This window comes from Pseudomonas sp. Marseille-Q0931, from assembly GCF_940789645.1.
GTDB lineage: Bacteria > Pseudomonadota > Gammaproteobacteria > Pseudomonadales > Pseudomonadaceae > Aquipseudomonas.
The window spans coordinates 229156-271241 of record NZ_CALNWT010000007.1 but is presented as its reverse complement, the minus strand read 5'-3'; the positions used below and the strand labels follow the sequence as shown (position 1 = coordinate 271241).

General features: G+C 60.5%; 35 protein-coding genes (1 of these 35 running past the window's edge). 9 read left to right on the top strand and 26 right to left on the bottom strand.

The annotated features are described in order from the left end of the window. Nucleotides 1–640: 640 nt before the first annotated feature. Entirely contained in the window at nucleotides 641–1864 is a 1224-nt protein-coding gene (locus tag P3C50_RS13760; RefSeq protein WP_275546429.1) for a CaiB/BaiF CoA transferase family protein, read from the bottom strand. Between the two features lie 56 nt (nucleotides 1865–1920). After that, nucleotides 1921–3099 carry an acyl-CoA dehydrogenase gene (locus tag P3C50_RS13755; protein WP_275546428.1) on the bottom strand — a complete coding sequence of 393 codons (1179 nt, stop codon included), beginning with the start codon at nucleotides 3097–3099 and terminating at the stop codon, nucleotides 1921–1923. A 178-nt stretch (nucleotides 3100–3277) separates the two neighbouring features. On the opposite strand from P3C50_RS13755, the gene P3C50_RS13750 reads away from it, so the two are divergent. The 5 genes from P3C50_RS13750 (at nucleotide 3278) to P3C50_RS13730 (ending at nucleotide 8121) form a co-directional block, all read left to right on the top strand. Continuing rightward, the gene (locus tag P3C50_RS13750; protein WP_275546427.1) at nucleotides 3278–4174 is read left to right on the top strand and encodes a LysR family transcriptional regulator; all 897 of its coding nucleotides are present in this window, start codon (nucleotides 3278–3280) and stop codon (nucleotides 4172–4174) included. Nucleotides 4175–4646: 472 nt separating this feature from the next. After that, nucleotides 4647–5768 carry a Re/Si-specific NAD(P)(+) transhydrogenase subunit alpha gene (locus P3C50_RS13745; RefSeq protein ID WP_275546426.1) on the top strand — a complete coding sequence of 374 codons (1122 nt, stop codon included), beginning with the start codon at nucleotides 4647–4649 and terminating at the stop codon, nucleotides 5766–5768. 11 nt (nucleotides 5769–5779) lie between these two features. Next, the gene (locus tag P3C50_RS13740) at nucleotides 5780–6109 is read left to right on the top strand and encodes an NAD(P) transhydrogenase subunit alpha (RefSeq protein WP_275546425.1); all 330 of its coding nucleotides are present in this window, start codon (nucleotides 5780–5782) and stop codon (nucleotides 6107–6109) included. Continuing rightward, a complete protein-coding gene (locus P3C50_RS13735) occupies nucleotides 6110–7546 on the top strand; it encodes an NAD(P)(+) transhydrogenase (Re/Si-specific) subunit beta (RefSeq protein WP_275546424.1) in 1437 nt (478 codons plus the stop codon). It begins immediately after the preceding gene. A 359-nt stretch (nucleotides 7547–7905) separates the two neighbouring features. After that, nucleotides 7906–8121, top strand: a complete 216-nt coding sequence (locus P3C50_RS13730; protein ID WP_275546423.1) for a DUF1127 domain-containing protein — start codon at nucleotides 7906–7908, stop codon at nucleotides 8119–8121. Nucleotides 8122–8510: 389 nt separating this feature from the next. On the opposite strand, the gene P3C50_RS13725 is transcribed toward P3C50_RS13730, so the two are convergent. From P3C50_RS13725 to P3C50_RS13675, 11 genes are all read right to left on the bottom strand, one after another. Further along, nucleotides 8511–9887: a glycosyltransferase family 4 protein gene (locus P3C50_RS13725; RefSeq protein ID WP_275546422.1), complete on the bottom strand. Its 1377-nt coding sequence runs from the start codon at nucleotides 9885–9887 to the stop codon at nucleotides 8511–8513. Nucleotides 9888–9898: 11 nt separating this feature from the next. Further along, nucleotides 9899–11149, bottom strand: coding sequence for an ABC transporter ATP-binding protein (locus P3C50_RS13720; RefSeq protein WP_275546421.1), 1251 nt, complete (start codon nucleotides 11147–11149; stop codon nucleotides 9899–9901). Further along, complete coding sequence (locus tag P3C50_RS13715; protein ID WP_275546420.1) at nucleotides 11149–11946, bottom strand: ABC transporter permease; 798 nt, start codon at nucleotides 11944–11946, stop codon at nucleotides 11149–11151. The genes P3C50_RS13720 and P3C50_RS13715 overlap by 1 nt, the downstream gene beginning before the upstream one ends. After that, entirely contained in the window at nucleotides 11946–12596 is a 651-nt protein-coding gene (locus P3C50_RS13710) for a GDP-mannose 4,6-dehydratase (protein WP_275546419.1), read from the bottom strand. Before P3C50_RS13710 ends, P3C50_RS13715 begins: the two co-directional genes overlap by 1 nt. A gap of 4 nt (nucleotides 12597–12600) precedes the next feature. Then, nucleotides 12601–13509, bottom strand: coding sequence for a GDP-mannose 4,6-dehydratase (locus P3C50_RS13705; protein ID WP_275546418.1), 909 nt, complete (start codon nucleotides 13507–13509; stop codon nucleotides 12601–12603). 34 nt (nucleotides 13510–13543) lie between these two features. Next, complete coding sequence (locus P3C50_RS13700) at nucleotides 13544–14428, bottom strand: FkbM family methyltransferase (protein WP_275546417.1); 885 nt, start codon at nucleotides 14426–14428, stop codon at nucleotides 13544–13546. A 98-nt stretch (nucleotides 14429–14526) separates the two neighbouring features. Beyond that, the gene (locus P3C50_RS13695; RefSeq protein WP_275546416.1) at nucleotides 14527–15366 is read right to left on the bottom strand and encodes a methyltransferase domain-containing protein; all 840 of its coding nucleotides are present in this window, start codon (nucleotides 15364–15366) and stop codon (nucleotides 14527–14529) included. 41 nt (nucleotides 15367–15407) lie between these two features. Beyond that, a complete protein-coding gene (locus tag P3C50_RS13690) occupies nucleotides 15408–16595 on the bottom strand; it encodes an acyltransferase family protein (RefSeq protein WP_275546415.1) in 1188 nt (395 codons plus the stop codon). Then, nucleotides 16592–17452 carry a class I SAM-dependent methyltransferase gene (locus tag P3C50_RS13685; RefSeq protein WP_275546414.1) on the bottom strand — a complete coding sequence of 287 codons (861 nt, stop codon included), beginning with the start codon at nucleotides 17450–17452 and terminating at the stop codon, nucleotides 16592–16594. Before P3C50_RS13685 ends, P3C50_RS13690 begins: the two co-directional genes overlap by 4 nt. A 13-nt stretch (nucleotides 17453–17465) precedes the next feature. Continuing rightward, nucleotides 17466–19028, bottom strand: a complete 1563-nt coding sequence (locus P3C50_RS13680) for a glycosyltransferase (RefSeq protein WP_275546413.1) — start codon at nucleotides 19026–19028, stop codon at nucleotides 17466–17468. Further along, nucleotides 19028–20476, bottom strand: a complete 1449-nt coding sequence (locus P3C50_RS13675) for a glycosyltransferase (RefSeq protein ID WP_275546412.1) — start codon at nucleotides 20474–20476, stop codon at nucleotides 19028–19030. Before P3C50_RS13675 ends, P3C50_RS13680 begins: the two co-directional genes overlap by 1 nt. A 333-nt stretch (nucleotides 20477–20809) precedes the next feature. On the opposite strand from P3C50_RS13675, the gene P3C50_RS13670 reads away from it, so the two are divergent. The 3 genes from P3C50_RS13670 (at nucleotide 20810) to P3C50_RS13660 (ending at nucleotide 23532) form a co-directional block, all read left to right on the top strand. After that, complete coding sequence (locus P3C50_RS13670) at nucleotides 20810–21130, top strand: DUF2388 domain-containing protein (RefSeq protein WP_197858832.1); 321 nt, start codon at nucleotides 20810–20812, stop codon at nucleotides 21128–21130. 129 nt (nucleotides 21131–21259) lie between these two features. Beyond that, on the top strand, nucleotides 21260–21580 hold the full coding sequence (locus P3C50_RS13665) for a DUF2388 domain-containing protein (protein ID WP_275546411.1): 321 nt from the start codon (nucleotides 21260–21262) through the stop codon (nucleotides 21578–21580). Continuing rightward, nucleotides 21577–23532 carry a DUF4105 domain-containing protein gene (locus P3C50_RS13660; protein ID WP_275546410.1) on the top strand — a complete coding sequence of 652 codons (1956 nt, stop codon included), beginning with the start codon at nucleotides 21577–21579 and terminating at the stop codon, nucleotides 23530–23532. Before P3C50_RS13665 ends, P3C50_RS13660 begins: the two co-directional genes overlap by 4 nt. A 102-nt stretch (nucleotides 23533–23634) precedes the next feature. On the opposite strand, the gene P3C50_RS13655 is transcribed toward P3C50_RS13660, so the two are convergent. The 12 genes from P3C50_RS13655 to P3C50_RS13600 form a co-directional block, all read right to left on the bottom strand. Next, nucleotides 23635–25272 (bottom strand): VWA domain-containing protein, encoded by a 1638-nt coding sequence (locus P3C50_RS13655; RefSeq protein ID WP_275546409.1) that lies wholly within the window; start codon nucleotides 25270–25272, stop codon nucleotides 23635–23637. 78 nt (nucleotides 25273–25350) lie between these two features. After that, on the bottom strand, nucleotides 25351–25842 hold the full coding sequence (locus tag P3C50_RS13650) for a hypothetical protein (protein ID WP_004425286.1): 492 nt from the start codon (nucleotides 25840–25842) through the stop codon (nucleotides 25351–25353). Nucleotides 25843–25987: 145 nt separating this feature from the next. Next, complete coding sequence (locus tag P3C50_RS13645; protein ID WP_017676115.1) at nucleotides 25988–26680, bottom strand: hypothetical protein; 693 nt, start codon at nucleotides 26678–26680, stop codon at nucleotides 25988–25990. Nucleotides 26681–26725: 45 nt separating this feature from the next. Next, nucleotides 26726–28243 (bottom strand): formylglycine-generating enzyme family protein, encoded by a 1518-nt coding sequence (locus P3C50_RS13640; protein WP_033377414.1) that lies wholly within the window; start codon nucleotides 28241–28243, stop codon nucleotides 26726–26728. A gap of 28 nt (nucleotides 28244–28271) precedes the next feature. Continuing rightward, the gene (locus P3C50_RS13635) at nucleotides 28272–29498 is read right to left on the bottom strand and encodes an ABC transporter permease (RefSeq protein WP_039965414.1); all 1227 of its coding nucleotides are present in this window, start codon (nucleotides 29496–29498) and stop codon (nucleotides 28272–28274) included. Further along, on the bottom strand, nucleotides 29485–30198 hold the full coding sequence (locus P3C50_RS13630; RefSeq protein ID WP_075750776.1) for an ABC transporter ATP-binding protein: 714 nt from the start codon (nucleotides 30196–30198) through the stop codon (nucleotides 29485–29487). Before P3C50_RS13630 ends, P3C50_RS13635 begins: the two co-directional genes overlap by 14 nt. A 10-nt stretch (nucleotides 30199–30208) precedes the next feature. Further along, nucleotides 30209–32197 (bottom strand): vWA domain-containing protein, encoded by a 1989-nt coding sequence (locus tag P3C50_RS13625; RefSeq protein WP_112211100.1) that lies wholly within the window; start codon nucleotides 32195–32197, stop codon nucleotides 30209–30211. After that, nucleotides 32194–33213, bottom strand: a complete 1020-nt coding sequence (locus P3C50_RS13620) for a hypothetical protein (RefSeq protein WP_004425302.1) — start codon at nucleotides 33211–33213, stop codon at nucleotides 32194–32196. Before P3C50_RS13620 ends, P3C50_RS13625 begins: the two co-directional genes overlap by 4 nt. Nucleotides 33214–33216: 3 nt before the next feature. Further along, a complete protein-coding gene (locus P3C50_RS13615; RefSeq protein ID WP_257598160.1) occupies nucleotides 33217–35931 on the bottom strand; it encodes a putative virulence factor in 2715 nt (904 codons plus the stop codon). Beyond that, nucleotides 35928–38909, bottom strand: a complete 2982-nt coding sequence (locus tag P3C50_RS13610) for a virulence factor SrfB (protein ID WP_075750786.1) — start codon at nucleotides 38907–38909, stop codon at nucleotides 35928–35930. The genes P3C50_RS13615 and P3C50_RS13610 overlap by 4 nt, the downstream gene beginning before the upstream one ends. Before the next feature lie 69 nt (nucleotides 38910–38978). Further along, nucleotides 38979–40319, bottom strand: a complete 1341-nt coding sequence (locus tag P3C50_RS13605; protein WP_075750787.1) for an SrfA family protein — start codon at nucleotides 40317–40319, stop codon at nucleotides 38979–38981. 236 nt (nucleotides 40320–40555) lie between these two features. After that, nucleotides 40556–40960 (bottom strand): GFA family protein, encoded by a 405-nt coding sequence (locus tag P3C50_RS13600; RefSeq protein ID WP_275546408.1) that lies wholly within the window; start codon nucleotides 40958–40960, stop codon nucleotides 40556–40558. Between the two features lie 107 nt (nucleotides 40961–41067). On the opposite strand from P3C50_RS13600, the gene P3C50_RS13595 reads away from it, so the two are divergent. Beyond that, nucleotides 41068–41934 carry an AEC family transporter gene (locus P3C50_RS13595; protein ID WP_275546432.1) on the top strand — a complete coding sequence of 289 codons (867 nt, stop codon included), beginning with the start codon at nucleotides 41068–41070 and terminating at the stop codon, nucleotides 41932–41934. A 15-nt stretch (nucleotides 41935–41949) separates the two neighbouring features. On the opposite strand, the gene P3C50_RS13590 is transcribed toward P3C50_RS13595, so the two are convergent. Further along, nucleotides 41950–42086, bottom strand: partial view of a substrate-binding periplasmic protein gene (locus P3C50_RS13590; protein ID WP_275546407.1) — the 3' portion only. 577 nt of this gene lie beyond the right edge of the window; 137 of the gene's 714 nt are visible here — the last part of the coding sequence; its start codon lies off the right edge, out of view; its stop codon occupies nucleotides 41950–41952.

Below are 42086 nucleotides of genomic sequence, written 5' to 3'. Positions count from 1 at the left end.
AATACTGCTTGGGTTTTGAGAAAACCCTAAACCTGGCTCAGCAATCGCAAATCTCTCTATTACTAAAGAGGTAACTCTCGAATTAACGAGTGTTGCTTTGTGATGCTGATAATCAGTTGACTATCAGTCTTACCTCACAAGCACCCACACGAATTGCTTGATTCAGTTGTTAAAGAACAGTTGGTTAAGCTTTTCGTCTCAACCGAGGCCGCGCATTCTACAGCAGCCTTTCTATCTGTCAAGCTGTTTTTCGAATTTGTTTCCGGAGAAACTTCTTTCTACTCAACCACTTGCGCCTTCGATCAGAACTTCTTCTCTCCAGCGGGAGGCGCATTCTACAGCGTTCAAAACCGCTGTCAACACCTCTTTTCTACCGCTTTCGATCCATTCGACCGAACCACCAACAGGATCAAACCGCCACCCTGTCGACCGGCGCGCATTCTACACGCCAGATTCAGTTTTGCAAGCCCTTCATTTAACTTAACTTATTGATTAGCAAGAAGTTTTTGAAGCGCTTCATCACTGAAGTGGCGCGCATTCTACATGAGCAGAGATGCCTGTAAACCCCTTTGCTGTAAAAAATCTGCAATCAATGGCTTCGCGGCTCCGCCCGCACATCTTCTCTATATAGAGAAAGCGCTCAAACCACTCCGGCTCGCCGCAGCGCGGCTATCTGCGACGCATCCAGGCCCAGCAGACGCTGCAGCACGGCCTCGCTGTCCTGGCCCAGCAACGGCGGTGCGGAACGATAGGCTACCGGCGTCTCCGACAGGCGCAATGGACTGGCCACCTGCGGCGTGGTACTGCCCAGCCCGTTGGGCAGCTCCACACGCAGCTCGCGCGCCTGCACCTGCGGATCGGCGAACACCTGCTGCAGGTCGTTGATCGGCCCACAGGGCACACCCGCCTGTTCGAGAAGTTCAATCCATTGCGCCGTGGTCTTGAATACGGTTGCCTGACGCAGCAGCGGAATCAGCTCGACACGATGCGCCACCCGCGCCTTGTTGCTGGCGAAACGGGGATCATCGGCAAGCTGCGCGATGCCCGCCACTTCACAGAACTTGCGGAACTGCCCGTCGTTGCCGACCGCCAGGATGAAGTTACCATCCGCGCTGGGGAAATCCTGATAGGGCACGATATTGGGATGAGCGTTACCCAGACGCTTGGGCGATACACCAGTGGCGAGGTAGTTCATGGCCTGGTTGGCCAGGCAGGCGACTTGCACATCGAGCAACGCCACATCAATGTGCTGACCAACTCCGGACTGCTCACGCTGATTCAGCGCAGCCAGCACCCCCACGGTTGCGTAGAGCCCGGTGAGGATATCGGTCAAGGCCACCCCGACCTTCACCGGCCCGGCCCCTTCTTCACCTTCCGGACGCCCGGTCAGGCTCATCAGACCGCCCAGCCCCTGGATCATGAAGTCGTAGCCAGCGCGCTTGGCATAGGGCCCGGTCTGACCGAAGCCGGTAATGGAACAGTAGATCAAGCGCGGATTGATCGCCTTCAGGGACTCATAATCCAACCCATAGGCTGCCAGCCCGCCCACCTTGAAGTTTTCCAACAGCACATCGCACTGTGCGACCAGCTCACGCACCAGACGCTGCCCTTCAGGCTGGGTGAAATCCAGGGTCAACGATTGCTTGTTGCGGTTGGCGCTCTGGAAGTAAGCCGCTTCCCGCGAGTCGTTACCCTCTGCGTCCTTTATATAAGGAGGCCCCCAGTGTCGCGTGTCGTCACCGGCTCCCGGCCGTTCGACCTTGATTACTTCGGCACCGAGGTCGCCGAGAATCTGCCCGCACCAGGGGCCTGCGAGTACGCGGGAAAGATCGAGCACGCGGATATGGGACAGAGCACCGGACATGGAGATTCTCCGCAAGGTGCGCCGGGCGCACCATGGATCGGTTAACAGGAGTGTCCTTAGAAGAACGCCTGAATGCCGGTCTGTGCACGACCGAGGATCAGCGCATGCACGTCATGAGTGCCCTCGTAGGTATTGACCACCTCGAGGTTGACCAGGTGACGGGCAATGCCGAACTCGTCGCTGATACCATTGCCACCCAGCATGTCGCGCGCCATACGCGCGATATCCAGCGCCTTGCCGCAGCTGTTGCGCTTCATGATGGAGGTGATTTCCACGGCAGCGGTGCCTTCATCCTTCATCCGACCGAGACGCAGGCAGCCTTGCAGCGCCAGGGTGATCTCGGTCTGCATATCGGCGAGTTTCTTCTGGATCAGCTGATTGGCCGCCAACGGACGGCCGAACTGATTGCGATCGAGCACGTACTGGCGCGCGGTGTGCCAGCAGAACTCGGCAGCGCCCAGCGCACCCCAGCTGATGCCGTAACGGGCAGAGTTCAGACAGGTGAATGGACCACGCAGACCGCGCACATCCGGAAAGGCGTTCTCTTCAGGGCAGAACACGTTGTCCATGACGATCTCGCCGGTGATCGACGCACGCAGGCCAACCTTGCCGTGAATCGCCGGAGCGGAGAGGCCTTCCCAACCTTTCTCCAGAACGAAGCCGCGGATCTCACCGGCATCGTCCTTGGCCCAGACCACGAAGACATCGGCGATCGGGCTATTGGTGATCCACATCTTGCTGCCGCTCAGGCGGTAGCCACCTTCGACTTTTTTGGCGCGGGTGGCCATCGAGCCGGGGTCGGAACCATGGTTCGGCTCGGTCAGGCCGAAGCAGCCGATGTACTCGCCACTGGCCAGCTTGGGCAGATACTTCTGCTTGGTCGCTTCATTGCCGAACTCGTTGATCGGCACCATCACCAGCGAGGACTGCACGCTCATCATCGAACGGTAGCCGGAATCGATGCGCTCCATCTCACGGGCGATCAAGCCGTAGCAGACATAGTTGAGACCACTGCCACCGTAGGCTTCGGGAATGGTCGCGCCCAGCAGGCCGGTTTCGCCCATCTCGCGGAAGATCTTCGGATCAGTCTGCTCGTGACGGAACGCCTCCAGCACGCGCGGCGCCAGCTTGTCGTCGGCGAACTGCTGGGCGCTGTCGCGCACCATGCGCTCTTCTTCGGTCAGTTGCTGGTCGAGCAGCAGCGGGTCGATCCAGTTGAAGCTTGCCTTGGCCATCGTGAAAACCTCGAAGCAGTGACGTGAGCGGTCGACGCTGCCGACCCGGAATAATCTCGATCCTAGGTCGGCTTTGCGCATAGGACAAACGCAGATTTCGCACAGACCTGTGCTTTTCTATCACTTCGAGATAGCTTAACTGGCTGTATTTGTCACCTATGTGTGAGGCTTACGCATAATGCGCCGCAAGATTCCCAGCACTGCCGCCCTCGTTGCCTTCGAGTCGGCTGCTCGTCATCAGAGTTTCACCAAGGCCGCCGAGGAGCTAAGCCTGACGCAGAGTGCAATCTGCAGGCAGATCGGCGGTCTGGAGAGTTTTCTCAATGTCGAGCTGTTCCGCCGCTCACGGCGCGGCGTGGTACTGACCGAAGCCGGCGTCGCTTACAGCCGCAAGGTAGCTGCGCAACTCGATGCCGTGGAGCGCGACACCCTCGCGCTGATGGGCAATCAGGGCACAGCCAGCATCGAGCTGGCCGTAGTGCCGACCTTCGGTACGCAGTGGCTGCTACCACGCCTGCGTGCTTTCCAGCAGTTGCACCCGGAAGTCACGGTACATCTGACCAACCGCACACGCCCCTTCCTGTTCGCCGACACCCACTTCGATGCCGCCATCTATTACGGCGATGCCGAATGGTCGGGTACGCAGGCGCACTTTCTGATGCACGAGCACCTGCTACCGGTCTGCAGCCCGGCGCTTCTGGGCGATGCCCCGGTGGACGCCGCACGCATCGCTGCGCTGCCATTGCTGCAGCAGACCACTCGCCCCTACGCCTGGCGCCAATGGTTCGCCGCCCAAGGCATGAACGTGGCGCGCGACATGACCGGCCCACGCCTGGAGCTATTCTCCATGCTGGCCCAGGCGGCGCAGCATGAGATGGGCATCGCACTGATTCCGCCCTTCCTGATTCAACGCGAGCTGAAAGACGGGAGCCTGGTCATCGCCCTCGATCGTGCTGTACCCAACAACGACCGCGCCTATTACCTGATGGTGCCAGAGCGCAAGGCCGAGTCTTCGGCGCTCAAAGCCTTCCGCGACTGGCTACTTGTGCAGGCCGCCACGTATCGCCAGGCATGAAACACTCTCGCAGTTATCACGCATTGAGAACAATCGTTCACCTGTACGACCAAAATCAACACGAGTAGCGCGCATAAAGTCACACTACAACGTCTTCTCTGAATCTATCCGCGTCAAGACCAGTACTTTCGGGCTATTCCACTATTTCGAACGCTCTGTTCGTCACCTTTCACACAATAGCCAATACGACCAGCGGTCATTCGCTTAATGAATGACAAAATGGCCCTCAAAGTCTCGTGCCATGTGCTCTTCATGAGAAACGACGCGGCCTGCGCGAAGTATAAAAATCCCTCATAGACCCATTACTTGTAGTAATCCATTTTTTTTACTCCATAACTTCTTGTAAGGGTCCGAGTTCGATTGCACAATCGCGGCGCCCGCCAAGTTCGGGAAAGTTTTGTGCTGATCCCCAATCGCCGGCGCGCCAGCGCAGTGCACCGGTTCACAAGAAAGATCACGCAGGAGATTAGAAGTGCACATCGGTGTTCCTCTCGAAACCCATGCCGGGGAAACGCGGGTTGCCGCGACCCCAGAGACGATCAAGAAGTTGGTCGGCCAAGGTCATCAGGTGATCGTGCAGGCCGGGGCCGGCATCAGCGCCAGCATTCCGGACAGCGCTTACGAGGCTGCTGGCGCGACCATCGGCAACGAGACGAGCGCTTTCGGCGCCGACCTTGTGCTGAAGGTGGTCGCACCAACCGAAGCCGAGCTCGCTCAGATGAAAGCCGGGGCCGTGTTGGTTGGCATGCTCAACCCGTTCTGCAACGACACCATCGCACGCATGAACGCCCGCGGCATCGTCGCCTTCGCCCTGGAGGCTGCGCCGCGCACCTCCCGCGCGCAAAGCCTGGACGTGCTCAGTTCGCAGGCCAACATCGCCGGCTACAAGGCCGTGATGCTCGCCGCCAATTACTACCCACGCTTCATGCCAATGCTGATGACCGCTGCCGGTACCGTTAAGGCCGCCCGCGTGCTGATTCTCGGCGCTGGCGTCGCTGGCCTGCAGGCCATCGCCACGGCCAAGCGCCTGGGTGCAGTGATCGAGGCCTCCGATGTGCGCCCTGCAGTCAAAGAGCAGATCGAATCGCTCGGCGCCAAGTTCGTCGACGTACCGTTCGAGACCGATGAAGAGCGCGAGTGTGCACAAGGTGTTGGCGGTTATGCCCGTCCGATGCCCGCTTCATGGATGGAGCGTCAGGCCAGGGCTGTGCATGAGCGCGCCAAGCAGGCCGATATCGTCATCACCACGGCACTGATTCCGGGCCGCAAGGCGCCGACGCTTCTTCATGAAAGCACGGTTGCTGAAATGAAGCCTGGCTCCGTGGTCATCGATCTGGCTGCAGCCCAAGGTGGCAACTGCCCGTTGACCGAGGCCGACAAGGTGGTGATCAAGCACGGCGTTACCTTCGTCGGCCACACCAACCTGGCCGCCCTGGTGCCGGCGGACGCCTCGGCGCTGTACGCACGCAACCTGCTGGACTTCCTCAAGCTCGTGATCGACAAGGATGGCCAGTTCCAGCTCAACCTCGAAGACGACATCGTCGCGGCCTGCCTGATGTGCAACGCCGGCGAAATCGTGCGCAAGAACGGCTAAGGAGTAGAGACATGGATCTGATTTCCGACGGTATCTACAACCTGATCATCTTCGTGCTGGCCATTTATGTCGGCTATCACGTGGTCTGGAACGTCACCCCGGCCCTGCATACCCCGCTGATGGCCGTGACCAATGCCATTTCCGCCATCGTGATCGTTGGCGCCATGCTGGCCGCCGCGCTCACCGTCACCCCGCTGGGCAAGGCCATGGGCACCTTGGCCGTGGCCCTGGCGGCGGTCAACGTGTTCGGCGGCTTCCTGGTCACCCGACGCATGTTGGAAATGTTCAAGAAGAAGGCGCGTGCCGTTGAAATAAAGAGCGCGCAGGTGGAGAAGCACTAAATGAGCATGAACCTGATCACTGTTCTCTACCTCGTCGCCTCGGTGTGCTTCATCCAGGCGCTCAAAGGTCTGTCGCACCCGACCACGTCGCGGCGCGGCAACCTGTTCGGCATGATCGGCATGGCCATCGCCGTACTGACCACCGTGGGCCTAATTCACAAGCTGGGCAGCGAACTGGCCGTACAGGGCCTGGGCTTCGTCATCGTCGGCCTGCTGGTCGGTGGCAGCATCGGCACCATCATGGCCAAGCGCGTCGAGATGACCAAAATGCCCGAGCTGGTCGCCTTCATGCACAGCATGATCGGTCTGGCTGCGGTATTCATCGCCATCGCCGCCGTGGTCGAGCCGCAGTCGCTGGGCATCGTCGCCGCGCTGGGTGATGCGATCCCGGCCGGTAACCGCCTGGAACTGTTCCTCGGTGCAGCCATCGGCGCCATCACCTTCTCCGGTTCGGTGATCGCCTTCGGCAAGCTGTCGGGCAAGTACAAGTTCCGCCTGTTCCAGGGCGCGCCTGTCGTGTTCAAGGGTCAGCACCTGGTCAACCTGGTGATCGGCCTGGCGATCCTCGGCCTGGGTCTGTACTACACCTTCACCGGCGACATCACGGCCTTCGCCGTGCTGGTGGCGCTGGCCTTCGTCATCGGCGTGCTGATCATCATCCCCATCGGCGGCGCCGACATGCCGGTGGTGGTGTCGATGCTCAACTCGTATTCCGGTTGGGCGGCCGCCGGTATCGGCTTCTCGCTGAACAACTCGATGCTGATCGTCGCCGGCTCGCTGGTGGGATCTTCGGGCGCCATCCTCTCGTACATCATGTGCAAGGCGATGAACCGCTCGTTCTTTAACGTCATCCTCGGTGGCTTCGGCGCCGATGCCGACGCGGGCGCAGCCGCTGGTAGCCAGGAGCAGCGCAGCGTGAAGTCGGGCTCTTCCGACGACGCCGCCTTCCTGCTGACCAACGCTGACACCGTGGTCATCGTGCCCGGCTACGGCCTGGCGGTGGCCCGAGCCCAGCACGCGCTGATGGAGCTGGCGGAGAAGCTGACCCACCGTGGAGTGACCGTGAAGTACGCGATCCACCCGGTTGCCGGGCGCATGCCGGGCCATATGAACGTATTGCTGGCCGAGGCCGAGGTGCCGTACGAGCAGGTGTTCGAGATGGAGGACATCAACTCCGAGTTCGGCCAGACCGACGTGGTGCTGGTGCTCGGTGCCAACGACGTGGTTAACCCGGCAGCGAAGAACGATCCGAAGTCGCCGATCGCCGGTATGCCGATCCTTGAGGCGTACAAAGCCAAGACCGTGATCGTTAACAAGCGCTCGATGGCCAGCGGTTACGCCGGCCTGGACAACGAACTGTTCTACATGGACAAGACCATGATGGTCTTTGGTGACGCCAAGAAAGTCATCGAGGACATGGTCAAGGCTGTGGAATAAGACCTGACCACCTAGACAAGAAACCCGGCCATGTGCCGGGTTTCTCGTTTTATGGCACGGGTAAAAACCTGATTTTCAGGTCAGTCGCCACAACAGATCAATTGCAAACTGTACTGCTCGCAAAACTAGCTTTATGGGGTTGCACCCAGTTAAAAATCTCGCATAAATCGGTTGCACCCAGCTTTTTCACTTATGACCAGTACAGCTTCTTCAAATCCTGACCGAACAGTTACAAAGCAACCTATCTAATAGCACAACAATTTCATCCAGCTGTGACTACTGAGTCCCAACCCCGCTCGGGATAATTTGCTCATCGAAAGCAAAACACCAGACCCGCCACAAGCGGAAGGATGACCACCATGGAACGTACCCTCAGTTCCGCCCTGCTTCAAACTCACAGCGTTGCCAGCGACAAATCGGCCTGGCCGCTCCGTGTGCTTGCCACCCTCAGCCTGTGGCAGCGCCGCATCGTCAGCCGTCGTCAACTGGCTCGACTGGATGCCCGCCTGCTTGCTGATGCCGGCATCACCGAAAATCAGCGTTACGTCGAACTGCAGAAGCCGTTCTGGCGCTGATACCCCGCTTTGCTCCATCCCTAAATTGGGATCTTCTGAGAGCTCCACCGTCTCTGCTGCGGTGGGGCTTTCGTTTTATTCAGCCTCGGCAATTCAAAAATCACAGCTTGATTGCCGCGCGAGTTACGTTTCCCGCTCAGCACTGCGACTTACGCTCGTACAGGTCTCGATACAGCCGCGCCGTCTGCTGCCCCATACGCTGCGCGGTGAAGAGCTGCTCATAGCGCTGCCTGGCTTTGAGTCCCATCTGCAGAGATCGCTCGGGGTTATCCCATAGCCGCGACTACGGATAAAGACATAGCTCAAGGCCGCACTTGGCGACTTTTTAACTCAATAGTTAGCTCCCTTACTATGATCAGATATTGGCAAACGCCGGGGGCCAAGCAATGCTAAGGACAATCCGCATCGGTCATTGCCTTGCGCGAGGTATCTTGAATACCGCGTAAAGTCCGAGTCACCAGTTGGTCCGCCGCCGCCGCCCAGTCGACCCATTGCCAATGCTCGACCGCACGGGCGGCTGGAAAACGTCCAGATAGCTCGAACGCCTTGATCCGCTCAACCAAACTGGCTGGGTCGTGTAGATCGAAGTAGGCCATGAAGTCCTGACCTACTTCGCGGAACACCGGAATATCACTAGCCATCACAGGCAGACCTCGCTGCATGGCTTCTACCAGCGGCAAGCCAAAACCTTCGGCGTGCGAGGGAAACACCAGTGCACGAGCGTTGGAATAGGCGAACTCAAGACTCTTGTCGTTGACGTCATTGAACATGAACAAGCGTTTACCATACTGCGGATGACGCTTGATACGTTCAATCAACGCCTCGCACTTCCAGCCAATCTTGCCGATGATGCAAAGACACACGTCAGCACCGTCTGCCCAAAGAAGCTCGAAAGCATCAAGCAAATAGGCATGGTTTTTACGCGGCTCGACCGTGCTTACCATCAAGTAGACTGGCACCTGCTGCTCAAACATCCTCCGCACGTTTTTGTGCAGCACTGCAGCTGGCCGGTTCAGATCAAGCTCAGAACCCAAGTGGAAGTATCCATGCCAACGCTGCGCCGCCTCGGCAGGGCCCAAACGATTCTGCAGTTCAGCGTCTACCTGCTTACTTACGGTCTGTGAGATAGCCATAAAACCATCAGCAGTTTTCGACACCCAGTCAAACCAACGATCAAAAACCTTGACCAAGCCAGCGTCGCAGAACTGAGGATGGGTAAGCGGGATCAGATCGTAGATGACCGAAATAATGCCAATACCCCGGTTCTTCAGACGTTCAGCCAGCTCGAAGAAATCGGCGTGCCATGAAGAATCGAGTAACAACAGTTGATCGCCGTCCCGCACCTGGAGTTCCACCGCCCGCTGCGGTGCTGGCTGAGCGTTGCGATTGAGCCAGAGCAGGCCACGTAACGGTAAGGTAATACCCAGGCTCAACAACTTGCAGGGCCAATAAAGCAGACGCTTGGCAAACGCCGTGTCGCGGAACGGGAGCAAGCGCTCGAGGCGCGCGTGCAGGCACCAGTAACGATTACGCGCGTGATCCAGGCGCATAATCAGCCTCTGCCGCCAACTTTTGGCGCGGTCGACTGCCAACGGCTCTAGGCTCAACACACGATATAAACGCCCGCCGCTTATCATTACTGGCACGCATTCGACACCCACCTGCACACCCGACAGATTCCCGATGATATTGCGCACCACGCGCTGAATTCCGGAATTATCCTGGGGATGTTCGTAGACATAGGTACACTCGACCAACAACCGCATCCCATTGCTCCTCAGTGACTGGCTTCGGCGGCCAATGAGCCGCTGCGCTCAATGGCGACCTGCGAATCGAGCCAGGCGCAACCGACGAAATCGGGCTGCTGAACATTGATCACGTGAAATACCAAGGCGTAATCGCGCCACTCGTAATTCTTGTCCAGGTGAGAATCGAGTCGCGAGAGAGAAAGGGCAATCGAATAATTGCCCTTGCCAAGGCGCACCGGAAAGCGGAATTCGTAGGTCACCCGTTCACCAGCGGTGAGATTCTCCAGCGCGCGCTGCAGACGATGGGTATTGATGCCGTAGATCGGCTGCCCCATGCGGTCCTTGATCATGAAGCCCAGCACCAGTCGTGGAATATCTATCTTGATATCCACCACCACCCGCAGTGTGACGGTGCTGCCGACGGAAAGCACCTCGATTCGCTGCCCCTGCTCGTTAAATAAGCCTATATCAGCGAATCCTGCCTCCCCGGTACCAGATATCGTGCGGATCTGGCCTCCTTCCAGGCGCTCCTGGCGGACGGTCTGCTGTTCCTTTTCGGCCAGCATGGCGCTGTAGAAATCCATCACTTCTTCCGGCGCACCTTCAAGCGCCAGTCGCCCATTGACTAGCAAAATGGCACGATCGCACAGCGACTGAATTGCCTGCCGATCATGGGACACAATCAGAAGAGTAGTGCCCGCCTTACGAAACTCGCGGATGCGGTCGAAACTCTTGTGCTGGAAATAAGCGTCTCCCACCGAAAGTGCTTCATCCACAATCAACACATCGGGGCGCCGGGCGGTGGCAACGCTGAATGCCAGGCGCATCTGCATGCCGCTCGAATATGTACGAACTGGATGATCAATATACTCACCTATTTCGGCAAATGCCTCGATCTCAGGCATCAGGTGCTGCAGCTCCTCCATGCCAAGACCGAGCAGTTGTCCGGCCATAAACACGTTCTGCCGACCCGTGAAGTCCGCGTGGAAGCCCATACCTAGCTCCAGAAGAGCTGCGACACGACCATCGATGTGAATGCTCCCGGCGTTGGGCTGTGTTGTGCCGGTGATCATCTTCAATAGCGTGCTCTTTCCAGCACCGTTAACCCCAATGATCCCCAGTGCATCTCCAGGCTGAACGCAAAACGAGATGTCCCGAAGAACCCAATTCAACTGGTGCCGCGGTCTGCCGAAGGGGATTACCCATTCCCCCAGACGCGACCAGCGCGACGGGTATTGCTTATAGGCCTTGCCAAGGCCACTGACCTGAATACTGCCCATCAGAGTTCATCCACCATTTCGCCGGAGCGTTTGCGGAACAATTGCAATGCCAAGGCACAGAGCGCCACTGAGACCAGTGTGATGGGGAGCAGCGAGCCCCAATCGGGCCAACGGCCATAAACAAATATGCCTTGGTACGCCGTGATCACAGGCATCATCGGATTCAGATCGAGCACCGGACGAACGGCCTCCGGCAAAATTGAAGCTGGATAGACGATAGGGGTAAACCAAAACCAAAACTGCAGGAGGATACCGGTGAACTGACCGACATCGCGGAAGAACACGTTAAGCACCCCTAGGGTGATACCCAGGCCAATGGAAAATGTCACCTGCACCAATAGTACGGGCAACACGGCCAGCAATGCGAAACCGGGAAAGGTCTGGGTCAGCAACAGAAAACAGAGGAACAACGCAAAGATGATGGCGAAGTTCACAGAGGCATTCAGCACTACGATTAATGGTAGACAGATGCGCGGAAAACTCAGTTTCTTAATCAGATTGGCATGCTCGAGAAACACAGACTGACTGCGCCCGATAACTTCAGCGAAGAAGCCCCATGCGATAATTCCCGCACATAAATAAATGCCGTAAGCAAGGCTGTGTTCGACTCCAGGTAGGCGAGCCTGCATCACTTGGGAGAAAATCACCGTATAGACGATGATCATCGAAAGCGGGTTGAGCACTGTCCATAGCGCGCCGAGCAAAGAGTTGCGATAGCGCGTTTGAAACTCGCGCTTGACGCTGCCCAAGACAAAACCTCGATAGCTCCATACTGCACGGGCCATATTCAAAGCCATTACTTGGTCCCGCCGTATTGGTCAAAACGAACAATGTTTTTATTTCCGAGGTATTCACCAATTTTTATCTCCAGGCCGATAATTCCTGAATGATCCCTGTGGTGCTTGTATTCTTCAGAAATGAAGATTGGGTTGTTGCCACCTTGTGCCAACCGGCCCATATCCGGCCCCCAGGGCTCGCTGCGGTGGTGAAACCTCCGCAGCGACAACGCCGCTCGCGGAAGTGCCACGCGCTTGATCTTGAAGCGCGGGCCCTTCGCAAGCACGTAGGTTTCCCGAGAGTGGTTTGCCAAACGGTGTGGACGATAAGCGCCATGATCGCTTGCCTTCAATTGCCTACCCACCTGACGCACTCGCTGCGAGCGCTCGGCATAAGCAATTAACCGTATGTTTCTTGTATAAATGCCAATGAAGCCACCGTCACGCTTAGCCTCAATATTGCCGAGATAATACTCGCACTGCTTGTCGAGATTGATCCTCGCCACGTTAGCTGTGATTTTGCGACTGATAAACTCAATACCGCATAACGGCAATTCGTAGTCAGCCAGGACGCTACCCGATATATGCGGACTCAAGCTGTCGCGGTAAAACAACGTATTCCAATAATTATATCGACGGTTTTCACCAAGGATCAGCGCACTTCTATCCATATTATTATGTTTCTCTAGCGGCCCAGTCAGAGAGCACACTCTGTAAGGTATCCGTAATATGTACGCCAGGTTTCCACCCGGTTTCTCTCTGTAATTTTTCGGAACTACCGACAACCCTACGCTGCTCAGCTCGTCGCATGCGAGCCGAGTCTTGCACCAGCTCTACTTCAACGCCCGCCAAACGGGCCATTTCCCCTATCATGTCGCGCACTTTGCGCTCCAGGCCAGAACATACGTTGTAAATTTCACCGCTCACGCCCCTGTCCAGCAGGAGGAGATATGCCTCAATAACATCGCGGACATCGAGAAAGTCTCGAGTTACATCAATATCCCCCACATCCAAGCGCGGTGACTGAAAGCCCCGTTTTACTCTTACTAACTGCCTGGCCATACTGGAAATCACGAACGATTCGCTCTGCCCAGCGCCTATATGATTGAATGGCCGCGCAATCATAATGCGCCAAGGTTCAGCATAGCTCCACTGCTGGCACAATAGTTCGGCAGAAACTTTGCTGACCGCGTAGGGATTGCGCGGACGCGGTGCCAGAAGTTCCGAAATTGGCATTTGCGACTCATCTACATGGCCATAAACATCGCCCGAGCTAACATATAAAAAAGTACCGCTGAAGCCTTTTCGTTTGAGTGCCTGGAGAAGGTTAAGAGTACCTAGCGTATTGATTTGCAGAGTACGCGCTGGGTCGCGGAAAGCCTCGGGCACAAAAGTCTGGCCAGCAAGGTGGATCACTGCATCGGGGCAGTCATCAGCCAGCCACTCATCGAGCGTTTCCGCAGCTGTCAGATCGTGTGGCTGCGCTGCCATCAGCCGCCAGCCGCCAGCAGTAGGTACCTTTAGGCGCGCTTCAAGGTGCCGTCCGACAAAGCCGCTCAAGCCAGTTACAAGTAATTTTTTCACCTAACCTCCAATTTCGCTCGGTAGCATCGCAGCCTCAGCCCTTGAGGCGCGACGATAACGGAGTTTTCAGCCGGCCCCAGCCAGCGGTTAACAGCCGGACCACAGACCATAGCCAGCTGCCATATACAGCTTCTAACTGGGCCTCCGAAGCCTGCGCCCGCTGAAGCGTGGCGGACAGCTGATCTTGCAAATCTCGCGCTTCTGCCAGCGGAAAGCTCAACCGGTGGCCTCGGCATAGTTGGAATTCGTCAAGAATATTCGGTGGCATGCTCAGCGGCCGCAACAACTCGGAGCGTTCCGTTGCCACGTAATAGCGGTTGATCCCATCGCACAATGCCGCCTGATAACCGGCCTGCAGGATCAGCGCCTCCCACTCAGGCACCTTGTCAAAGGCAGACTCGATCAGAATGAGCCAGGGCCGCCAGCGCTGAAAATCCATTCCCTGCAAGACGTTGCGCTCGAAGCCTTCGACATCGATTTTCAGAAAATGAAAGGGCAAAGTGGCTGACAGATGCTCCTCGCAGATATCCCTGAGACGCTTCGTTTGTACGGTGCGCTGCACGAACGGAATACCTTCGGCCCGCTGTTGCTCGGCCATCTCCTCGCTCAGGGTGGAGAGCCCGGTGTCAGCAGACTCGAAGAAGGTCAGCTCGCCCTGCTCGTCTCCGACCGCCACGCATAGGTTGATGTCCTGGGGGCGCTCCTGACACAAGGCGTCATGGTAATGCTTGACCGGCTCGATATTGATTCCGCGCCAGCCCCGCTCATATAGCGAACGCGTCACCGAGTCGAGAGTGGGATGGTTTGCGCCCACATCGACATATTGGCCAGGGCCGAACAACTTGAATGTACGCCAGAGCATCACATCCTCGAAGTTCTGGGCGTATGAGATGAATACTGGCGCGGTCTGCTTGCTCATGAATTCCACCGCTCAAAGAGCGCTCCGGTTGTAGAACGGTCGTATCACTGTCGTTATTGTTACCGCAGTCCGAATTCCTGCCTGCCGCAACGGCCAGCTCATAGCGGTTTGCGCGCAATCACTACTTGGCTCTTGGGCATCACACCATCCAGCGCAGCCTTGATACGCGGGCCGGCCGGTAGCGACAGCAGCGTCGACCAGGTCTGTCCCCAGCTCTCCAGCAGAGGTTGCCAGGGCGGGTTGAGCGGCTGGTTCTCACAAGCCCAATACAAGGACCACCATACGGCATGGTAGAAGCCATATTGCATGCTGCTCTCCACGCTCAGCCCCGAGTCGCGCGCCAGTTGCTCCAGCTCGCCACGCTTGAAAATGCGAATATGGTTGGGCCGCTCGAAATAGGCCGAAGGCGCAATGTGCTTCTGCACCCCTTCGATGACCTCGTCCGGTACCGTCAGCAGAAAAAGTGCCCCCGGCATGGCGACTCGTACGAGTTCGCTCATGAACTGCTGGGGGCTATCCACATGCTCGAGAACCTCCATCGCCACCACCCGGCTGATTACCTCATCGGGCAACGGCAGCGGGTTGGCATCGGTGACCAGCGTGCGCACGCTACGCGCGCCTTCTTTTTCGAGCCGGGCGCGTGCCGTATCGAGCTTGTGGGCATCGACGTCGGCAAGGATCATTTCGGCCCCCTGGCGCGCGCTGAACAGCGCATAACCACCCTCTCCACAGCCGATATCCAGAACGACGTCCTCGGCCGTGATCGCAAAACCGCGAACCAGCTCTCCCGTCTCGTTCTGCAGCCATCCACTCTGGTGAATATCGATCAGCCCTATATCGATCTCCGGCTCGCCAGGCGCAGCCGCTGGCGCTTCACTGGAAACACTTGGCTGCGGCTGATCAAGAGGTTGTAGCAAACGCTTCAAACGATCGAGCATGGAGACTTCCTGGTGCGGCCATATGCCGAGCATGCGGGGTTTCAGGGGCCGGACACTGCGCTGGCCGGGTTGGGTGAGCGGTCGTCCTGGCTGCCGGTATTCGCCGCCGGCTCGCGGTCTGTCTGTAGAAAGCGCCTTGCCATAGCAGCGCCGTGCCGGCGCAAGGGCGTTTCGATAAAGCGATAGTTGAGCTCACTGCAGGCGATGATCAGCGCAGCCGCCGTGAACAGGAATGGATAGAACAGCTCCTCGCCAGGTGCTGACTCAGGACTCACGCGATGCCAGATTTCACGCGTGGCGAAAAACGCCGGCACATGGATCAGATAGATGGCATAGGAGCGGCTTCCGACCCACAGCAGCACCTGCCTGAGAGGATTGGCCGGCACGAACAGACGCAGGTCGTAAGAGGCCATCCAGACCAGTAAGGCCGAAAGCACGGCAAACAGGCTGAAGCGGTACGACACCACATTCAGCACTTCGGAGCCCACCACGCCCATGCAGAGAAAGATGCCGGCCATCACCGCCGTGCCCACGCCTTGCCGGCGCAGGAACTCGGGGCGCACCAGAGCGTAGCTGGCGTGCTGACTCCAGATCGCCAACAGTACGCCGAGGGCAATGGCATCGGTGCGGAACATCACGCTCAGCAGCGTTCGGCTCGACAGCAGTTGGACGATCACCACGGCGATCAGCACATAAGGCAGGTAGCGCCGGGTCAGCAGCGCCAGCAGGGGCAAAACCAGATAGAACTGCTCCTCCAGCGACAGGGTCCAGTAGACGAAGCTGGCACCATATTCACGACTACCGAAGGTTTCTGCGAAGCGCAGGTTCGCCACCTGCAGCACGCCGGCTACCGTCGCCTCGACATTTGCCCGCAAGGTGCCGAATGCTCCCGAGTCGTTGAACAGGAAGGATGCCAGCAGTATCAGCGCCAGCCAGATCCAGGCCGACGGCAGCAGGCGCCAGGCCCGACGAATCCAGAATGCAACGGTAATGCGGGTAGACATCTGTGCGTTGTCGCTGGCTTGCAATCTGGGTAACAGATCACGCGCGATGACGAAGCCGGAAATTGCAAAGAACAGGTCAACACCAAAACCGCCACCGAAATAGACACCCAGACGCGCCAGTGCCGGTGTGGTCCAGGTAAACAGGTTGCCCAGCGCATGATGTAAAACCACGAAAAGCACAGCGAACGCGCGCAGTATCTCGATATCGTCGATCCTTCTGCTCATGGCTGCTGCCCCACTGCAAGCGGCTTGCGTGCCAGGATGATCTGAGTCTTGGGCAACGCATCGTCCAGAGCCCGGCGAATCCTGTCTCCTCCGGGCAAGTGAATGGTCTGGTGCCACAGTGACGCCCACTGGTCGAGCAACGGATTGAACGGTCCATGGATCTGATCATGGGTCGCCCCCTGGAACACATGGCCTTCCGCCTCCCTGGTGCCCCAGAACAACATCATCCACAGCGTCCAGTAGAAGCCATAGTACTCGCGCGATTCGATCACCAGCCCTGCGCTTTCCACCAGGTCGGCGAACGCATCTCGAGAAAAGACGTTGATATGGTTGGGCGCCTCGAAATGCACGGACGGGGCAATAACCTGCTGCAGCTCCTCGCTGCGCTGATCGGGCACCGAGATGAAGTACTTGGCGCCAGGACGCCCCACACGCACCAATTCACGCAGGATTTCCAGGGGCTGCTCGACATGCTCGAGAACCTCCAGCGCGATGATCCTGGTGGCCAAGGCATCCGGCAAGGGCAGCGGCAGACTGTCCGATACGATGCCCTGCGATTCACGGGCTGGCGTCTGGGCAACCTGCTCACGCAACGACTCGACCTTGTCCGCCTCGCTGTCGGTGAAGATCACATGGGCGCCGCGTCGGGCGCAAAACAGCGTGCTGCCGCCATGCCCGCAGCCCAGATCCAGCACCGTATCGTCCGCGCTGATGGCAAAGCCACGAAACAGCTCATCGGTCTCGTTCTGAAACCAGCCGCCCATTACGGCATCGACCAGACCACAATCCCGAGAGCCGACGCTGCACACCGCTGCTTCGGCCGGATTGACCGCGGATTCCGGTTCAGGACGGGACATGCCCCGCCACCATTCACGCAAGGCTCGCACGCGCTACCGCCTCCTCACTCAGCAGTGCCTGAATTCGCCCTCGGGCAACCTCTCGCGAGCAGTGCCCACGCATACGCTCGACCGCACTGGTCGCCATACGCTGGTAGCGCTCAGGATCGGTCGTTATGCACTGGTAGGCGTTCAGGTAGGCATCTCGCAAGGAGGCCCAGTCGATCTGATGACGCCGGGTGCGGTAAGCCAGGCGCGGGTCATGCGACCAGGCCGTGAAGTCGAGCCAGCTATCGACTACGAATGCGACCTGCTCGTCGATGTAATCCAGCATCGCCGAATGCCGCGGTGCGACTGCAGGCTTGCCGCAGGATAGAAACTCCATCAACGGCAGGCACTGCCCTTCTCCGTGAGAAGCGTTGACTGCGTAGGCACTGGCCTGGACAAGCGCTTCGAAGTCTTCTCCGTCCAGATAACCATGCAGCAGCACGATGCGGCACTGGAATCTGGGCATGCGCGCCATCCAGATCAGCATGTCGTGCATGGCGGACAGGTATTCATGATGCCCCAGCTTGAATACCAGGGTCGCATCCGGAACGTCACGGAAAGCGGCGCAGAAGGCCGTAAGCATGTCGGCCCAGTTCTTGCGCCCGTCATAAGGATTGAAAAGGGCCGTGAAGATCACTCCGGACAGCTGGACCTCGCATTCACCCGGTTGCCAGTCCGGCATCTTCGGCGTGAGGCCTTTTTCCTCCGGCTGCGGGGGCTCGACCATATTGCGCGGCTCGAGCGGCTTGTCACCATCCTGTACCACTATCTCCAGCGGCGCACCGTCAGGCTTGGGCAACATGGGCAGAAGAGGCTGTAGCACCTTGAGATACCACTCGCCGAGATAACGCCGGGTAATGCGGTAGCGTGATTGCCCATCGTTTTCCGTTGGTACGGTTACCGCCGAGCTGGCCCGTGCACGTGCAGCCGCTCCTTCATGCTCGCGAATGGCCTGCACCACGCGCGCGGTCGCGGCGCTGCCGAATATATGAGGGGCCAGCGCAGGGTCTCGCGTGTCGACCACGACACCCGACGCCATCTTGATCGTCACGCAGCCATTGGGCAGTTGCCCGGCCCACTTCTGCCGGAACGCAGCAAACTTGTCCCAAACGGGTGAAGGTACGGAAATGATCGGAAAACCGTCGCCCAGCTCCCGGCGTACGGCATCGACGATCATCCGAGAATGGGTGATGCCCTGACCGCACTGTCGCAAAACGTGACGCCAGTCCTGCTGAGGCTCATCCAGCCATGATTCGCTGGGAATACTGTCAAACTCCCAGGCAAACACCGGAATTGTGGGGCAACGCAACCGGGTTAGCGTCTTGTGCGGAGGCGAGAACGAAAGGAACACACAGCGCTCGCCAGCGGCGCGAGCCGCTTCATACAGCGGATCGACTTGCTGCTCGGGTTCGTCCACGACCACGATCTCGCCCAGCGTCTGCAGGACAGGCAAGAAGTCGCGCAATACGAAGTAGTAACTGTACTCGGGAAGCCCCATGCTGCTGGCGATCCTGGCAGCGGTGATCTGGGAATAGACCAGAATCTTCATCACGCTTCACTCCCCGCCAGGCCTGCTTTCTCATGTGAGGCCTGGCCTCCCGCCACTCGCCCGAGAAATTCCTCAAGGGGCCCGGCAACCTGGCCGATGGAGGCGAAGGCCCGCATGCGCGCGTCGGCCTTCATCGCCATATCGCGATACTTCTCCGGGCTCTGCGTGATCACCTGATAGCTCTGCTGGTATGCCTCGACCAGCGACTGCCAATTCAGACGGTGACGGTGGGTCATGAAGATGCCGGTCGGATCATGCGGCCAGCAGAAAGGCTCCAGCGCACACTTGATCGTGAAGGCCAGCTGATCGTCCACATAGTCCGCCATGGCGGTATGGGTCGGCGCGATCACCGGGACTCCAGCACTGAGGAACTCCATCAGGGGCAAGCAAAGTCCCTCGCCCGAAGACGCATTCACGTAGTAGTTGGAAGCGGCGATGAGCTGGCGATACTGCTCATCCTGAAGAAAACCATGGAGCACGACGACACGGCAGGCGAACGGCGCCAGGCGCGAAAGCAATGTCATCAATACGATCCGGTAGTACTCAAGATCATGGTGGGTCATCTTGACGATCAGCGTGGCATCCTGCCGGTCCTTGAATGCCCAGCAGAATGCAGTGATCAGCTCCACCCAGTTCTTGCGGCTGTCTGCGGGGTTGAGCACCGTCGTGTATACCACGCCCGATACAACAATCCGGCGGACCTCCGGTTCCGGAGCCGGCTCTGCGACCATCCGCGGCGCTGGCGACTTTTCTTCAGCAATCTCCGCTTTGCGCATCTCCCGCCACCAACCAGCGGCCAGAGCACTGGTCGTCAACCAGGCCTGTCGGAGGCGACTTTGCTCAGGCACCTCATCTACAGGCGGCGCAATCACAACCTCCGGTTTGCGCACCAGACCGTCAGCCGACAAGCCAAGGGTTGGGCTATCGATAACCACTCCGGCGAAGGGGAAGCCTCGTTCGGCCATCATTGGCTTGCCCGCAGCCGGCTGTTCAATCCGGTAACGGTCCCAGACGGGGGCCGGAAGCGCCACGACCGGATAACCGGCCGGCATCGCCTCGCGCACCAGTGCCGCAGCTTCTCGGCTGGTGCTGATGGCACCCTGGATATGAGAAAAGGTGTAGCGCCAGTCGTTCTGCGGGTTACCTTCCCAAGCGATGGAAGGCAGAGTGTCGAACTCCCAGGCGAACACGCAGACGGTCGGACAGCTCAAACCCAGCGGCACTTGATGCGGCGGGCTGAAACTCAGGTAAACGACCTCCTCACCGATACTGCGATAGTGCTCGGCAAGTTGCTCGATCTGTTCGAGACTCTGCACGATTTCCATGCCTGCGACACGCTCGAGAACGGGCAGGAAATCCTTCATGAGAAAGAAGTAACTGTACTCCGGCTTCCCAAGAGAATTATGAATGCTGGCTTGATCGATTTTTGATCCCACGAGGATGATCATGATGCAGAGACAACCCCACCAGTGCCGACGCGAACGATCATGCACTTCTTGATATTGTTATTGGGTCACGACCTGAAAAACAGTGGCATCAACACCCTCGGTAACCACGGAATTTTTCGTAAAATCCAGGAAGTTACCCCAAGAAAACTCCGTTTTTCATGCTCGATCAGCATCGCAACCTTTAACGACGCATGCAACCGTCTCGAGACTGCGTATCATCAAAAAAGTCCTGCCACTGCGCGGTAACTGGCCGTAGCCAGCCTTGCCGCGCTAGGCTTACGTCGCCAGCTGCAGTCCGACTGCGCTCTCCCTGAAATTCTCGAGGAATTCACCTTGGCACAATCTCGTCGCCTGGCTTTCGCCATTCTTCTGCTATCGAGCACATCGGCCTCGGCCAGCAGCTTCGTCGCCACCACGGACACTCTCGGCAGTGCGTTGGCGGGCAGCGCCGAAGCCACTTCAGACGCGACGTCCTCGCTGCGCGATAGCAAGGTCGTGCATGCGGCCCAAGACGACGCCGCCAGCTTCGTTGCCAGCAATGGCGAGCTGCGCGGAGCACGCCTGGAAGCCGCGCTGCGTTATCTGCGCAGCCAGTCGCCGGACCTGCACAGCGCCAGCGATCTGCAGCTGGCAGGCGCCATCCTCTCGCGCTGATTGCCTCGCGTGGCTGCTGACCGCCGCGCCGCCGCCCCGTAAACTACGACGACTTCCACCCTGCCAGCGGAACCGCGCTGGCAGCGGTACGTCCAATTGTCCGTCCTGCAGTTCTCGGAGCCATCTGTCATGCGTCGTTCATTCGCCATCGCCATCACCGCCTGCGTCCTGTTCAGCGGTATCGCCCAGGCGCAAACCGTGGTCGCCACCAGCAACATCGTGGTGCGCGCCCTGGATCGCAGCATCAATTTCACATCCGACACCACCACATCGCTGCGCGACATGAAAGCCGTGGTGCAGGCTCGTGACGACGCCGCCAGCTTCGTCGCCAGCGCCGGTGAGATTCGCGGCGCGCAACTGGAAGCCGCGCTGGAGACCATTCGCCAGCAACTGCCCGAGGCGCAGGCCGCCAGCGACCTGCAACTGGCCGAAGCCATTCTCGCTCTGTGACCCACCTTCTCGCCTGGTGCTGCGGCGCGCTGCTGGCTTTAGCCGCAGGCGTCGCCCAGGCGCAGTTGCGTCTGACGCTGGAAGACAGTGCTCTTGACGCCGCGCAGCGCCAGGCGAGCCAGGCGCTGCTCAACGAGGCGATGGCTGCATTGCCGCCGCGCTTCATCCAGCGCCTGGATCGCGAAGTGAAGGTCAGCTGGCGCACCGGCCTGCCCTCGAAGGTCTACGGCCAGGTTGGACGCTTCAGCGGTATCGAACTGAATGCCGAATTGCTGCCCAGGCTGGTCGATGGCACGGCGGCTCGCAACCAGTCTGGCCGCCATCACGGCACTCAGCGCCAGGAATTGCTGGCCACCCTGCTTCATGAGCTGACCCACCTTTATGACCGTGCTCGCCTATGGCCCGCAGCCGAGCGGCGCCACATCAGCCAATGCCGACAACGCGTCAGCTCGATGGGCCTGGTCGGGTTGCCGGAGGATTGCCGCGGCCAGAGCGAACGGCGTTTCACTCTTAGCGACGATCCGCGCCTGCTCGATCTCGCTGGCTGGCAGCAACGGGTCGGCCAGCGCGGTGCGCGTGATCTGGACAATGGTCAGGTCGCGCGCAGCCCGGACAGCTACGAGCTGACCAATGCGCTGGAGTTCGTCGCGGTCAACCTCGAGTACTTTCTGCTCGACCCCAGCTATGCCTGCCGCCGCCCCTCGTTGGCGCGCTACTTGCGCGAGCACTTCGACTGGACACCGGCCGGCGAGCCCTGCGCCAGCGACTACCCCTACCTCAACGCCGGGCGCGATTTCGCCGCTCAGCCCCTGGGCCGACTCGACCCCGAGCGCGTGTATGAGGTCGATTACCTGCTCGCCGAGGCCAACGATGCCTGGATGAGCCGCTGGGGCCACAGCATGCTGCGCCTGGTGGTCTGCGCGCCGGGGCGGCCGCGCGGCCCGGACTGCCGGCTGGATCTCAACCACCACCTGGTGCTGTCCTACCGCGCCTTCGTCGGCGACGTGCAGCTGTCCAGCTGGGATGGACTGACCGGCGTCTATCCGTCGCGCCTGTTCGTCCTGCCGCTGGAGCAGGTGATCGACGAGTACACCAAAGTCGAGCTGCGCAGTCTGGCCTCGGTGCCGTTGCGCCTGACGCGCGATGAGCTCGAACAAATGGTGGTACGCGCCGCCGAACAGCACTGGAGTTATGACGGCGACTACTACTTCGTCTCCAACAACTGCGCGGTGGAAACCCTCAAGTTGCTGCGCAGCGGCACCGGCAATCCGCGCCTGCAGGCGCTGGACAGCATCCTGCCCAACGGTCTGCTGGAGCTGATGGATGCTCGTGGCCTGGCCGACACCAGTGTGCTCGACGATCCGCGAGAAGCACTGCGCCTGGGCTATCGCTTCGACTCCTTCCGCGAACGCTACCAGGCCATGTTCCGCGTCCTGCGCGAGCGCCTGCCGATCACCCAGGACAGCGTCGAGACCTGGCTGGAACAGCCAGCACAGGTTCGCAGCCAGTGGTTCACCAAGGCTGATCTGCGCGCCAGCGCAGCCCTCTTGTTGCTGGAACAGGCCGCGCTGCGCCGGCAATTGCTATTGGCGCAGGACGAACTCAAGCGCCGCTACCTCACCGGCCGCGCCGCTGGCGATCCGAGCCTGAACAAGGCCGGTGCCGCGCTGGAGCAAATTCTCGCCAACAGTGGCTTCCTCAGCCGCCCGGCCGAACTGCTCGAAGGTGGCTACGGCTTGCCGCAACAGCAGGAGTGGGAGCGCCTCGAAATCAGCAGCCGTGAGCGTCAGCAGCAACTGCGCCAGCTCAGCGACGAGCTCGACGGCGAAGTGCGCAACCTGCTACAACCCGAGCGCCTGGCTGAACTGGAAGCCAACGAGGCCAATCTGGTGACGCTGGGCGAACACCTGCGCGCCCTGCACAAGGCCAGTGGCGGGCTGGAGCTGCCGTAAGGCACATGCTGGCGCAGACTGGAATTGACCGTAGCGCGAGGATGAGCAGGCTCGTCGCTATAAAAGCCTGGCCTCGCTCTCCCTTTGCCCCCGCCCTGGTTCTTAGCGCTTGCAGTGTGCTGGCGGCAGCACGTCCTGCGCTGCCTGATTGGTCATGATCTGCAGCTCATTGACGTTGCGCGCGGTGAACACCTTGCCCCCGGTCGCCGCCGCCAGGCAATTCCCGGCACCGGTGCCGAGAATATCGACCACGTTGATCTTCAAGTGCGGTTTGCTGCGCGCCAAGGCCTGGGCTATTGCACAGGGATCCTGGTTGCAACTCTCCTCGCCATCGGACACCACCAGCATCACCGACTCGCGGTTGACCCCATCGAGCATCTGTCCGGCCTTGGCGATGCCATCGGCCAGAGGCGTGCCTTGTACCGGTGTCACGGTGCGCAGGCGTGACAGCAGATCTGCTCGTTGGCCAGGACCGAAGTAGCCGACGCTGCGGGCGCCCGGACAGCTCTCCACCAGCACCAGTCCGGCGTTGGCATCACTGGGCAACTGTTGCACCACGCCAATAGTCGCCTCGCGCGCCGTGGTGATGCGCTTGGGTTCACGGAATACATGGCCCATCGTGTTCGGGGCATTGGTTCCAAGCAGCAGCTGCGTGGCGATATTGGCAACCCCTTGCACCATCGTTGCCTGTTCGATTTCCTTGGGTGTGGCCAGCATGCTGATATCCATGGAACCGGAAGCATCAAAGACAATGACCATCTCCGGCGCCAACTCCTTCGGACGCTCATCGGGGCAAAGGTTCTTGGCATTAGTGATCAACTGCTCCTTGCAGTTCTTCGCCAAGTTCTGCTCGACCTGCTCGCGCAGGGCGGCGTTGTCCTTGAGCAACGGCTCTTCGCGCTGCATCTTCTGCAGGGCCGAACAGTCTCGGGCGATGCCATCGATACGTTTTTTCAGCAGCTCGGCAGGATCCGGCTTGGGCTCGGGTTTTGGTTCAGGCTTGGGCTCGGGAATCGGCGGTGGCAGCGGAATTTCCGGCTCGGGTTCGAGCTCCTCGACCAGCGGATCCTCTTCCACTGGCTCCTGCTCGGATGGAACCTCCTCAGGCACGGCCGGCTCTTCGGCCACCGGAGACTCGACCGGCACAGGCGGGGTTTCCGGCTCACGACAGAACAGCCACCACCAGAGCGCCGCCAGTAGGGCCAGCAACAGCAGGGCAAGCAGCAGCCACAACCACCAGCGCCGCTTGCGTGGCACCTCGCTGACCAAGGCTGCTGCACCTGGCGGTAACGCACCAGCTTGCGCGGTAACAGGCGTGATCGGTGGCGCTGGGGGTTGGCCACCGCCCCAGAAGGTCACCAGCGGCTGGCCATTGAGCGAATACAGGGTCGAGGTGTCGGGATAACGGGCCGCTTCACGCAACAGAGCCGCCTGGCGTACACCATCGCCACCCTGCGCATCGAGCTGGCTGGCCAGTTGTTCGATAGAAGCCAGTCGCTCGTCGAGCAGGTGGCGCACCTGCGCCGCCTCCTTCTCATCCAACTGGCTGAACGGTACCGGCTGGCCGCCAAGATCCGAATACCATTCGACGATATCACCCTCGGCCTGCTTCGGCTTGGCGTACAGGGTCGCCGTGCTCGGCGGCAGGTGCCGGCGCAGGATCTGCGTGAGTTCGCCATGACCGGCCAGGGCATCTGCCGCGCTACGGGTTTGGGAGGACAGGCGGGAGATTCGCTTCATGGCGGTCAGCTTCCTGCTTAGGTAGTCAGGGAAAAGCCTGCTGGCGGAACGACCGGCATGCAGGTGTAACGGCAATGATCAACGCAGGCCAAGATCGCTTTCCAGGCTGGAAACCTTGCTACGCAGCTTCTGCAGCTCAACCTGTTTCTGCAGCACGGCCGGATTCTCCTGCTGGTTGATATTTTTCAGGTCGTTCTCCAGCGCAGCAATTTCTGCCTCGATGCGCCGGTTGCCCTTGGCCTTATTCTTGAGTTCACCAAGCAGGGCGTTCAGCGACTTGTTCAAGGAGGCGTACTGCGCCTGCTGGGTCGCCAGATCCTTGCCGACCGACGCTTTCTCCTGCTCGATAGCGGCATAGACATCACGGAACAACTGGTTGGTTTTCTGCTCGTCGAGCAGGATCTTTTCCTTCTCCTCGACACGCTGGGCGTAGACGCCCTGGGTCTTGCAACCGAATTTGGTGGCGAACCCGGCATCGGCATTACGTGGGTCGCATTCCTGCGAACTGACGGCACAACCGGCGAGCATGGCGACGCCAGCCAGTAGGACAAAAGAACGAAGTGGATGCATGGACGTATTCCTTGGAGCCTGATTAGGCTGTCGCTACAGAGTGTGCCGCGCACACCGAAAAGATCGGTAAAGGTGCGCATAGCGCACCCTACCTGTCATGTTGACCGAGAGTTTCCCGGAGTCTGTTCAGGTCGCGAACAGACTCTTAACCGAGCCGGATCGAAGAACGCTGCTGGTACAGCTGGTCGATTTCCGACTCCAGTTGCGCGATCTGCTTCTGCATCTTGCCGATCTCCGCATCCAAGGTATCGGTACGGGCACCATTGTTGCGCTCGGCGGCGGCAACCTTGGTCCACTCCTGCTGCTTGGAGCGTACGTCGGCCAGGGATTTCTTCAGGTAGGCGGTGTTGGCATCGATCTCGGCGAGCTGCTTCTGCGCCTGGGCGCTCTGCACCTTGTTGGCGGCGATGTCTTGCTTGATCTGCTCGATCTTGCGCTTGTCATCGGCGATCACGCTACGCGCGGTATCGCTGAGCATCTGCAGCTCCTGGTTGTCCTTGCGCACGTCGGCGATGGTCGCATCCAGACGGTCTTCCGCGTTGGCATACTGGCTGCGCTGGTTATCCAGATAGTAGTTGGCGCCCATGCCCACGCCACAGCCAGCCAGACCGGCAGCGACCATGCACTGAGCCTTCTTGCTCGGGTTACCCAGCTGGCAGGCGAGCATGCCGACCACCGCGCCACCGGCACAGGCTTGCCAACCCGACTTGCTGAAGAACTGCGCCGAACTGCTGTTGGCCAGCCGTGGGTCGACCGGCGCCTGATTGGCAGCCGGCGTCGTGCCGGTGGTCTGACAGCCAGTCAATACGAGAGCGAGACCCAGAACGACCCATTTCATCCGCTGATCCAACAACGCTACTGCTTTCATGTCCATGCCCTTCGCTTAAATGGATTTACAGGATTCCAGCCACTGACTGCGCGCCACTTTGCCGCTTTTCATGTAGCTATTCAGATTCTTCCAGTGGGTGTCGAGGTAACTGCGCAGGTTGCTTTTGCTGCGCGCCGCCATTTGTTGAGCCACCACACTGACTTGCGGCTCGACGGTGGCCGAGGTGTAGTTGAGCGCACCACTGACCACCGTGTCGGCATAGTAGTTGAGCATGAAGTCGAGCACCTTGCGATGACCTTCGAGCTGCTCTTTGCGTGCATCGCAGCGGCTCATCTGGTCATCTTCACCTGCTCCACAACTACGCTTGTAGTTGCCTTCCAGAGTATCGAGGAACATGCCGTCGTCCTTGAGCTTGGTGCAGAGGAAAGCACCCAATTGCAGTTCGGAGCGGATCGCCTGGTCGCGTTGCTCGTCACGTGCCTGGGTGTTGGCACGCAGATCGCCACGCAGCTTTTCCAGTTGCTGCTTGAGCGCGTCATCCTGCACGCCGCTGGCGATGCTGGCGATTTCCGCGACCGGATCCTTGTTGTCCTTGCTGCCTGTGGCCTTGCTCGCTGCCGGAGTACCGAGTTTCTTCCAGTCCTGCTCGACCTGCTTGATGCGCTCGCGCGAGGTCAACACCGGCGCCACCAGGGCCAGGCGCACACCGCCGGTCTTGAGCTTGTTCTGCTCGCCAGCGCTGGCGTAGTAAGGCTGTTCCTGACGCAATGCGGTGCGCAGCTCAGCCTGCGGCGTCAGGTAGTTACCGCCACGCACGATATAGCCGCCAGCCTGGCCGTGCTGGCGATCGAGCTTGTTCAGGCGGAAGGGTTCGAAGAGCATCTCATCGACGTTGCCCAGAACATCATGCAGGCCCAGCGGATTTGGCTTGAGCAAACCGGTCAGTTGCAGCTTGCCATTGGCCGACTGCGCACCAGCGAACCACGCATAAGCACCGAGCCCACCATCCGGCGTGGGGAAACGAATATCGCGAAACTCGGACTGGGAAACGGCCATGCCGCCACGTGCGGCAAACTCCCACTCGGCCTCGGTCGGCAGGCGCAGGAAGCCCGCTGCGCCATCCTCCTTGGGCAGCTTGGCAGCGGCATTCTTACGTAGCCACAGGCTGTATTTGTCGGCAAAGGCAGTGGCGTCGAACCAGCTGACGCCGACCTGCGGCAGGCGCAGCTTGGTCGAAGGCGTCGGGCAGGTATCGTTCATCACGGCCTGGTATTGCAGCTCGCTCAACTCGTACTTGGCCAGCAGGTAATAGCGCCCCGGTTCCGGTTTCTGCACCGTGAAACTACCGGCGATATAGCTGGGGCGGGCCTGCTCGATGTAGCCCCACTCGTCGCTGTCCTGACCGAGGGTCACGCCATAGTCACCCATCGGGCTGGCGACTGGAACCTGTACCTTACGCAGCACCAACGAACCCTCGCACGGCATCGGCAGGATCACGTCATCGGCCAGCGGTTTGGGGTTGTAGTACTTCTCCTCCCAAGCAGCCTGGGCCGGCAGACTGCCCAGCGCCAGCAACGTCGCCGCTGCCAGCAAGGCCTGCTCAGAGGTCACGCAGGCTTTCAGCCGGTTGAATATGGATCGCACGAAACCCTCCTACAGCCGCCACGACGATGGCGATCAGCAATGCACTGGCGAAGGCCAGCAAAATATGAATGTTTTCCAACTTGCAGACGAAGCCGTCGTCGGCCAGGTTGGCGCCCAGCGCCGTATTGAATACATGGCTGCCGACCAGGTAGGCAGCGTAGCCCAAAGCAAAAGCCAAACAGGTGAGCAGCGCCGCCTGAACCATCACGTAGGCGCCAGCAGCCGAACGCTGAAAACCAAGCAGACGCAACAGCGCCAGATCCTTGCGCTTGCGGTCGATATTGGCGAGAAAGGCCCCGGCCAGCGAGGCCACGCAACCGATCACCGCGGTCCAGGCGATCACCGCGAAAATCAGGCCGAGCACATGGCTGATGGCCTTGACCGACTCGATCTCACGCGCCCGCGTGCTGCTCTCTATGCGCTCGCCATCAAGCCAACTGGCAATGCTGGCCACATCATCCAGGCCCCGGGCGTAGATGCGCGCACGGGCATAGCGCTCGCGCACCGGCGCCACCTCGCCGGTGAGGAAGCCGAACATCGGCACGGCATAACCATCGCGAAAATTTTCCATCGCCACCAGCAGATCAAGGTGCACCAGCACCGCCGGCCGGGTAAAGGCGCTGTTCTCCAGCACCCCACCCACGGTCACCGTCAGTTCGCCACGCTCGTTACTGCCATCGAGCTTGCGCAGCACCAGCAGACGCAACGTATCGCCGACCTGCACGCCGAGTCGGCTCGCCGCACTGGCGCTGAGCAGTACCTGCTCCAACGTCGCGGGCGACGGCAAAGCGGCGATCAACGGATCGCCACTGGCTGTCGGGATGACTTCGGCATTAGCGACAAAATGCTGACTGTCGCGCTGCAGGTCGGCCTGGGTGTTCAGCGAACGGGTCAGCGGGATGACGAAGCCTACGCCGGGCTGGGCACGCAAACGCTCGAACCAGCCGCCGGCCAAGTCATAGTTGCCGAGCATGCGCACTTCGAGGTTGCGCGGGTCGCTGAGCAGCTCATCATTGAGCTGCGAGACCACGCCATGCTTGAGGCCAAACAACAGCAGCAGGGGCGCGATCACCGCCACCAGCGAGGCGACGATGCACAGCGACACCTTGCGGTCGTGCCACAGGTCACGCGCTGCCAATTCGATCAGCAAACGCAGACGGGGGCGAGTCTCAGGCCGCGTCATGGAACACCGTGCCGTCGGCGCTGGCATCGACGGCGCTACCCTGCAGCGTGCCGACGATGTTGCGGATCGCACAATCGCGCACCAGATCCCAGTCGTGGGTAACCAACAACGCGGCGATCTGGAAACGCTGGACGATTTCGATGATCAGCTCGAACAAGCGTTGCGCCTGCAGAGGATCGAGCGCTGCGGTCGGCTCGTCGGCCAGCAGCAGGTCGGGCTCATGGGCGATCGCGCGGACGAAAGATACGCGCTGGCGCTCGCCGATCGACAGTTGCGCCGGCAGCTTGCCCAGCAAGGGTTGCAGGCACAGACGAGAGATGGCCTCGTCGACCAACTCGCTCTTGCCAGGTAGACCGAGCATGCGCCGGGGCAACTCGATATTCTGCCGCACACTGAGAAACGGCAGCAGACCGCCACTCTGCAACACGAAGCCCAAACGCTGAGCGCGAATATCAGCCAATTGCGCCTGGCGGTCATCGCGCAGCAGCGCGGCAACATCCAGCCCATCGGCATCTCCCAGACGGAACTGGCCGAGCCCATCGGGACGCAGGATCAGACCAATCATTTCCAGCAGCGTGCTCTTGCCACAACCGCTGGCGCCGGTGATTGCCGCCACCTCGCCACGGCCAAGAATCAGGCGCGGCAAGACGATCTGGTAGTCGCTACCCCGGCGAATGCGCATGTCCTCGATATGCAACATGACCCAAGTCCTAAGGCAAAGCCTCCAGCGGCACCGGGTAAACGTGCTCGCGTGGGTCACTGCCCGGCGCCAGGGATACCCAGCGGTCGGCATCGGCGTTGTAGCGTTGGTAGTACTTGAGCTTGGTGTTCAGGCGCCGAATGAATTTCTCCTGCTCAAGCCCTTCCATGCCTTTCCAGGTTTCCTCGTCGAGGCTGAGCACCTCGCTGAGATAAGGCAGGCCATCAAGGTATTCAGCCATCAGGCCCATGTCGGCGACCTTGATGGTCTTGTCCTTGAGCTGGTTGGGATCCTTGCCCATGGTCGCGGCCACCGAACGCAGGCGCTCGAACATGTCGCTGGGCGAGATCAGGCCTTCGTTAGCAGCATCGGCGATCTGCTTGACCACATCGCTAAGGTCGCTGAGCTGACTCTTGGTCATCAGCACACGCACGTCGGTAGTGGGTACATCCTGACGCACGAAGTCACGGTCACTGATCCACGCCTGAAACACCGGCGGCGCACTGGCACCGGTCTTTTCGCCGAGGTAGGCCAGGCGCATGGCGTGTCCGAGCAGCTCGGCATCCTCGGCCAGGGCGGTATCGCCACCTTTGCCGGATTTCGCCTTGGCGTACTCCGCATCGGCCCCCAGCGCGCTACCGGCCGCCATGTCGCCGCGATAGGCCGCCTTGACCTGTGCAGTGATGGCATCGCCAAGGCTGTCGACCATCTTGCCGAAGCTCTCGACGTTGCCGGCATCCACCGGGTAGTACAGCGGCTTATTGAGGAAAGCGTTGGTCGACAAATCCGTGTACTGCGCCTCGGCCGAGGCATGGTTCTTCGAACCGCTCGGGGTCTTCAGGTGCAGGCTGTAGATCGCCACGCCACGGTACTTGGCCTCCAGGCGCACCTGCTCGGCGTTGAGGCCAGTGGACGACAGCTTGCTGTCACCATCGACTGCGCCCGCATCGGTAACCAGTACGATGTAGCGTGCACCGAACTCATTCCACTTGACCTGATCCAGCGCCTGCATCACGCCGGCGTAGGTGTCTTCGTCGTAACTGCTGCTGGACGCAGTTGCCGGTTTGAGCTCGGCGACCTTGGCCAGGAAGTCTTTACCGTCCTTGACCGTGCTCGGGTCGACGTACATCTTGCTGACGTATTCAAGCTTGGGCACTTCCTTGGTGCTGGAGCGGTAGGCGACTAGACCGAACTTGACCTGATCCAGCAGCTTTTCCTGCTCGACGTGGTCGTAGATACGCTTGACCGCCTCACGGGTACGGTCGATGTACGGCCCCATGGAAATGGTCGAGTCGATGACGAACACCACGGCGGCGCTGAACCCCTTGAGGGTGTTGGCATCGGCCGTGGCGTTCTTGTCCGCGCCCTGCTTGTCGGCCGACTCCGCCGCACTCACCGAAGCGACGTTGAGCAGGCGCACCTGGAAACCCTTCTCGGTGAAGGTTTCCTCGGCTTCCAGCACCGGCAACAGGTAGAAATTCTTCGTCAGATCCACCGCGTAATCCGGCTCGCGGGCAGCCACCGCCGGATCACGGCCATTGGCCTTCATGTTGGCCAGGATCGGCTTGAGCAGTGGCGCCGGGTCGTCCTTGGCAAAGAGCTGTTCGAGGCTGTCCTTGTTGCGGAAGAACAGCAGCGGATCACGGCCGGCCGGGTTGGTCAGGGCCAGGGTCATCTGCATCTTCCACGGTACGGCGCAGTCGCCCTTAATCCAGCCGACGGTCTTGCCATAGCTGTCAGGGCCGACCTTCAGCCACTCGGCGTTGCCTGCCTGCTCACGCTGGTACACGTAAAAGCGGGTGAATGCTGGCTGCGCTTTACCGCCACTAGCGCCAGCGCTATCGCCAAGCTGGCAGGTCGGCGTGGTCAGCACGCGCTGGTAGAGGGTCTTCTTGCCTTCCTGCAGCAGCGGTTTGTCTGCCGCCATCAGTGGCGCTGCTGCGCTCAGCAGCAGGCCGGCAAACAACAGTTTGACGCCCGGGGCGGTGCGCACGGTCATTTCTTCAGCTCCTCCAGCCGCTGGCTGGCGTCCTGATTGTCCGGGTCGTTGTTCACGGCAATCTCGTACCAATACATCGCAGTCTCAGCGTCAGCCGCTTCGATGCAACCACCGCTGGCATAATGCGCCGGGTCGTACTCGCGGGCATAGGCATAGGCAATGGCGGCATCGCCCGACTGCGCCTTGTGCGCATACAGACGCTGCACCACGCCACAGCGCTTGGCATCCTTGGCAACGGCGATCACCTCCAGCACCTGTTCGCTGGACGGATTGGACTTCAGGCAGGCCTGGATGAAAGACAGATCCTCCCTGGCATCAGATAGGGCTTGCGAACTGCACGCGGCCATCGCCCCTACCACTGAAGCCGGCGTGTCGCTTGGCGCGATATCGGTCGACGGCGTGCGCAGCAGGAACCACCAGGCCGCAACCGCCAGGGCCAGGATGAGCAGTATGGTGATCAGGATCAGCGGCAGCTTGCTGCCTTTCTTTGCCACCGGGGTCTGAGGTGATGGAGCAGGCGGCGCTTCGACAACTACCGGCTCAGGCACGGGTACTGAAATCACCTCGGGCTCAGGCGCAGGCGGCTCGGGCAGTACTTCTGGCAAAACCGGCACGATGACCGGCTCGGCCTTGCGCTCAACCTTCTTCTCGTCATGCGTCGAGTTACCTGCTGCCTTGGAGGACAGAATGCTGCCAAGGATGCGCAGCACACCCTTGTCGCTGCCGTCCTCGTTACGCAGTTGCAGCATGTAGGCCATCTGAGGATCAAGCATCAACGGGTCGATCAGCCAGGGGCCGACCTCGCCACTGAGTTTTTCATCAACCAGGTTCAAGCCATCGAGCGTATGCCAGGATGGGCTCGTATCCCATTCGCCGTTTTCACCGAGGTAGCGGCCATCCTGATTGCGCTGCACGGTCAGTTCGAGGGCGTCACTGCCCTCCTGCCAACCATGTACGGTCAGCTCTCCATGACCAGGTTGGCCGCTCTGCGCTGCCTTCAGTTCGATTCTCAACATGACTTATTCCGTCCGATCCGCATGCAGGGTGGCGAGCACCTTGCCCAGCGTCTCGTTCTGCTCCGGTGTGATTTCTCGGCCGGCACTGTGACCGGCGTTGTCTTCAGCGATCTTGGCCAGCGCCACCAGCCAGTCGCCCACATAGTTGCGCGTGTGTTCCAAGGGTTGCGCCGGCAGTTGCGGCAGCTTGCCCGGGACGATAACCGGCGGCGCCTGGAACAGCTTGGCGCCACGCTCGATGCGGCTGTCGGGACGCTGCTCCAGCGGTGACTCGATGAACCCTAGCCAGCCGATGAAATCACCCAGCACGGTTTTCGCGGTGAGCACCTGACGTCCGGCCAGCTGCTCGCGTTTGGTGCCAATCTGCTCGGTACTGACGATGGCCTGCAGCAGGCGTGTTTGTAGGTCGAGGCGACTAGCGCCGGTGATGAGCTCATCAACCAGAGCCTCGACCGCTGGCTTGGAGAAGCCCAGATAGGTCATCAGACGCATGTCTTCAGGCAGGTGGCGCAGGTGGCTTATCCACTCACGCAGTACGGCCTGGGCGAAACGTGCATCGCTACCGCTGGAGCGCAGCGGTAAGGCATTGCTCGACGAGCGAGGCGCCGACTCGCTGTCGCCGAACAGATCAAAACCATCGTCGTGTCCCAGGTCATCACCCAGGTTGAGCGCCCCCCCGCTCACAACACCGCTGCTCGCACTATCGCTCACCAGAGCAGTAGGTTCTTCGTCATCGGCGCGCAGGTACAGACCCCGAACCAGATCGTCAGGCAATTGCATTCTCTGCAACAGTTCACCCAGCAGAATGCGCCGCGGCCAGACCGCGTCGAAGATCTGCTTGGCGATCTTGCGCTTCTTCTCCAGCTCGCCGGCGCCTTCTGCCTGATACCAGTGGCCAAGCCGGTTTTCCAGCAGATGCAGTACATCATCGAGCTGTTCACGAATACGCCCCAGCTTGACCTCGCGCAGCGCCACGCCACGCAGGTACTGGCTGATACGGCCCATGCCGCCATCGTTCAGCTCCAGCATCGCGTCCCAGGCCTGCTGCGGCTGGTTGACGTGGCGCTGTACAGTTTCGTCTTCGACGAAGGTACTGCGCATCAGCCCCAACGAATCCTGGGCAGCGGCGTTGATACCGATCTCTTCACCAGCCTGCACGTCGAGGAAGGTCACCTTCATGCGCGGTTTGCGCACCAGGAAGGTGTTATCGAAGGGCTGACCGGCCGTCCACTCCTGCAGCCAGGTGTACTGGCCGAAGCGTTCGAGCATGGTCATCTTCATCATGCCGCCGCTACCCCAACCGAGGCGCAGTAGGTCTTCGCCCTTGTCCAAGTCGCTACCAATGCGCATGTCGAACATGGTGATGGCCCACAGCAGGCCCGGCTTACGCAGAGCACGCTCTTCAGGCTTGGCGCCCTGGGTCTTGTCGATCCAGCGGGTCAGTACCGGACCGACAGCGGTGACGTCGGACTGCTTGTTCGATGGCGTACAGACGATCAGCACGTTCATTTCCTGGCTGTCGGTGTAGCGCTCGAACAAATAGGCAACCTTGCCGCGCAGGATCAGTTGCGCCACCGGGCTGGCTTCGTCGCTGCTCACCGCGCGACGCACGTCGTCCAGCGACTCGACCGACAAGCGGCCGCGATAGCCGGGAAAATCGAGCAGGTCGACCTGCTCGAACAGCGGCTCGCTAGTAGGCTCAACCAACGGGAACACCAACTCGACGGTGAGTGCGGCCAGTTGCGCCAGGGACAGCTCGACCGACGCACGCAGCTCGCCGTCAATGAATGGGCGCACGCCGATGCGCTTGTCGCTGTCCTTGCCCAAGCGCTCGAGCATGTCGACGTTCATGATGCTGTCGGCCTGCGACAGGCCCTTGTCGGTCTGCCGCACCAGGGCATCGAGCGGAGCGAATACGCGATCAGCGTTACCCAAGCTGCTCAGGGTTCTGGCGAAGCTCTGGTAGGCCTCGCTCAACTCGTTGATCTCACCCCAGAAGATCGAGAACAGCCGGGTGCGATCCTCCACCGCCAGCCAGGGCGCCAGCTCCACGGCCACGGGCCAGTAGTACCCAGCCAGACCACTCAGCGACGCCGGGAAACTGCCTTGCAGGTAGTCCCACAGGGCCACCACGTCGTCCTCGCTGACTCCGGGCACCGGCTTGAGCTGGCGGCGCTGGCCGAGTTCCTTGAGCAGTTGGCGGATGGCCGCTTCGTCGAAGCGATAGGACACCTTCTCGGTGTTGAAGTCGTTGAAAAAGGAGTTGGCCAGCACCTTGGCCACTTCCACTTCGCCGAACAGCTTCAGCTCCAGCGGGAAATCGTCCGGGCCGGGGCGCGCAGTACGGCTGAAACGGGTGACCAGGCCGGTGGCCTCTTTGCCTCCACCCGGCGGATTGACATGGGTGAGGAAGTCCAGACGACTGCCACCGAAATCAGTCTCCAGCTTGCCGTTGGCACCGGCAGCCAGGGTCGAGATCAGGTACGACTTGCCGGCCTGGGACAGACCGAAGAAACCCACGGTCATCGGCAGGCCGGAAACGCCGCCCAGGCGTCGGGCGGTATTGCGCACGCGACGCAGGCTGAGGATCAGGTCGTCCGCTTCGTTATCCAGGCGTGGCGCGCTGCGGCGCACGTCGCCGATCCAGCGGATCGCCTCGCCGGCACCGGTATGAATGGCGGCCCAGTGTCGGGTCAGTTGCTCAGGCGAGTTACTCATTTGCGAAACACGCTCCCGCTGTCGAGCCAATATTGGGATTCACCCAGCCCGGCGTCGGACAGGGTGTTGAGGCGCAGGCGAATGTGCGAGCGGCTGACCGAACCACTGTTGGATTCGGCACCAAGAAATTCGAAGCTCTCGCTGCCTTCAGCCGGATTGCGCGAAGGCTTGATGCCCAGGCGCACCTTGAGCACCAGCCCCTGGGAAGCGACCTGCTCGCGCAGCTTCTGGTTCTCGATGCTGAGGATGTACAGCGGCGCTGCAGACCAGCGTTCGTTGGCCAGTTGGCGGAAGCCCAGGCGCATGGTGCCGCGCATATCGAAGGTCAACTCGGGCAGCTCGTACTCGGGGTCGTCGAGATCGATATCGCGGAAGTAGACGTTACCGTCCTTGATCACGTTGTTGTTGTCGATCAGACCGAGGAACTTCAACGTCGAGTAGGGTTTGAACGCCGCCGAACGGAAGAAGAAGTTGGGCAGCCGCAGGCTGCGGCTGAGCAGACAAAGCATGGCGCCGACTGCGGCCGTGGTCTTCGGGTCCTCGATACGGTCGAGCTTGTTGAACGGGTACCAGCCACCGGTGCGGTACTGGTTGAGTGGCAGGATGCGTCCCGGCGGCAACGGCAGCAGCTTGCGAAACAGCGCCTGCACACCGGGCAGACGCGACGGACGCCCAGTGAGCAGAAGCACATCGCAGGGGTAGCTGTGGACAACTTCGCACAGCGCCTGAATGGTCTTGCCGATGTTCATGCGATCGCCGATGAACGCCTCGTGAATGCGCCGCAGACTGACGTTGAGCGTTGTCGCCAGCAGGTCGAACGGCTCGCTGCCGTTACCCAGTTGGCGGCGTACGGCACTGCTGAAATAGTCAAGCACATCGTCGGTGGGACGCTCGTCGCCAAGCAGTTCACCGAAAGTGCCTCTGACCAGGGTGCCGGCATCCAGCGGGTCATATTGTTCGTAGGCCTTGAGCAGGCGCAGACCGATAGGGCTGAACAGTTGCAGAGTCAGTTGCTGGCGCAGCACGGCGTCCTGCACGGCCAGCGGCTCGCTGCCAATCAGCTTGGACAGCAGCGCATCAGGGTTGTCGACACCCGCATCACGCAGCGCCGAGCCCAATGCCGGTAGGACGAACTGGCGGATCACGTCGAGCAGGATGTCGTCACCGGCGACCTTGAAACCATCGCGAAAACGCTGCGAGGGGGTGATATAGACGTTGCTGCCCACGCCATCATCGAGCCGATATTCGGTGATCACCAGGTCGGTGGTGCCACCACCGATATCGATCGAAGCGATGGTCAGACGATCCTTGTGCGGCTGATCCGGACGCGCCATGGTGGCAAAGAACTCCTCCGGACGACCGGCGAAGTTATTCTGCGTTTCGTTGAACAGGTAGACGACCTGGCCGCAGGTGGCCTCGTCCCACTGCACATGCACTTCCGGCAGGAATGGCCAAGCGGTCTCGCGGCTCTTGGCGTCCTTGATGTTGATCGGATCGTCCTCAGGGTGCCAGCCAAGGCTCTTCCACACCAGGCCGATGGCCTGCTCCATGCACTTGGCGAAGATTTCGCGCTCGGGCTTGGGCATCGACGGCGGCACGGTGAGGATGATCGAGCGCAAGTGGCGCGGCACGCGCGAATGGCTCATGCGCAGACGCTGCGACGGGCTGTTTATCTGCATCAATGCCTGGCCGAGCACTTCGCAGAGCATGAAGGTCATCAACGAGCTGCGCGAATAGTGCGGGTGGAACACCGGCATGCGTTCGTCGAAGGGCAGGCTGTAGAGCGCCTGACCTTTCTCGTTGATCAACCCGGCGACTGGCGCAGCAGTGGCGTGCGGCTCGCTTTCGGATTTGACGTAGGCGCAGTTGAAGCGCCAGCCCGGCTCGTAGTTGTCCTCGTCCCACAGGTAACGCTTCGGGCTGGACAGGCCGGTCGAGCCTTCGGTTCCACGCCGGCGACTGGCCAGACGTCCGGCCTCGCGACCAATGCGGGCGATGGTCGGCCACTGGAAGGCCTCGCGACGGCCACTTTGCACCGAAAAGTGATCCTTGCCGAATACCGCCTGAGCGAACTCGATACGGCTTTCGAAAGGTTCTGGATAAACGTGCTCGGGCTGGGTCAGGTCACGCAGTTCCAGCTCATAGCGCTTGCTCAGGCCATCATTCTCCTGCGGGTGATCCTCGATCAGGATGCCGCAGGTGCGCGAGTTGCCGACATCGAGCACCATGTCCACCGGAATCGCCTTGTGCAGGTCGCTGTCGCGGTTGGACACCACCTTGAGCTCCGGCACCAGCAACGCCGTACCGAGCAGGTGCAGCAAGTTGAGGTAGTGCGCCTGGTGATAGAGCTCCTGACACTCGTGCTCGATGTCATCGAACTGCATGCGTATCGGCGGCAGTTGCGCCTGCTCGGTGAACACTTCGCGTAGCCAGCCATCGACCCAGGCCAGGTCGAGGAACCAGCCCATCTCGTCGGCCTGATGTGCCAGGGCAAATGCCGCGCCGGCTCGCACATCGTCACTGGTCGGCGCCAGATAGGCGGTATCGCTGCGGCTGGCGAATACTTTGGTATCGAAGGCCAGGGTCACCCGGTGAGTATGACCATCTGGATCCTCACCCTCCTTGAGCTCGATGATACGCATACGCGCCCAGTTCGACGGGCCATCGTCGAAACGCCGAGGTGGGCTGAAGCGAAAGAATGGCAAGGGTAGCCAGAGCCCTTTGAGCAGACGCACCGACTGGTCGACCGCTACGCTGTAGGCCGGGCTCACAGGACTGCCCGGGGCTGCCGGATGGAAAAAGCTGTTGCTGCGTTCATCGAACATCAGCCGCGCCAACGGGCCATCGTTGCGCTGGCGCACGAACTCGCCAGGTAGTTCGCGGCGCAGTTCAAGGGTCACGGCGAAATCCAGGAACTGGACACCGCTGCCCATGATCAGGGTGATCTTATCTTCGTAGTCGGTCTTTTCTGGAAACATGATGCGTTTTTCCGCCCTGTTCTCGGGTCGTGGCAGGCCGTTGGAACTGCCTGGAATTTCAAGGGCCTGTTACTCGACGCCCTGCCTCATGGACATGGGGAATTGCTTGTTCTCATAACTACCCGTGCAGTCAGCAGCGCTACGGCTATCCGGGCTGCACACGACTTCCGGCAGCTTGTAGCTGCTGCCATCGTTGCAGGCAGCCTGCCCCTGGTTGTTGATCGCCAGCTTGCCGCCCTGCATCGCGGCATTCACCGCACCAGAGCACTCGACACCATCACCACGTCGCACCTTGACCTGCCCCTTGCCATCCTTGAAGTCATAGTCGAGTTGCATGGGCTTGCCGGTCTGCGCATCCTGAATACCGGCACCCGCTTTCCAGTTACCGTTGAGGAACTCAGTGGAGCCGGTTTCCAGTGCCTGCGGGGGAATGCTCAGGTCTTGTGGTACGTCCCGACCCGGCGGTTGCTTGCGAGGTTCCTGCTGCTCCTGTGGCGGGTCGGCTGGTGGCTCCTCAGCGGCTGCATCTTCAGGCGCGGACGGCGGCGGTTCTTCGCCCGGTGCATCGAGCTCGTCGTGTGCAGCAGCGCCCTCCTCCTGCTCGGCAGCGGGAGACTCTTGTCCGTCCGGCAGTTGACCATCGATAGCAGCACCCGACCCGGCGCCATCGACCGACCCACCACGACCGAACACGCCGATATCACGCTCATGCACCGGCAATCCCGGCAGATCGATGCGATCGAGGCCGAGTGGCAACTCGACCGTTGGCGCACAGGCGCGCAGCAAGAACAACAGCAACAGCAGGAGCAGTGGCAGGAGCAACAGCCACAGCCAGCGCCACCAACGCGACTTCTTCACCACCTCAACCGGCACGGCGGCGGCCAGCGGGGGCGGCGCGAGCGGTGCTACTGGCGCAGCGCTGGGCACAGGCGGACGCAGACACAACAGCGGGTCGTGATCATAGGTTCCCGCGTGATCGGTGAACCCCCAGAAGGTGATGACGGGCTTGCCATCGACCAGGTAGACATGGTCGCTGTCGGGAAAGTGAATGGTTTTTTCCAGCAGGCGACCGAATATCTGCTTTTCCCGGTTCTGCGCGTCAGCACGCATGCTTTCGCTGGTAGCACCCAGTTTGGCGTGCATCACCTCAAGCTGAGCATAGGCATTCGCGCGCTCCTCAACCGTGGCCGCCGACCAGGGGATCACGTCGCCCTCTGCAGGCGCGTACCAATCGATGCGGTCACCGGTTTCGTTGGGCTGCGGAATGGCTAGGCAACTGGAGGCTTCGCGCCCCATCTTCAGGCGAATGGCCTCGCGCAGTTGCAGCGCGGCGCTGTACACCGGCTGACCATCGACACCCAGCGCCTTGAATTCCTGAAGGTTACCCGTGCGGAGCAATGCGCCTGACATGTGCGGTCATCCTTTCCCTGGCCATCTGAAAATAGAAATTACGGCACAATCATTCCAAATGACGTTGGAAGATCGCGTCAGTCAGCAAGGCTAAAAAGCCTTTTGTATTCAAACGTTAGCTGTACTTAATTTTTCGAAATGTGACATAGACATCGCTTCATGGGAATGCTTTTCGGCGCAAAAATCAATCTGCGATTAACTCTGAATCGATCCCTTATGCGTTTATGTTGAGCTACCTAATCTATCTCTTCTTGCCACTCTTCCGGCAATTGCGGATCGACCGTCAGCCAGGGCAGACGGCTGCCCACCCAGATATGCCGATCTGCCGGTGCCTGCTCAGGTGCGTCCAGCGTAGCCACGGTCACGTCCAGCGTATCCGGGCTGAGCGAGGTGAACAGCGCCAGATGCGCGCCGCAGTCGGCGCAGAAATAGCGCGTGCAGCTGGCCGATGAGGCGAACGCCTTCGGTGTACCGCGCAGCCAGTGAAACGCCTGGCGCGGTACCGTGACCCAGGTGGTGAGAATGCCGCCACTGCTGCGCCGACAGATCGAGCAGTGGCAATGCGCGATATCCGTCAGCGGCGCATCGATCCGATAACGCAGCGCGCCGCACTGGCAGCCGCCCTGATGTTCGACCTTCATCCCGCCTCCGCCTTGCATTGCCCCGCGCCGCTGACCAAGATAGGCGCTCACCACAGTCGGGGATCGCCGTGATAGACCTGTTGCTGGCCTTGTGGCCGCTGTTCGCCATGATAGTCGCCGGCTACTGGCTGCGCCTGCGCGAGTTCCCCAGCGAGGCCTTCTGGCCGGGCGCCGAGCGCCTCAACTACTTCATCCTGTTCCCGGCGCTGCTGTTCTCCAGCCTGGCCCGTGCGCCGCTGAACAACCCGGCGCTGCCGCGCCTGGCACTGGCCGTGCTGCTCGGCCTGGGCATCGCCTGGCTGGCGCTGCTGCTGGTACGCCGCCTGCGCGGCTGGCCGGCCGGGCGTTTTGGCGCCTTCACGCAAGGCATTCTGCGCTTCAACACCTACCTGGGCCTGGCTGCGGTCGGCAGCCTGTTCGGCCAGGAAGGCCTGACCCTCGCCGCCCTGATGCTGGCCCTGATGGTGCCGACGGTGAACGTGCTGTCGGTCTGGTCGCTGACCGCCGAGCGCGGTGTCAGCGTTCGCGGCCTGCTGCTGCCGATCATCAAGAATCCGCTGATTCTCGCCTGCCTCGGCGGCGCGCTTTTCAACCTCACCGGTATCGGCCTGCCCGGCGGCACCGACCGCCTGCTCAGCCTGCTCGCCGCAGCCAGCCTGCCGCTGGGCCTGCTCTGCGTTGGCGCGGCGCTGAAACCGGAGCAACTGGGCGGAGAAATCCCGGCGCTGACCTGGAACAGCCTGTTGCGCCTGCTGGCAATGCCGCTGCTGGCCTGGGGCGTGGCCTGGGCGCTGGCGCTGCCGGCCATGGAAAGCGCGGTGCTGGTGCTGTTCTTCGCCCTGCCCACGGCGCCCACCGCCTATGTACTGACCCGCCAGCTCGGCGGCGACAGCCAGCTGATGGCCGGCATCATCACCCTGCAGACGCTGCTGGCCGCGGGCAGCCTGGTGGCGATCATGATGTTGCTGGCCTGACGGACCAGTAAGGCGCTACTCGGCGTAGCGCTCGATCAGCCGCTGATAGTCACCGCTCGCCTTGAGCACTTGCAAACCGCGGTCGAAGCGCTCGATCAGCTCGGCCGCGCGCGGATGCTGACGTGAAACGATGAAGTGCAGCGTATTGCGCT

Coding starts and splice junctions, on each gene's coding strand:
- P3C50_RS13760 (WP_275546429.1), bottom strand. CDS start 1,864: ATGTCCGGTGCTCTGTCCCATATCCGCGTGCTCGATCTTTCCCGCGTA.
- P3C50_RS13755 (WP_275546428.1), bottom strand. CDS start 3,099: ATGGCCAAGGCAAGCTTCAACTGGATCGACCCGCTGCTGCTCGACCAG.
- P3C50_RS13750 (WP_275546427.1), top strand. CDS start 3,278: ATGCGCCGCAAGATTCCCAGCACTGCCGCCCTCGTTGCCTTCGAGTCG.
- P3C50_RS13740 (WP_275546425.1), top strand. CDS start 5,780: ATGGATCTGATTTCCGACGGTATCTACAACCTGATCATCTTCGTGCTG.
- P3C50_RS13735 (WP_275546424.1), top strand. CDS start 6,110: ATGAGCATGAACCTGATCACTGTTCTCTACCTCGTCGCCTCGGTGTGC.
- P3C50_RS13730 (WP_275546423.1), top strand. CDS start 7,906: ATGGAACGTACCCTCAGTTCCGCCCTGCTTCAAACTCACAGCGTTGCC.
- P3C50_RS13725 (WP_275546422.1), bottom strand. CDS start 9,887: ATGCGGTTGTTGGTCGAGTGTACCTATGTCTACGAACATCCCCAGGAT.
- P3C50_RS13720 (WP_275546421.1), bottom strand. CDS start 11,149: ATGGGCAGTATTCAGGTCAGTGGCCTTGGCAAGGCCTATAAGCAATAC.
- P3C50_RS13715 (WP_275546420.1), bottom strand. CDS start 11,946: ATGGCTTTGAATATGGCCCGTGCAGTATGGAGCTATCGAGGTTTTGTC.
- P3C50_RS13710 (WP_275546419.1), bottom strand. CDS start 12,596: ATGGATAGAAGTGCGCTGATCCTTGGTGAAAACCGTCGATATAATTAT.
- P3C50_RS13700 (WP_275546417.1), bottom strand. CDS start 14,428: ATGAGCAAGCAGACCGCGCCAGTATTCATCTCATACGCCCAGAACTTC.
- P3C50_RS13695 (WP_275546416.1), bottom strand. CDS start 15,366: ATGCTCGATCGTTTGAAGCGTTTGCTACAACCTCTTGATCAGCCGCAG.
- P3C50_RS13690 (WP_275546415.1), bottom strand. CDS start 16,595: ATGAGCAGAAGGATCGACGATATCGAGATACTGCGCGCGTTCGCTGTG.
- P3C50_RS13685 (WP_275546414.1), bottom strand. CDS start 17,452: ATGTCCCGTCCTGAACCGGAATCCGCGGTCAATCCGGCCGAAGCAGCG.
- P3C50_RS13680 (WP_275546413.1), bottom strand. CDS start 19,028: ATGAAGATTCTGGTCTATTCCCAGATCACCGCTGCCAGGATCGCCAGC.
- P3C50_RS13675 (WP_275546412.1), bottom strand. CDS start 20,476: ATGATCATCCTCGTGGGATCAAAAATCGATCAAGCCAGCATTCATAAT.
- P3C50_RS13665 (WP_275546411.1), top strand. CDS start 21,260: ATGCGTCGTTCATTCGCCATCGCCATCACCGCCTGCGTCCTGTTCAGC.
- P3C50_RS13655 (WP_275546409.1), bottom strand. CDS start 25,272: ATGAAGCGAATCTCCCGCCTGTCCTCCCAAACCCGTAGCGCGGCAGAT.
- P3C50_RS13650 (WP_004425286.1), bottom strand. CDS start 25,842: ATGCATCCACTTCGTTCTTTTGTCCTACTGGCTGGCGTCGCCATGCTC.
- P3C50_RS13645 (WP_017676115.1), bottom strand. CDS start 26,680: ATGAAATGGGTCGTTCTGGGTCTCGCTCTCGTATTGACTGGCTGTCAG.
- P3C50_RS13635 (WP_039965414.1), bottom strand. CDS start 29,498: ATGACGCGGCCTGAGACTCGCCCCCGTCTGCGTTTGCTGATCGAATTG.
- P3C50_RS13630 (WP_075750776.1), bottom strand. CDS start 30,198: ATGTTGCATATCGAGGACATGCGCATTCGCCGGGGTAGCGACTACCAG.
- P3C50_RS13625 (WP_112211100.1), bottom strand. CDS start 32,197: ATGACCGTGCGCACCGCCCCGGGCGTCAAACTGTTGTTTGCCGGCCTG.
- P3C50_RS13620 (WP_004425302.1), bottom strand. CDS start 33,213: ATGTTGAGAATCGAACTGAAGGCAGCGCAGAGCGGCCAACCTGGTCAT.
- P3C50_RS13615 (WP_257598160.1), bottom strand. CDS start 35,931: ATGAGTAACTCGCCTGAGCAACTGACCCGACACTGGGCCGCCATTCAT.
- P3C50_RS13610 (WP_075750786.1), bottom strand. CDS start 38,909: ATGTTTCCAGAAAAGACCGACTACGAAGATAAGATCACCCTGATCATG.
- P3C50_RS13605 (WP_075750787.1), bottom strand. CDS start 40,319: ATGTCAGGCGCATTGCTCCGCACGGGTAACCTTCAGGAATTCAAGGCG.
- P3C50_RS13600 (WP_275546408.1), bottom strand. CDS start 40,960: ATGAAGGTCGAACATCAGGGCGGCTGCCAGTGCGGCGCGCTGCGTTAT.
- P3C50_RS13595 (WP_275546432.1), top strand. CDS start 41,068: ATGATAGTCGCCGGCTACTGGCTGCGCCTGCGCGAGTTCCCCAGCGAG.